General features: G+C 67.2%; 53 protein-coding genes (1 of these 53 running past the window's edge). 26 read left to right on the forward strand and 27 right to left on the reverse strand.

Features of this window, described 5'->3' with window-relative positions; all coding sequences use genetic code 11:
• The 3 genes from BMZ18_RS17425 to BMZ18_RS17435 form a co-directional block, all read left to right on the forward strand.
• On the forward strand, positions 1-455 hold a 455-nt coding region (locus tag BMZ18_RS17425), incomplete at its 5' end, for an HNH endonuclease signature motif containing protein (protein ID WP_139204028.1).
• 12 nt (positions 456-467) lie between these two features.
• Positions 468-2,000 carry a recombinase family protein gene (locus BMZ18_RS17430; protein WP_068366055.1) on the forward strand — a complete coding sequence of 511 codons (1,533 nt, stop codon included), beginning with the start codon at positions 468-470 and terminating at the stop codon, positions 1,998-2,000.
• Between the two features lie 31 nt (positions 2,001-2,031).
• Positions 2,032-2,634, forward strand: a complete 603-nt coding sequence (locus BMZ18_RS17435) for a DUF4145 domain-containing protein (RefSeq protein ID WP_082895256.1) — start codon at positions 2,032-2,034, stop codon at positions 2,632-2,634.
• 566 nt (positions 2,635-3,200) lie between these two features.
• On the opposite strand, the gene BMZ18_RS17440 is transcribed toward BMZ18_RS17435, so the two are convergent.
• The 4 genes from BMZ18_RS17440 to BMZ18_RS19830 all read right to left on the reverse strand — a co-directional run bounded on the left by BMZ18_RS17440 (position 3,201) and on the right by BMZ18_RS19830 (position 7,129).
• Positions 3,201-3,848: a recombinase family protein gene (locus tag BMZ18_RS17440; RefSeq protein WP_244516589.1), complete on the reverse strand. Its 648-nt coding sequence runs from the start codon at positions 3,846-3,848 to the stop codon at positions 3,201-3,203.
• A gap of 289 nt (positions 3,849-4,137) precedes the next feature.
• Positions 4,138-4,563, reverse strand: coding sequence for a hypothetical protein (locus BMZ18_RS17445; RefSeq protein WP_068366057.1), 426 nt, complete (start codon positions 4,561-4,563; stop codon positions 4,138-4,140).
• Between the two features lie 285 nt (positions 4,564-4,848).
• Positions 4,849-6,885 carry a bifunctional DNA primase/polymerase gene (locus BMZ18_RS17450; RefSeq protein ID WP_074922344.1) on the reverse strand — a complete coding sequence of 679 codons (2,037 nt, stop codon included), beginning with the start codon at positions 6,883-6,885 and terminating at the stop codon, positions 4,849-4,851.
• Positions 6,886-6,982: 97 nt separating this feature from the next.
• Entirely contained in the window at positions 6,983-7,129 is a 147-nt protein-coding gene (locus tag BMZ18_RS19830; protein WP_156511661.1) for a hypothetical protein, read from the reverse strand.
• An 853-nt stretch (positions 7,130-7,982) separates the two neighbouring features.
• Here BMZ18_RS19830 and BMZ18_RS17455 point away from each other — a divergent pair.
• Positions 7,983-8,336, forward strand: a complete 354-nt coding sequence (locus tag BMZ18_RS17455; protein WP_068366059.1) for a hypothetical protein — start codon at positions 7,983-7,985, stop codon at positions 8,334-8,336.
• Between the two features lie 35 nt (positions 8,337-8,371).
• Here BMZ18_RS17455 and BMZ18_RS19495 read toward each other — a convergent pair whose 3' ends face one another.
• From BMZ18_RS19495 to BMZ18_RS17465, 3 genes are all read right to left on the reverse strand, one after another.
• On the reverse strand, positions 8,372-9,286 hold the full coding sequence (locus tag BMZ18_RS19495) for a hypothetical protein (protein WP_139204029.1): 915 nt from the start codon (positions 9,284-9,286) through the stop codon (positions 8,372-8,374).
• Between the two features lie 71 nt (positions 9,287-9,357).
• Positions 9,358-9,735 carry a hypothetical protein gene (locus BMZ18_RS17460; RefSeq protein WP_068366060.1) on the reverse strand — a complete coding sequence of 126 codons (378 nt, stop codon included), beginning with the start codon at positions 9,733-9,735 and terminating at the stop codon, positions 9,358-9,360.
• 290 nt (positions 9,736-10,025) lie between these two features.
• On the reverse strand, positions 10,026-10,466 hold the full coding sequence (locus tag BMZ18_RS17465; protein ID WP_068366061.1) for a hypothetical protein: 441 nt from the start codon (positions 10,464-10,466) through the stop codon (positions 10,026-10,028).
• A 127-nt stretch (positions 10,467-10,593) separates the two neighbouring features.
• Here BMZ18_RS17465 and BMZ18_RS17470 point away from each other — a divergent pair, with 127 nt between their 5' ends.
• Entirely contained in the window at positions 10,594-11,694 is a 1,101-nt protein-coding gene (locus BMZ18_RS17470) for a hypothetical protein (RefSeq protein ID WP_082895258.1), read from the forward strand.
• A gap of 473 nt (positions 11,695-12,167) precedes the next feature.
• On the opposite strand, the gene BMZ18_RS17475 is transcribed toward BMZ18_RS17470, so the two are convergent.
• The 3 genes from BMZ18_RS17475 to BMZ18_RS17485 all read right to left on the reverse strand — a co-directional run bounded on the left by BMZ18_RS17475 (position 12,168) and on the right by BMZ18_RS17485 (position 15,209).
• Positions 12,168-13,511, reverse strand: coding sequence for an MFS transporter (locus tag BMZ18_RS17475; protein ID WP_068365663.1), 1,344 nt, complete (start codon positions 13,509-13,511; stop codon positions 12,168-12,170).
• Positions 13,512-13,827: 316 nt separating this feature from the next.
• The gene (locus BMZ18_RS17480; RefSeq protein ID WP_068365670.1) at positions 13,828-14,460 is read right to left on the reverse strand and encodes a TetR/AcrR family transcriptional regulator; all 633 of its coding nucleotides are present in this window, start codon (positions 14,458-14,460) and stop codon (positions 13,828-13,830) included.
• Between the two features lie 59 nt (positions 14,461-14,519).
• Positions 14,520-15,209, reverse strand: a complete 690-nt coding sequence (locus tag BMZ18_RS17485; protein WP_082895200.1) for a hypothetical protein — start codon at positions 15,207-15,209, stop codon at positions 14,520-14,522.
• A gap of 248 nt (positions 15,210-15,457) precedes the next feature.
• Between BMZ18_RS17485 and BMZ18_RS17490 the strand changes: the two genes are divergently transcribed.
• Genes BMZ18_RS17490 through BMZ18_RS17530 form a run of 9 tightly spaced genes read left to right on the forward strand, consistent with a single transcriptional unit; the run spans position 15,458 to position 25,899 of the window.
• Positions 15,458-17,332 (forward strand): multicopper oxidase family protein, encoded by a 1,875-nt coding sequence (locus tag BMZ18_RS17490; protein ID WP_068365661.1) that lies wholly within the window; start codon positions 15,458-15,460, stop codon positions 17,330-17,332.
• Positions 17,329-18,102 carry an MlaE family ABC transporter permease gene (locus BMZ18_RS17495; RefSeq protein WP_068365660.1) on the forward strand — a complete coding sequence of 258 codons (774 nt, stop codon included), beginning with the start codon at positions 17,329-17,331 and terminating at the stop codon, positions 18,100-18,102. Before BMZ18_RS17490 ends, BMZ18_RS17495 begins: the two co-directional genes overlap by 4 nt.
• Before the next feature lie 54 nt (positions 18,103-18,156).
• A complete protein-coding gene (locus BMZ18_RS17500; protein ID WP_068365669.1) occupies positions 18,157-18,996 on the forward strand; it encodes an ABC transporter permease in 840 nt (279 codons plus the stop codon).
• A 58-nt stretch (positions 18,997-19,054) separates the two neighbouring features.
• Positions 19,055-20,206 carry an MCE family protein gene (locus BMZ18_RS17505; RefSeq protein ID WP_068365668.1) on the forward strand — a complete coding sequence of 384 codons (1,152 nt, stop codon included), beginning with the start codon at positions 19,055-19,057 and terminating at the stop codon, positions 20,204-20,206.
• A gap of 54 nt (positions 20,207-20,260) precedes the next feature.
• Entirely contained in the window at positions 20,261-21,277 is a 1,017-nt protein-coding gene (locus BMZ18_RS17510) for an MCE family protein (RefSeq protein ID WP_068365659.1), read from the forward strand.
• Complete coding sequence (locus BMZ18_RS17515) at positions 21,274-22,320, forward strand: MCE family protein (protein ID WP_068365667.1); 1,047 nt, start codon at positions 21,274-21,276, stop codon at positions 22,318-22,320. The genes BMZ18_RS17510 and BMZ18_RS17515 overlap by 4 nt, the downstream gene beginning before the upstream one ends.
• Positions 22,317-23,519 (forward strand): MCE family protein, encoded by a 1,203-nt coding sequence (locus BMZ18_RS17520; RefSeq protein WP_068365658.1) that lies wholly within the window; start codon positions 22,317-22,319, stop codon positions 23,517-23,519. Before BMZ18_RS17515 ends, BMZ18_RS17520 begins: the two co-directional genes overlap by 4 nt.
• On the forward strand, positions 23,516-24,667 hold the full coding sequence (locus tag BMZ18_RS17525) for an MCE family protein (protein ID WP_068365657.1): 1,152 nt from the start codon (positions 23,516-23,518) through the stop codon (positions 24,665-24,667). The genes BMZ18_RS17520 and BMZ18_RS17525 overlap by 4 nt, the downstream gene beginning before the upstream one ends.
• Positions 24,664-25,899: an MCE family protein gene (locus BMZ18_RS17530; RefSeq protein ID WP_068365656.1), complete on the forward strand. Its 1,236-nt coding sequence runs from the start codon at positions 24,664-24,666 to the stop codon at positions 25,897-25,899. Before BMZ18_RS17525 ends, BMZ18_RS17530 begins: the two co-directional genes overlap by 4 nt.
• 42 nt (positions 25,900-25,941) lie before the next feature.
• Here BMZ18_RS17530 and BMZ18_RS17535 read toward each other — a convergent pair whose 3' ends face one another.
• Positions 25,942-26,397: a hypothetical protein gene (locus BMZ18_RS17535; RefSeq protein WP_139204030.1), complete on the reverse strand. Its 456-nt coding sequence runs from the start codon at positions 26,395-26,397 to the stop codon at positions 25,942-25,944.
• A 62-nt stretch (positions 26,398-26,459) separates the two neighbouring features.
• Positions 26,460-26,939: an Rv1363c family protein gene (locus BMZ18_RS17540; RefSeq protein WP_068365655.1), complete on the reverse strand. Its 480-nt coding sequence runs from the start codon at positions 26,937-26,939 to the stop codon at positions 26,460-26,462.
• Positions 26,940-27,114: 175 nt separating this feature from the next.
• Here BMZ18_RS17540 and BMZ18_RS17545 point away from each other — a divergent pair, with 175 nt between their 5' ends.
• From BMZ18_RS17545 to BMZ18_RS17565, 5 genes are read left to right on the forward strand one after another with little or no spacing between them, the layout of a single operon-like run.
• Complete coding sequence (locus BMZ18_RS17545) at positions 27,115-28,293, forward strand: alpha/beta hydrolase (protein WP_068365654.1); 1,179 nt, start codon at positions 27,115-27,117, stop codon at positions 28,291-28,293.
• Complete coding sequence (locus BMZ18_RS17550; protein ID WP_068365653.1) at positions 28,290-29,597, forward strand: oxygenase MpaB family protein; 1,308 nt, start codon at positions 28,290-28,292, stop codon at positions 29,595-29,597. Before BMZ18_RS17545 ends, BMZ18_RS17550 begins: the two co-directional genes overlap by 4 nt.
• A complete protein-coding gene (gene hmgA, locus BMZ18_RS17555) occupies positions 29,594-30,913 on the forward strand; it encodes a homogentisate 1,2-dioxygenase (RefSeq protein ID WP_068365652.1) in 1,320 nt (439 codons plus the stop codon). The genes BMZ18_RS17550 and hmgA overlap by 4 nt, the downstream gene beginning before the upstream one ends.
• Positions 30,910-32,418: an aldehyde dehydrogenase family protein gene (locus BMZ18_RS17560; protein WP_068365651.1), complete on the forward strand. Its 1,509-nt coding sequence runs from the start codon at positions 30,910-30,912 to the stop codon at positions 32,416-32,418. Before hmgA ends, BMZ18_RS17560 begins: the two co-directional genes overlap by 4 nt.
• Positions 32,415-33,521, forward strand: coding sequence for a lipocalin-like domain-containing protein (locus BMZ18_RS17565; RefSeq protein ID WP_068365650.1), 1,107 nt, complete (start codon positions 32,415-32,417; stop codon positions 33,519-33,521). The genes BMZ18_RS17560 and BMZ18_RS17565 overlap by 4 nt, the downstream gene beginning before the upstream one ends.
• On the opposite strand, the gene BMZ18_RS17570 is transcribed toward BMZ18_RS17565, so the two are convergent.
• Positions 33,514-34,968, reverse strand: coding sequence for an MDR family MFS transporter (locus BMZ18_RS17570; RefSeq protein WP_068365665.1), 1,455 nt, complete (start codon positions 34,966-34,968; stop codon positions 33,514-33,516). The genes BMZ18_RS17565 and BMZ18_RS17570 overlap by 8 nt on opposite strands.
• Before the next feature lie 203 nt (positions 34,969-35,171).
• On the opposite strand from BMZ18_RS17570, the gene BMZ18_RS17575 reads away from it, so the two are divergent.
• Complete coding sequence (locus tag BMZ18_RS17575; protein ID WP_068365649.1) at positions 35,172-35,783, forward strand: TetR/AcrR family transcriptional regulator; 612 nt, start codon at positions 35,172-35,174, stop codon at positions 35,781-35,783.
• A 51-nt stretch (positions 35,784-35,834) separates the two neighbouring features.
• On the opposite strand, the gene BMZ18_RS17580 is transcribed toward BMZ18_RS17575, so the two are convergent.
• Complete coding sequence (locus BMZ18_RS17580; protein ID WP_244516590.1) at positions 35,835-37,958, reverse strand: carboxyltransferase domain-containing protein; 2,124 nt, start codon at positions 37,956-37,958, stop codon at positions 35,835-35,837.
• A gap of 241 nt (positions 37,959-38,199) precedes the next feature.
• On the opposite strand from BMZ18_RS17580, the gene BMZ18_RS19835 reads away from it, so the two are divergent.
• On the forward strand, positions 38,200-38,613 hold the full coding sequence (locus BMZ18_RS19835; RefSeq protein ID WP_068365648.1) for an FAD/NAD(P)-binding protein: 414 nt from the start codon (positions 38,200-38,202) through the stop codon (positions 38,611-38,613).
• Here the strand turns inward: BMZ18_RS19835 and BMZ18_RS17590 are convergent.
• A complete protein-coding gene (locus BMZ18_RS17590; RefSeq protein WP_068102549.1) occupies positions 38,597-38,830 on the reverse strand; it encodes a hypothetical protein in 234 nt (77 codons plus the stop codon). The genes BMZ18_RS19835 and BMZ18_RS17590 overlap by 17 nt on opposite strands.
• A gap of 117 nt (positions 38,831-38,947) precedes the next feature.
• On the opposite strand from BMZ18_RS17590, the gene BMZ18_RS17595 reads away from it, so the two are divergent.
• Positions 38,948-39,922: a TAXI family TRAP transporter solute-binding subunit gene (locus BMZ18_RS17595; protein WP_068365647.1), complete on the forward strand. Its 975-nt coding sequence runs from the start codon at positions 38,948-38,950 to the stop codon at positions 39,920-39,922.
• Here the strand turns inward: BMZ18_RS17595 and BMZ18_RS17600 are convergent.
• From BMZ18_RS17600 to BMZ18_RS17630, 7 genes are read right to left on the reverse strand one after another with little or no spacing between them, the layout of a single operon-like run.
• The gene (locus BMZ18_RS17600; protein WP_068365646.1) at positions 39,849-41,309 is read right to left on the reverse strand and encodes a sensor histidine kinase; all 1,461 of its coding nucleotides are present in this window, start codon (positions 41,307-41,309) and stop codon (positions 39,849-39,851) included. The two genes, BMZ18_RS17595 and BMZ18_RS17600, sit on opposite strands and share 74 nt — an antisense overlap.
• A complete protein-coding gene (locus BMZ18_RS17605) occupies positions 41,306-41,998 on the reverse strand; it encodes a response regulator transcription factor (protein ID WP_068365645.1) in 693 nt (230 codons plus the stop codon). Before BMZ18_RS17605 ends, BMZ18_RS17600 begins: the two co-directional genes overlap by 4 nt.
• A gap of 48 nt (positions 41,999-42,046) precedes the next feature.
• Positions 42,047-43,384: an MFS transporter gene (locus BMZ18_RS17610; RefSeq protein WP_068365644.1), complete on the reverse strand. Its 1,338-nt coding sequence runs from the start codon at positions 43,382-43,384 to the stop codon at positions 42,047-42,049.
• A gap of 57 nt (positions 43,385-43,441) precedes the next feature.
• On the reverse strand, positions 43,442-44,608 hold the full coding sequence (locus tag BMZ18_RS17615) for a magnesium transporter (protein WP_442978390.1): 1,167 nt from the start codon (positions 44,606-44,608) through the stop codon (positions 43,442-43,444).
• 49 nt (positions 44,609-44,657) lie between these two features.
• On the reverse strand, positions 44,658-45,296 hold the full coding sequence (locus BMZ18_RS17620) for a vitamin K epoxide reductase family protein (RefSeq protein ID WP_068365642.1): 639 nt from the start codon (positions 45,294-45,296) through the stop codon (positions 44,658-44,660).
• Between the two features lie 20 nt (positions 45,297-45,316).
• Positions 45,317-45,520 carry a zinc-ribbon domain-containing protein gene (locus BMZ18_RS17625; protein ID WP_068365641.1) on the reverse strand — a complete coding sequence of 68 codons (204 nt, stop codon included), beginning with the start codon at positions 45,518-45,520 and terminating at the stop codon, positions 45,317-45,319.
• 34 nt (positions 45,521-45,554) lie between these two features.
• Positions 45,555-46,400, reverse strand: a complete 846-nt coding sequence (locus BMZ18_RS17630; RefSeq protein WP_068365640.1) for an SDR family oxidoreductase — start codon at positions 46,398-46,400, stop codon at positions 45,555-45,557.
• A gap of 63 nt (positions 46,401-46,463) precedes the next feature.
• Here BMZ18_RS17630 and BMZ18_RS17635 point away from each other — a divergent pair, with 63 nt between their 5' ends.
• Together BMZ18_RS17635 and BMZ18_RS19505 are read left to right on the forward strand one after the other, a co-directional pair.
• The gene (locus BMZ18_RS17635; protein ID WP_139204031.1) at positions 46,464-47,744 is read left to right on the forward strand and encodes a PucR family transcriptional regulator; all 1,281 of its coding nucleotides are present in this window, start codon (positions 46,464-46,466) and stop codon (positions 47,742-47,744) included.
• A gap of 553 nt (positions 47,745-48,297) precedes the next feature.
• On the forward strand, positions 48,298-50,100 hold the full coding sequence (locus BMZ18_RS19505) for a hypothetical protein (protein WP_139204032.1): 1,803 nt from the start codon (positions 48,298-48,300) through the stop codon (positions 50,098-50,100).
• 233 nt (positions 50,101-50,333) lie between these two features.
• On the opposite strand, the gene BMZ18_RS19510 is transcribed toward BMZ18_RS19505, so the two are convergent.
• Positions 50,334-50,993, reverse strand: a complete 660-nt coding sequence (locus BMZ18_RS19510) for a DUF8453 domain-containing protein (protein WP_139204033.1) — start codon at positions 50,991-50,993, stop codon at positions 50,334-50,336.
• Between the two features lie 130 nt (positions 50,994-51,123).
• Positions 51,124-51,480 carry a hypothetical protein gene (locus tag BMZ18_RS19515; RefSeq protein WP_139204034.1) on the reverse strand — a complete coding sequence of 119 codons (357 nt, stop codon included), beginning with the start codon at positions 51,478-51,480 and terminating at the stop codon, positions 51,124-51,126.
• A gap of 345 nt (positions 51,481-51,825) precedes the next feature.
• Between BMZ18_RS19515 and istA the strand changes: the two genes are divergently transcribed.
• Positions 51,826-53,043 carry an IS21 family transposase gene (gene istA, locus BMZ18_RS17645; RefSeq protein ID WP_068365638.1) on the forward strand — a complete coding sequence of 406 codons (1,218 nt, stop codon included), beginning with the start codon at positions 51,826-51,828 and terminating at the stop codon, positions 53,041-53,043.
• A complete protein-coding gene (gene istB, locus BMZ18_RS17650) occupies positions 53,043-53,852 on the forward strand; it encodes an IS21-like element helper ATPase IstB (RefSeq protein WP_068365637.1) in 810 nt (269 codons plus the stop codon). Before istA ends, istB begins: the two co-directional genes overlap by 1 nt.
• 31 nt (positions 53,853-53,883) lie before the next feature.
• Here istB and BMZ18_RS17655 read toward each other — a convergent pair whose 3' ends face one another.
• The 3 genes from BMZ18_RS17655 to BMZ18_RS19200 all read right to left on the reverse strand — a co-directional run.
• Positions 53,884-54,144: a hypothetical protein gene (locus BMZ18_RS17655; RefSeq protein ID WP_139204035.1), complete on the reverse strand. Its 261-nt coding sequence runs from the start codon at positions 54,142-54,144 to the stop codon at positions 53,884-53,886.
• Between the two features lie 375 nt (positions 54,145-54,519).
• Positions 54,520-54,777: a hypothetical protein gene (locus tag BMZ18_RS19520; RefSeq protein WP_139204036.1), complete on the reverse strand. Its 258-nt coding sequence runs from the start codon at positions 54,775-54,777 to the stop codon at positions 54,520-54,522.
• 42 nt (positions 54,778-54,819) lie between these two features.
• Positions 54,820-57,671, reverse strand: partial view of an FtsK/SpoIIIE domain-containing protein gene (locus BMZ18_RS19200; RefSeq protein ID WP_082895194.1) — the 3' portion only. The gene runs 379 nt beyond the window's last position; the window shows 2,852 of its 3,231 coding nt (coding positions 380-3,231); its start codon lies beyond the right edge, outside the window; it ends in the stop codon at positions 54,820-54,822.

The following is a 57,671-nucleotide window of genomic DNA, read 5'->3' on the forward strand; positions in this document are numbered from 1 at the left end:
CCGCGGCGGAGCGGGTGCGCGACCCCCGCACCGCCGCCCAACGCGACTACGACGCCGTCTTCACCGCCATCACCCGCACCCTCGCCCGCCGCGACATCGGCACCACCCACCGCGGCCTACCCATCTCCCTCATCCTCACCACCACCGTCGCCGACCTCGCCGCCCGCGCCGGACTCGCCCTCACCGCCGGCGGCACCGCCCTCCCCATCGACGACCTGCTCACCCTCGCCGGCAACCACCCCGACGACCTCGACACCTGGCTGTGCATCACCGACCTGCACCACCGACCCCTCCACCTCGGCCGCAGCCGCCGCACCGCCAACACCGACCAACGCCTCGCCCTGTTCGCCACCGACCACGGCTGCACCTTCCCCGGCTGCACCGCCCCCGCCACCCGCACCCAGGTCCACCACATCACCGACTGGTCAAACAATCACTATCAGTACACCACCTAGTATTTTCGAAGGATGAGCACTCGAACCGCGGTGTACGTCCGCATCAGCTCCGACCGTGACGAACGCAAGGTCGGCGTAGACCGGCAAGAGCAAGACTGCCGCTCGCTCGCCTCGAACCTAGGCTGGACTGTCGAACACGTCTACGTTGACAACGACACGTCAGCGTGGAAGAAGACGAGCGTCGAGCTCCCCGACGGCTCCAAGGTCAGGCGCAACGTGCGGCCCTTGTTCGAGCAGATGCTGACCGCTCTGCGTCGCGGCGAATACGACTCGTTGATCGCGTACGACCTCGACAGGGTCGCGCGTGAGCCACGAGACTTGGAGAACCTGATCGAGGTGGTCGAGCAATTCGGCAGAACCGTCAAGTCATACACCGGCAACATGGCCCTCGATTCGGACCACGGGATCTACTCCGCGCGCGGCGAGGTCAACCACGCGAACAAGTCCAGTCGGGACACCAGTCGCCGCGTGCGAGACGCAGCGCGTCACCGTGCCATGCAAGGTCAATATCACGGCGCGTCAGCCGCTTTCGGATACGAACTCGTCAAGGACGAGGACGGCAAGGTCATCACACTGCGTGAGCATCGTGAGCACGCGCCGATGGTTCGCGAGGCGTATGCGCACCTTCTCAGCGGAGGTAGCTTGCATTCAATCGTCAAACGCTGGAACGAGGAGAAGCGCACTACCTCACGCGGGAACCCCTGGCGTAGTTCGCCTCTCAAGCGCGCACTGACGACAGCAACCATCATCGGCATGCGAGAACACGCCGGCGAACTGTTCCCCGCGGAGTGGCCCGCGCTGGTCAACAAGGACGACTGGGACAAGCTGCGGACCCTGCTGTCGGACCCGTCACGGCGGCGTCAAGGGTTCGGCTCAGGTCCAGGCACGGGCAGGTACGTACTTTCTGGGTTGGTGCGCTGCGGCGGCTGCGGACGGTCGATGGTCGCGTCGGTCTACAGCGGTGGTCGAGGTACGCGCGGCTGGGTTTGCGCCATGTCGAACACGTCGGGTTGCACCAATAGTTCGCGCATCGCTCGCGACCCGTTGGAAACGTATGTGGTCGAGGGCGCGCTCGCGCGGCTGGACTCCGACGCGCTCGCACCCGACGACGAGGAGGGCGATCAACACGTCGAGCTGCGCCAGGCCATCGACGCAGACCACACGCGGCTGCGTCAGCTCGAGGACGACTACTACGACGGCCTGTTCAAGGGCGACCGCGCTGGTTACGTTCGACAGCGCGATCGACTGACCTCTCGGATAGCCGACAGTGAGCGTCAGCTCCTCTCTGCGGCGCAAAAGTCCGTCCTGGCTGGTATCGACAGCGTCGAAACGCTACGCGGGCGCTGGGAGGACGAGACGGTCGCTCGCCGTAACGCCATCCTCGGCGCGATCATCGACAAGATCGTCATTGGCAAGTACCCCGCCGGCCTGCCCTACACGTTGCACCACCGCAAGAGCGAGACGCTGGAGGAGTTCGAGGGTCGCAAGCGCGCACACCAGCTCGCGGTGCTCGAAGCGCGCGTGACCATCGAGTGGCGCGCCTAGTTTGTCGGTGCCACTCGGCATACTGGTCGGTATGGCGAACGTGAGCGACGACCTGATGATGCACAAAGACAACGATCCGAATGCCTTCGGCATGTTCGAGTGCTTTTTCTGCGCTGCATCAACGCAAATGTTCGCCGTGCGTATGGTCGACCAGGATTGGGGTTCGCCAGGGGTTGTGTGGTTGCGCTGCATGTCGTGCCGCCGAGGATTCGTGCTGAACGACCTGTACGGGTTGGCCCCCTCGACCACACCGCTTGACGTTCCACAGGGTCTCGACGCGGACACGGAATCGACGTGGAACGAAGTTCGATCGTGCCTGTCGGCGCGAGCGTTCACAGCGTCCGTCATGATGTGCCGCAAGCTGCTCATGCACATGGCCGTCGAGGAAGGCCTGCCCGCCAAGAATGAGAAGGATTTTGCGCCGACGTTTGTCCAGTGCATCGACCACTTGCAAGCGGAAGGCGTCATCACCAAGCGCAACCGCAAGTGGGTCGATCGAATCAAGGACATCGGCAACGAGGCCAACCACGACCTGGCGTCGATCGACAAAGACCAGGCCACCACCGTCGCGACGTTCACGCGCCAACTACTCCACGAGGTCTACGAGTTGCCGTTCCTCGAAGCCAACACCTGACGACACGCGGTCAGCCGTGCTGGTGGCGCGCCGGTCCGTCCAGTACCCTCCAGGGTGAACTCACGTTCCGCGCCGACAAAGTTCTCAGTGAACCGCACTTGGGCGCGCCCGTTGTTCTAGTGGTAGACAGCGTCCCTCGGGTCCGAGGTTGTCGATCGCAGAACTAGGCAGGACGGCAGGCGCGATGCCTGCTAGCGGCGCGATGCCGCTAGTGACTGCAGGGATCGGCGCAAGGCCGATGAACACGAGGGAACGGATCGCCGCAATGGCGAGTCACGTTGTCGGCCAGTGGACTAGTCCGTGGCTCCTGACCCGAGGGCGGGAGCTTACGCGCTAGGAGCTTGCCGTGCCTGTCACGTATCTCATCGTCGCCGTTGTTGTTGCGGCACTACTGCAGGTCACGCGCGTTGTTGTCGCGGCCTGGCTCGCAAGTCCCGGCTGTTCGGTGGACGCGGACAAGTTTCTTCAAGTGTTCAACGGACTCAGAGCTTCGACACGACGAGGCTGATCGAGTCGTGGAAGAGCAAACCCGATCCGCCTCCAGCAGATGAGCCCCGAGGTGGTGTCTAGTTGGCGCGGCCTGCACGCTTGACGAGCGCGGCAATCGTGCCTGGCTTCCAACTCGCCCCGCCCTGCGCGGTCGGAACTCCGTCAGCGTTGAGACCGTCCGCGATGCGTTGCAGCGTCGCGCCATTCGCCCGTTCACGGCAGACGCGCGCCACAACGTCGACAGGCGTAGTCGCCCGTCGCCCGAGCAGGACACCTTGAGTCCGTCTAACGGCGAGCGCTTCTCGGGTGCGTTGCCCGATCAGGTTGCGTTCCAGCTCGGCAAAGACTGCGGCCATCTGCGACATGGCCCTCCCCATCGGGGTCGATAAGTCCATGCCCAGGTCGAGGACAACGACGTTCCATCCTTGCCGTTGAGCAGTCGCCAGCAGGTCTGCGAAGTCCCCGGTGGATCGGCTGAGTCGGTCGACTTTGGTAGCGACCAGCGCGTCGGCCTCGCCGGCTTCGAGTAGCGCGAGCGCCGCACGCAGTGCCGGACGGTTCGCGCTCGCTCCGCTGATCCCTCTGTCCGACAACCAGGTAACGGTCCAGCCTCGCCTCGTCGCCTCGGCAAGGACTGCTCGTTCCTGCACGTCGAGGCTCGTGTCCTGGCCGTCTGTCGAGCAACGCCCGTACCCGATAACTCGCATCTCGGTCGGTCCCTTCAATCAATGTCCTTCAGGCAATCGGTCGATTGATTGAAAAAGGCTGAGGTGGCCAGCGCAAACAACGGCCTCAGATGAGCTCGGACGAAAGCCTGCGACGTACTCCCGCCGTGAGCGTCCAGACCCGCGACGGCGGGCCTCAGGGCGCGCTACTGGCACGCAGCGGACGTGTTCGCGTACTGCCAACAGTGACGAGGCGGTCCGCAGACGTACCGACCACCACCGATCGGTGACGAGTGCGAGCGCGGGTACTCCCGCTTGCACAGGACGCAGGTCACTGTCTCGACCCCGGTCATGACGCGACCACGCGCTTGCGCGCGGCGATCTTGCGCTCTGCATCGCGGCGGGACTCCTCACTGAAGTCGCCGCCGGGAGCAACTACCTCAACGGATAGCGGTTCGCAATCCCCGGCAAGGGTATAATTGCAGTCCGCGTCAACAGCTTTCAGTTCTCCTCCGTCGAACACAGCTGCAACAGTTCGTGTCTCGTACGGCGCATCGAGTGCCGTCGTCACGTCACGGCAATGATCCGTGACGCTCCGACGTTCCTGCAGGAGGAACGCTGCGACGGGAGCGTCGATGCTGTCGAGTTCGTTCAGGCACATTATCCAGACCCGGACGCGCCATCCTGTTGGCGCGGAAACCATCTGGATCGTCGTCCAGTCGTCGGAATAGGTGATGTCACCGTAGTAGTCGTACACATCGTGCGTGTCGGTCATGTTGTCTCTCTTCTGGTTTGGTTCTACCTGGCCGGCCAGGCCGTGGTCGGTCTGTGCGTGTTAGCTAGGGACGAACTTCTCGTCGCGAAACGCCGTCGTCAATCGCGGTTACCTCTTCTAGGTAGATAGCTCCTCTCTCCACGTCTTTCACGTTCTGGTCCCAGCTGTTTCGCTGTTCTGGTCTCTAGAGACCAGTCCAGAACAGCTCGCCAGAACAGCTCAACTGGAGGTGTTCTCTGACCTGTTCTGAGGTGTTCCAGAACACCTCTACCAGCGCAAACACTGCTAAACGTCCTCACCTGTTCTGGCGTCGTCAGAACAGCTCGGCGCGTTCACCTGTTCTGGAGCCTCAGAACAGGTGAAAACGTGTTTTGCTCCGCGAGTACCGACAGCGCGCACTTCGAGAACCCCGGTTTCGACGCCGAGCGCGAGCGCAGCCTTGAACGCAGCCTCCCCGACGTGCAGAGCGCCCTTCAGCCTGGCGAACGAACGCGCGCCGTCGTTCTCGACCTCAGAGAGCACTTCCAACAGGCGAGCTAGCAACTGCCGATCCTTGTCGTCGTGTTCGCGCGCCGCGTCCCCCAGATCCGAGACTTCGACCGAGAGGTCGAACGCGGCGTTACCCTCCGGTGCGCGACGCAACGACGACGGCCACGACACGTCCGTTCCGAACCTGTTGCCGCGCCATTCGGTCAACCTCCCGGTTCGCGACAGGTGGAACCCCATTTCGGGCCAGCGCTTCCATCCGCTCGAACCGATCGGGCGCTTCGTGTCCGCGTCGTGCGGGGTGTGTGCTTCCATCAGCACTGTGACGCCGTGTTCGTCACGCAGGTCGTCCACGAGCTGCGTGATCGACTGAAAGAACGGTTCCTCGCGTTCGTTCTGGTCGCTCAGCTTGTAGATGGGACCGACGACGACCAGATCGGGTTTGACCTCAGCGACCCACTTCCGGACCCGTTCAGCGTCGTGAGGATCTTCCAGCGCGAGGGGTTGGCCGAAGTCCGATCGCGGCAGGAAGAACAGGTTGCCGAGCATCACGTCGCGGTCCCCGCCGTTGGCCTGCCACGCCTCGGTCATCTCGCGTAACCGATTCTGGAACAGGTCGTACGGGTTCTCCACGTCCACGAGCAGTACCCGTCCTGGCTCGAAGCTTCGGCGGTTGACCCAGTCGAACGGATCAAGGCCCGCCGCGACGGAGCCCGCGATCCACCGCAGCAACGTGCTCTTACCCGCGCCCTCGTCAGCGGTCAGGATCAGTCGGATTCCCTTCGGGAGGCGACCCGGTATGACCCACTCGTATTCGACAGCATCATCGACGTCGAGCAACTGAGCGGCGCTGAGAGGTACCACGTCGGGTAGCTCCGAACGCGCAGCGCGTGAGACCTCGTCGGTGTAGCGGCGCTTCGCCGTGTCCTTCGCGTGCATCTCGCGGACGTACTTCTCGACCAGTGCGTCCGTCTCGGGAGCATCATGACTCTGACCCCACTCCCTCATCCACGGTTGCATGTAGTCGCCCGTGGACGCGACGTACCGTTGAGCGCTCGCTACGATCGTGCGAACCTCACGCTCCATCAACGGTGTCGAGCCGGGACTGTTGCGCGCCGCCTCCTTCATGAGGACAAGGACCGCGTCGAACTGGTCAGGACCGAGCGCGCCGAACAGCTTCACGGCTCGGCGGTGAAGGGTGTCGTTTCGCGCCCCCTCCTCGATGGCCTCCAGATAGCCACCAAGGGGATCAGTAGACGAGTCGTCGCGCTCGTCCTGCGCGATGCTCTGCGTGAGGATCAGCGGCGCTACTGCTGGTGCTGGCGAGTCGTCGCGCCAGCTGTACGTCCCTCCCGACAGGTGGTTCGACGGAGGCAGAAGAACGTACCCGCCCTCACCGCGAACATCGACTCCCGGCAACCATCCGACTCGATTGCCTACCACTCCATCGTCCGGGTAACGGAAGTACAGGTGCCGGCCACCGCCACCCGTCAGCGCGGTCAGCGTGTGCGGCACGGGGTTGTCGCGTGTCCACGCTTCCCAGGAGTCGAAGCCACCCGACTTGCGGTCCACGTCCACGACGAACACTCCGCTGTCGTGCCCAGTCGCTACCGCCCAGTTGGCATCGGGGTACGTGCGCTCCCACGCCGCGATCTTCGACGGATCCGCCGAGGCGTCCTTGACGCCGTGCGTCGTGCGCGGATGCTTGCCTGGGCTGCTGCACTCGTCGCCCTTCCCGCACGAGCACCTACCCCGCACGATCGGGTAACACGGGAAGATGTGCCAGCCGCGTTCGACGTACTCATCTAGGCGGCGTCGTTCCTTGCTGGCAGACAACGCATCTCGCCCGATAGAATCGTTGTCGAGAGGCTTGGTGAGAGGCCGATCAGTGTTGTATCCCCTGGGACTGGCTCCGCTACCGGCGGGGCCATTCTCATGTGTTGGCATGGACGCCCCCGTTCACGAGTGCGCGCAGAAGACGGATCGCGCCGGCGTCCGTGACGGTCTCGGGTAGGCCCTGTTCGACGGCGCTGCGTCGTGCGTCCTCGCGTGCGCGCTCCGCGAACTCCTCGGCGGTCACGACGCTTCGGCCTTACGCTTCGGGCGCGTTGCGAAGTCCTCCGCGATGGCGGATTCTGTGAACAGCTCCGAGAGCGGGCAACCCAGCAAGGACGGCAATTCCTCGCGCAGAACGGCATTCGGGCGAGTCCAACCGATCGCAGCGTTACGAACGTGGCGCGCGCTGACACCCAGCTTTGCGCCGATCTGGACGTACGTCCAGCGCTGACGCTCAGCGCAGTCAGCGAAGGGTTGTCGGCCATGAGGACCATAGGCGACGACGGAACGAGGCATAGCAGCTCCCAGGTAACGATGGAAGCTCGTACCGTCGCGCCACTCTCTCTCAACCAACCCGCTGTGCAGCCGGTGGCTTCCCTCGCTACGAGCAGCGAAGGTGATCCGTGGTCGTCACCCATCGTGAAGACTGGGCGGCTATCTCTGCACTGAGGCGAGAGACGCATGGAGTCGAAACTGATCGACTGACAACCACGTTAGCCCAATGGGGCCCACTGGACAACGACCCGCCAGCCAGGAATCGACCGTGCAGTACGACCCTTGACGGCCAGCCGAAGCTGTGCCTAATCTGATCTTTGCACGGCGACGTCGTGCACCAGGTAAGGCAGAACCAAAAGCGGCTCCACGGCGAACTGGCTTCATCAGAAGTTCAAGCGCAGGAGTGTCCTCGATCCGAGGACGCGGGTCAAAAGCTACGGTCCCGTTCTGTCGTAAGCCTGCACCGAACACTGCCGGTGAAAAAGCGGATTCAAGCGGAAACGCTTCGCGCGCCGAGGTACGACGGGAGTGAGCCTACAAACAGGCGTCCTCCCAGCCCGTCGTGCCTGTCGCCACGCTTGGGTACGCCGGAAAGAAAAACCATGTGCACTACGACCACCATTTTCGAGCTTGAGTTCCCGGCGGTTCGCGTCGAGAATCTGATCTTGGGCCTCGTATCCCACTCAGACGATTTCGACCTGTCGGATTTCTCGTTTCGGCCGACGACTGTTGACATTCTCGTTCGCGACGAGGACGAAGATTCGGTCGAAACCATCACCACGGAGGCATTGCGCGTGGACGTGAATGGCCGGAATCCGTGGACGAAGATCGGAGAGCTGGTTACTCATATGAGGGCTGCTGACCACGTGATCGACCGCTTTGGCGGCGGGTGGGTAACGCCCAACCGCATCCACCACATCGCGACAATCAACGAGCATTTCGACGGCGATCGCTGACGGCACTTGGCCGGTCGTCCATCGCGGGCGACCGGCTACCCCTCGGCCTCAACACGGTTCGACACTGCTCGCGCGTGTGCGTAGTCAAATACGCTGGGCGGCCACGCCTGATAACTTGTCTCGAAGGGAGGGCGCAGTTCGGGTGATTGCTGTCGTACTAGCGCCCGCCGGCCAGGTTGACCTCCGAAAAGTGCGTCAAATTCCCGAACGGTCGCGCACGTATCGTCGATATCAGGATGCAGTAGCGCAAGCACCTCACGATTGGTGTCTCGAAGTTCGGGCATGACTTCGCCTACGAGTTCGTAAATACTCGGATCTTCGTCGAGTGCCCGCAGTTCCGCTTTTATGGCGGCGCTAATCTTGCTGCTTTCGTAGAAGACAGAGCGGTCCAACCGCATATCGACGAGGGCATATTTTTCGCCCTCGCTAATTCCGGCGGTTGCCTTCATTGCCGGGGCGAGCATGGTCGAATGCACCATGATGTGGCGTAGCCTGAAAAGAAGCCGATATGCGAAACAGCGGTCATAAACTGCTTTGAACAATCTCTTCATCTCAACGTGTTCCGCGGAATCCTTATCGAATTGCCGTACGACCGCGATCAGGCTTTGTTCTTGATGGTGGTGAATAGAAGAGCAGACACCCAGGATCCCAGTACGTATCCTTGTTGCCCATTCGACCATATCGCCTTCACCGAATGCGGGGATCTTCCCATCGCGGAATGCTTCGGATGCGTCCATGACAGTCCGGAAGAGGTCGAGACCAGATTGACGAACGTAGGTAAACATGTTCGCTTCGAGCATGTTGAACATGACATTGTATGCCGCGTGGAAGCGGGTGTAATCATTCTCGTTCAGTTCGCAGATCGGCTGCATTACAACGGACACCTGCCCCGTCGGGTCTCCGCGTAGGAGCAGGGCACCGTAGCTTTCGATCGCTGCATTGCTTGACATGCACTGAGTGTAGGGACTGGGCCCGACACTGCTGCATCCCCTGTTGAGCCCGCGCCACGCCGTTCTAGTAGCTAGCGATGACCGGGCCTTTGGGGGAACGCCACGACGTTGTGCTCCTCGCGGTCGGGGTCAGGCTCGGGCGTCGCGTACCTCCGCGAGGGGTCGAAGACTGGCCGCCCGTCTGGCGCAGTCGGAGCTGGTCCCTCTACGACCTCGGCGTCGATGATCTCGGGTTCGTCCTCGACGGGCACGTCCCGGATGACTGCTCCGTCGTTGAGCACCTTCTCGTAGGGCTTGACCTCGACCTCGTGTTCGATCTTCGAGGTCGGTCCCATGCCTGTTCGGTCGAGAACGATCTGAGCTGCGCGCAGTCGAACCGAGGGTTCCAGCTCGGGATCATCGAGCATCCCGTCGACCACGCCGATGGCCTTCAGTCGCATCTCGATCATGCGTTGTGACGCAGCGAGTCGCGTCTGGCCGGCCAGGCCTCCGTGGTTCTTGCAGACGGTCGAACCCTTGATGGCGTAGTTTCCGCAGGGTTGCCCGTCGGTGCGACGCGCAGAGCACGGGACGCCTGGGTTCTCGACGCGGGTACTGATCTTCTCGGGCGTGGTCGACTTGCGGACGCCCCCGTGCGCGAAGCAGCGGTCCGACCCTCGGACCGCGTAGCGCGTGCATTGTTGGCCAGCGCGTCCTCGGTTGTCGTTCGCTGTCGTCGCGACACATTGGGGCATCGGGGTCAGATCCTCGTGGGGTTGAACTCCGCGAACACGCATGGTGCGCAGGACGCACACAGCGCGACGCCGACGACGCTCGGCGGCGCGGATACCCACACGATCTCGAACTCGTTCGGCTTGCGAGGGGCGTCACCGATCGAGCGCGAGCAGACTCCGCAGACGAACGCAGGAGCGGCGCAAGACAGGCCGCGCTGGCGGCACATGTCCATCTTTGCGATCATCTCGGCGGGATCATCGAACGGGTACGACACCGCGTCGTGGTGAATGTCGTCGGCCAGTCCGAGCGGCGGGACGAGCGCGGTGCCGTCGACCACAGCGTCGTCGCGGTACCTCAGTGCGTACCGCATGTAGTCCTCGATCCTGTGGTGTTCGAGCAGGTGCGCGTTGTGCGGCCAAACCCGTTCTGCGCGCTTGATGTTGGTGAGAATGTCGGTGGCGTACATGATGCTTCTCCTAGCGCTGTAACCCTACGTCGATTCTAACGCTAGGTAGGTCCAAAGGCGCTGTAGTGCAACAGCTTCCGCGTATTCTGGTCGTAGTCCTATATACCATCTGGAAAGGCGAAAAGGCATGACAGGCAACGGGTACAGCACAGTCGGGGATATCCATCAGACAGCCGACGGCAAGGATTGGTCTTCGATCTGGTCCGAGTTCCAGGAGACGCTCAAGCTCCTCAACACTCAGCGCACCGCCGTGGCGCGACTGTTCACGGCGAAGACGGCGAACTCCTCCGACTTCATCGAGCAGTCGATCGGCGACAACGAGTTCGAGGAAGCGTCGGAGTTCGGCGTTCCGAAGTCCGTTCGCCTGAGCCCGTCGCTGCTGGAACTGGGCTACCCATTCCGGTGGTTCGACTCGCGCAAGGGCTGGACGTGGCGCTTCCTCGCGGAGGTCGAGTCCGGCCAGCTCGAGGCAATCCACGCTGCGGTTCTCGAGGCGGACAACCGTCTGGTGTTCAGTCGCGTTCTGCGGGCGCTGCTGACGAAGACACCGAAGTTGCAGCGAGATGTCAACGAGTACAACGTCCCCGTCTACCCGCTCTGGGACGGCGAAGACGACGCGAAGCCTCCGAGCTACGCAGGCAAGTCGTTCGCGCCGGGTCACAGCCACTACCGGACGACCAACGGCGCGTTCGAGGGGGTGGACCTGGACTACCTGATTCGCAACGTCACAGAGCACGGGTACGGTTCCGATTTCGGTTCGCAGATCGTCCTTCTCGCCCACCCGGACACCGCGAACGTCATCACGACATTCCGTGCGGGGCAGGTCGCCGCTGACGGCGGCAAGGCAGCGAACGACTTCATCCCGGCGGCGAACGCTCCCGCGTTCCTGTCGGACAAGGTCATCATCGGAGATCGCGCACCGGGATCGTACGAGGGTCTGAAGGTCCTTGGCTCGTACGGCGAGGGGTTCATCGTCACGTCGAACTGGGTTCCCGTCGGGTACGTGGTCGCCGTCGCCAGCGGTGGCCAGCACGCGCCGTTGGCCTTCCGTGAGCACAAGAAAGCAAACCTGCGCGGGCTGCTGCTGATCCCCGGCGACAACAACGCCTACCCGTTGCAGAACAGCTACTACACCCGCTCGTTCGGCGTCGGCGTACGCCACCGCGGAGCTGCTGCTGTCCTGCAGGTCACCGCTGGCGAGACGTACACCAGCCCGACCATCGCCTGATCCCGTGCGCTGAGTCGAGCCAGCGCGCCTCTCGCCCCAGTAGCCTTGCTGCGGGGGCGTTCTGGCGTCTGACCAGCGCTTACCCGGCAAAGTCGCTGTACTCTCGGAGATACTTTGACTGGGCCCACGGCGGCACCACCGACATCGAGTACCTCACCTACGCCTGCGACCGCCACCACCGACAGATCCACACCGGACCCCTCGGCTGGACCACCACCACCGCCCCACCCGGCCACCGCTGGGCCGGCCGCACCCTCTGGCACCCACCCGCCCTCGCCGACCCCACCAGAGAAGGCCGCGTCAACCACCACTTCCACCCCGGCGACCTCCTCCGAGACCCCGACCCCGGGCCGATCCCCGACGGCACCTGACCGGCGGGACCTGCACTACCACAACCGAACACGACGAACCCCCGAACCGGAACCCGGTTCGGGGGCAGGAGTCGTGAAGTCTCGGGTCGTGCGGACCGTCGATCAGGCCCGCATGCTGACGTCCTTCGTCTCCGTCAGCTTCAGAGTGCAGCCGATGCTGAGGACCGACAATGCCGCCAGCATGACGCCGACCGCGATGCTGCCATAGGCCGCGGTGAGCGGCGCGGCCAACAACGGCGGGATCGCGCCACCGAGGACACCGGCCAGGTTGTAGCCCAATCCTGCACCGGTGTACCGGAATCGGGTCTGGAACAGCTCGGGCAACAGAGCGCCGGTGGGACCGTAGGCGATACCGAAAATCGTCAACGTCACGCACATGGCCAGGACGTAGAGTCCGGCGGACCCGGTGTCGAGGATCGGGAACAGCGCCAGCGTCCACGGGACCGCGACCACGCAGGAGATCAGGATGACGCGCCGTCGTCCCACCCGGTCGGAGTACGCCGCGGACAGGGCGATGGCGATACCGAACACCACGGCGCCGATGATGCCGGTGACCAGGACGAACGGTCGGTCGAAGCCGAGCGTCTTGGTCCCGTAGCTCGTGAGGTACGCGGTGCCCATGTAGAAGAGGGAGAAGAGCGACGCCAACGCGCCGGCCGCCAGCAGGACTTCGCGCTTCTGGACGTGCCAGGCGTCCAGGACCGGGAGGCGTCGCGCAGCGGGGGCGGGTGCGTCGGCCACCGCCTCGCGGAACACGGGAGTCTCCTCGATCGCGAGGCGCATGTAGAGGCCGATGAGCACCAGAACGGCGCTGAACAGGAACGGGATTCGCCAGCCGTAGTTCAGGAAGGTCTCGTTGGTGTCTCCGAACACGGCACCGGTCACCAGGAACGTCGCGCTGGAGAGGATGAACGCCGCCGACGGGCCGAGCTGCGGGAACATCGCGTAGAAGCCGCGTCGCTTCGCCGGGGCGTACTCGGCGGTGAGGAGCGTGGCGCCGGCCCATTCCCCGCCGACGGCGAAGCCCTGCCCGAATCGCAGGAGCACCAGGATGATCGGCGCCGCGACGCCGATGGTCTCGGCGCCGGGCAGCAGCCCGATGAGGAAGGTCGAGATGCCCATCAGCAGCAGCGTCGAGATCAACGTGCGCTTGCGACCGATGCGGTCGCCGAAGTGGCCGAAGAGCACCGCGCCCGCGGGACGGGCGATGAACGCGACCGCGAAGGTGGCGAAGGAGGCCACCGTGCCGGCCGTGGAACCGAGGGCCGGGAAGAACACCGTCGGGAACACCAGGGCGGCCGCGGTGCCGTAGATGAAGAAGTCGTAGAACTCGATCGTGGTGCCGATACCGCTGGCCACGGCCACCTTGCGGACGCTGGTCGTCGGCGGTGTGGTGGGCGGCGTGACCGGACGCGCGGTGGCGTCGTCGGGTGACACAGTCGTCATGGTGCTCCTGCTCGAAGGTGACGGAACGGGCGAAGTGGTCAGGACGGTATGTGAGCCACGCCATACCCCACTACCCCCGGAAGAGGGGGTCCTCCGCACCGCCCGCAGGCACCCGCGGCCCGTAATTCGGATGCGCCGAGCACGCACAGTCTGTCAGCATCGTTCTCGTCCGGCACTCACGCGCAGACAACGAGTTTGCAGCACAACGACATTCGACGAACGGAGGTGCCGCCATGACCCACCTGCCACCCGAGCTGTATCTCGCCGAGTACCGTGCCGGAGTCGAGCGCCACCTCTTGGCCCGCGGGCGCCGGATTCAGGCCGGCGTGTCGCCCACCACCAGGCGGAAGAGCGCCTGGATCTCGGCCTTCGTCGGGGTCGGGAGGTTGTTGCCGGCGTGGACGAACCCGATGCCGGCGTACACCAGCAAACCCGCCCGCAGACGCGCATCGTCCTGACCGAATCCCCAGTCGAGCAACGCAGTCCGGACCAGGTCGAAGATCCGCTGATCAAGTTCGCGCACGGCGTCCGCCACCCGGCCGTTCGTCCGCGCCCACTCGCGAATAGCGGCTTCGACGGTCCGGGTGCGGTGCTCGACGAGCAGCTCGGAGATGGTCTGCAGCCGTTCCGCCACGGGCATGGACTCGACCTGCATGAGACCGCGCAGCACCTCGTTCTGGGTCTCGACCCATCGGTCGGCGATGGCCGTCATCAGCTCGTCGATGTCGGAGAAGTGCCAGTAGAAGCTGCCCTTGGTGACACCGAGTTGCTCGCACAGACGGGTGATCTTCACTTCGGCGACACCGTCGGACACCAGGAGCGCGAAGGCGGCGTCGAGCCAGTCGTCGACACCGAGGCGGGGAGCCCGGGGCACCGGCTTGGACGCCGCGCGCGTGCGAGCAGCACGAGCACGGGTCCGCGCGGACGTATCGCGCGCACGTTCGGCCACGGTCGTGCTCCCGTCGTCCCGGTCCGTCGGTCGGTCGGAAAACGATCCTACGTCGACGGTCACCGATCACCGTTCCGGGTCACGTCGATGGCCAGTCGTCGCACGACGGCGTCGCCGGCGAGGCCGCCGTGATCGACCGTCGACGTCGGATCGACGTCCTGGACAACGACGACCTGTCGGCCACGCGGCGCGGCGCCCGCCGCGGGTGCCGCGATTCCGTCCGTCGCGCTGACGATGTCGACGTACCGCACCCCCGCCGCCGTAGCCGCGGACACGGAGCGCAGGAAGGTCGATCGAGCGACCACCTGACCGCACGACACGCAGAACGGCGCCACGAGCGGACGCTCCACCGCAGCGAGGGCGTCGTAGATCCCGATCCGACGGTTGAGGTCGGCCACGGCCGCCAAGCCGAGTACCTCCGTTCCCGCCCAGAACGGACCCAGGGAGACGAGCGTCCTGACGGGCGGCGGTGCGCCGCGCACCGGACGCGTGAGGGCGTGATGGACCACGAGCGCGCCGGACCCCCGAGCCACCACGTCCACCACGTCGGCCCCCGTGCGGTCGAGTATCGCCGCAATCTCCGCCTCGATCTCGGCCGCCGACTCCTCGATGGAGGCCACCCCGCCCACCCGGACCGCGAAACCGAGGACGCGGGTCACCGGACCGGCCCCGTACTCCACGGCGACCGCGCAGGGGCCGGCCCAGTCGGCCCATTCCGCAGCGGACGATCCGAGGTCGTAAACTGCCACCAGTGGTCTCACACACTGCGGCGCAACGCCGTTCGGACCGGTGCGCGCCGAGGCGGGCACCGCGAACAGGCCGACCGCCAGCGCGAGAGCCGCCCCGAGACCGACGTGCCGCCCTCTCGCCGTCGATCGGTGACCACGTTCGCGGCCTGCTCCCATGTTCGCCGTCCGTCCTTCGCCGTTTTGCCGTGCAGCCACCATACAGTGCGGTACGGTCCGGAAGAAGAGGACGACTGCAAGGGGGACGAACGGTGGCCGAACGGTTCTCACGCCGACAGGTGCTTCGCGGACTCGGAGTCGGGGCGGCCGCGTGGGCCGCGGCCAGTGTGGTCGGGGTCCGATCGGCCGGCTCGCCGGGTGGACCTTTGGGCAGTCCGCTGCTCTTCCATTCACCCGAACTGGTCCCCTTCCGCGGCACGGTATCGCCACCGCCGGTGGTGACCGGACCCTCGCTGTCGATCTCCGCGGTGAACTCACGGCACCGATTCCATCCCGACCTCCCCGAGGTCGACGCTCTCGCGTATCGCGCCGGTGATGTCGGTCCGGGTTACCTCGGACCGACCATCGAGGCGAATGCCGACGAACTGCTCACCCTCCGCTACGCCAACGAGCTCACCTTCCACCCGCTCGGCGTCGACATGGACACCTCGTTGCACGGGGTGACCGAGTCCTACCGATCCGCACCACCGACCTCGCTGCACCTGCACGGCGGGGTCACCCCACCGGCGAGCGACGGCCATCCCGAACAGGTCTCTCTGCCGGGTCGCTCACTCGTGCACGGCTTTCCGAACGGCCAGGAAGCATGTCATCTCTGGTACCACGACCATGCCATGGGCATCACGCGCGTCAACGTCTACAGCGGACTGGCCGGCATATACCTCCTCCGCGACCGGTGGGACACGGGTCGGCCGGACAATCCGCTCGGACTTCCGGTCGGCGAGTTCGAGATGCCGCTCGTGCTGCAGGAGAAGATCTTCCGACAGAACGGCACGCTCAGCATCCGGTCCACACACATCGTTCCGGAAGGCTCGTGGGAGGGCGGTGCCGTCGGCGACGTCGGGTTGGTGAACGGCGCGGTGTGGCCCGACATCCCGGTCGCGAGGGGGTTGTACCGCTTTCGGTTGGTCAACGCCGGTTCGTACAGCGTCTGGAATCTGCACTTCTCCAATCGCATGCGGTTCTGGATCATCGGCAACGACTGCGGACTGCTCGACGCGCCCGTTCCGGTCACACACTTCCGCGTTGCCCCCGGCGAGCGCTACGACCTGCTGGTCGACTTCTCCCTTCTGGACAGCGGGGGGAGCGTCGAGCTCCGGAACGACGAGCATCCGCCGTTCCAGGCCGCGATCATCGGCGCCGTCGTGATGCCGCTGTTCTGCCGGTTCACCGTCGGCTCCCGCGGCTTCACCGGGCCCGTCCCCACCGCGTTGCGGGGCGGGCGGCTCCGCAGCCCGCTCCCCCCGCTTCCGGTCCCCGAGGTCGTGCGCACCGTGACCGTCAGCCAGCCCTACGCGCTGCGCAACCCGCCGGCGATCATGACGCTCAACAATCTTCGCTTCTCCGACACCGACATCGAGAAGCCGCGCGCGGGAACGACCGAGCGCTGGGACATCGTCAACGTCACCCCCGATCCCCACCCGATCCACATTCATCTGGTGCACTTCCGCACGCTCGGCCGAACTCCTCTGCGCACGGTCGAGTACCAGGGAGCACACGTGCAGCCGCCGGTCGGCGTCCGATGGGCGCCGGATCCGACCCCGTTCCTCGCCGGACCGTCGGTTCCACCCGAACCGTGGGAGGCGGGGTGGAAGGACACCGTTCGTTCCGACGGGGGGACCGTGACCTCGGTTCTCGTCCGTTTCCCGACGGCCGACGAACTCGGCTTCGATCCGGACGCCCTCTTCGACCGTCCCGAGACGCTCCCGTCCGACCACTCCGGGCCGACTCACGCCGACCCGGAGCCGCCCGCCCACGCGGATCACGGGATCGAACATCCCGCGCACAACGGGGTCGACCACGGATCCGAGCACGGCGCCGGCGGCCCACTGCAGGGCTACGTCTGGCACTGCCACATCCTCGACCACGAGGACCACGACATGATGCTGAAGTATCGAGTCGTGTCATGACCTCGATCGCTCTCCAGGCGCGACGCGTGACCACGGCCGTCGGCGAGTTCTACGGCCTCGGCGTCGACACGGCGGTCGCCACGGTCACCCGGCCGTTCCACTGGCGTGAGTTCGTCGATCAGAGTTGGTTCATCGCGCGGGTGTCACTCCTGCCGACCATCGCGATGTCCGTCCCCTTCACCGTGCTCGTCGTGTTCACCCTCAACTCGCTCCTGATCGAGATCGGGGCGTCGGATCTCAGCGGAGCGGGCGCCGGACTGGGCACGGTGACCCAGATCGGTCCGCTGGTCACCGTGCTCGTCGTCGCCGGCGCCGCCGCCACCGCGATCACGGCCGACCTGGGCTCGCGCACCATCCGCGAGGAGGTCGATGCCATGGAGGTGCTGGGGATCGATCCGGTGCAGCGACTGGTGGTTCCGCGAGTCCTCGCCTGCACCACGGTGGCCGCGCTGCTCAACGGCGTGGTGTGCGCCATCGGGCTCGCCGGTGGTTTCACGTTCTCGGTCTTCCTGCAGAACGTCGACCCCGGCGCCTACGTCGGCGGGGTGACCCTGCTGGTCGGTCTGCCCGAACTGCTGCTGTCCGAAGTCAAGGCCGCCCTGTTCGGACTTCTCGCCGCGCTGGTGGCCTGTCATCGAGGTCTGACGGTGCACGGCGGCCCGAAGAGCGTCGGCGACGCGGTGAACGAGACCGTCGTCTTCTCCTTCGCGGCGCTGTTCGTGGTCAACCTGGTCCTCACCTCGGTGGGCCTCTCGGTGAGTCGGCTCTGACGTGATCGGCACAGGTACGGGCTGCCCGGGACGGAGCACGCGATGGTGATCGGGATGCACGACACGACCGTCCGAGTCCGGCGTCGAGCACGACGGGCCGGTGACGCGATCGACCGCGTGGGCGAGGACGGACTGTTCGTGCTCCGGGCTCTCGTCTCGACGGTGCGCGCAGTGCGGTCCTACCGCACCGAGACACTGCGCGTCCTCGCCGAGATCAGTTTCGGCACAGGAGTTCTGGCCGCGGTGGGCGGTAGCGTCGCCGTCCTCGGCTTTCTCACGATGTTCGCCGGCGCGACGGTCGCGGTCCAGGGCTTCGACTCGCTCGGCAGCATCGGCGTCGACGCTCTCACCGGGTTCCTCGCCGCGTACGTCAACGTGCGCGTGGTCGCGCCGGTCACGGCGGGCGTGGGGTTGGCCGCGACGGTCGGCGCCGGCACCACCGCGGCGCTCGGCGCGATGCGCATCAGCGAGGAGATCGACGCCCTCGAGGTGATGGCGATTCGGTCCCTGCCCTACCTGGTGGGGACGCGCATCGTCGCCGGACTGATCGCCGTCCTTCCGCTGTACGCGCTCTCCCTGAGCACCTCGTTCCTCGCCAGTCGCGTCGCCACCGTCGTCGTCCTGGGACAGTCCTCGGGGGTGTACGACCACTACTTCTCGACCTTCCTCGTCCCGTCGGACGTGCTCTGGTCCTTCCTCCAGGTGATCGTCATCGGTCTCGCGGTCATGGCGATCCACACCCTCTACGGCTACCGAGCGACGGGTGGTCCGGCGGGCGTCGGTATCGCCACCGGACGCGCCGTACGTCTGTCGCTGGTCACCGTCGTCCTGGTGACGCTGTCCCTGTCGTTGGCGCTCTACGGCGCCACCCGTTCGATCCACCTGGCGGCCTGAGGTGGCGCGGCGCGAGACGACCCGGTCGACGTGGGTGCACCGCGGGGTGGCCGCAGGCATGGCACTCGGCCTCGTGGGGATGGCCGTCGGCACGGTGCTCGCGTACCGGGGCACCGTTCGAGACCTGGTGTCACCGCCCGTTCTCGTCACCGTCGAGTCCGACCGCGCGGGGCTGGTCATGGATCCGGGCGCCCTGGTGGTCTGGCACGGGGTCGAGGTCGGCACGGTGACCGCGGTCCGCACCCGCGCCGGCGGCGCTGCGCTCCACGTGTCCCTCGACGCCGAGACGGTGCGCGACGTGCCGGCGAACATCGGCGCGAGGATCGCCGCGACGACGGTCTTCGGTGCCAAGACGGTCACGTTGGTCGATCCACCGCACCCGGCGGCGGCCTCGATCACCTCCGGCTCGGTGGTCGAGGCGTCCTCGGTGACCGTCGAGACCAACACGGTGTTCGAGTCGCTCCGGTCGGTTCTCGTTGCGGCGCAACCGGACAAGCTCAACACCACGCTCGGCGCCGTGTCGACGGCGCTGGCCGGCCGCGGCGGCGCACTGGGAACCACCCTCGACGACGCCGCCGAGGTCCTGGGTGCGACGGCTCCGCTGACCGCCACTCTCGAACGGGCCGTGGACGACGCGGCCACCGTCGCGGGGACGGCAGCCGACGCGGCCCCGGACCTGACCACCCTCCTCGCCTCGGCGACGACGACGGCGCGAACCGTCACCGACCGGCGTTCCGCACTCGAGACGGCGCTGACGGCGATGACCGGAACCGCGACCACCGTGGACCGGGTGATCGGAGCGAACGCCGACGGATGGTCGTCCACTCTCGAGACCGCGAGGCCGACGAGTTCGCTGCTCCAACGCTACTCGCCGATGCTCTCCTGTTTCCTGCAGGGCGCCGACATCGCTCGGATCGGTGCCGAGAAGGTGTCCGGCGGCAACGGCCGCACCATGTTGCTGAACAGCACCGTCCTGTTCGGTGTGCCTCCGTACCGGTACGAGACGGATCTGCCCCGTGTCGCCGCGTCGGGCGGACCGCGGTGCGGTGCACTCCCCCTGGTCCAGGACAGCGCCATTCCCACGCCGTACGTGGTGGCCGACACCGGATCGAATCCGTTTCGCGCCGGAAACCGAAGCCCGGTACTGGAACCGAACTCGATCATCGACCTCCTTCCGGAAGGACTGACCGCACCGAGGCCTACCCGATGAGCACCCCGATGAGCACCCGGACGACCACCCGATGAGCACCCGGACGACCACCCGATGAGCACCCGCGGAACGACCATGCGACTGCTGGTCTTCGTCATCACCACGACCGCCGTTCTGGGCGGCCTCGTCGCCGTCTTCGGACAGTTCCGATTCGCCCGCACCACCGACTGGACGGCGGACTTCACCAGCGCGTCGGGCCTGGGGGCCGGGGACGCCGTTCGTGTCGCCGGCGTCACGGTCGGATCGGTGTCGGACGTGGCGGTGATCGACGATCACGCGCGGGTGTCGTTCGACCTGGAGGACGACTACCGCGTCACCGACGTCACGCGAGCCGTGGTCCGGTACGAGAACCTCGTCGGGGATCGCTTCCTGGAGTTGCAGGACGGCTCGGGCCCGGCGGCGCCCCCACGAGACCGCGTCATTCCCGTCGAGCGCACCTCCCCGGCCCTGGACCTCGACCGGCTGCTCGGCGGTTTTCGTCCACTCTTCGACGGTCTCGATCCCGAAGAGGTGAATCGGCTGAGTACGCAGCTGATTTCCGTTCTGCAGGGACAGGGCGGCACCGTCGCCGCCGTTCTGGACCGGATCGCCGCTCTGACGTCGACACTGGCCGATCGAGACGAGGCCATCGGGCGGGTCGTGGACAACCTCCGGACCACACTCGGCACCCTCTCCGCGCGGCAGACCGAACTGAGGGACACGGTCGAGAACACCCGAAGTCTCGTGGCCGGCCTCGCCGCCGACGCCGACCCGTGGGTGAACGCGGTGGCCGCCGTCGGCGACTCCACCGGGTCGCTGGCCGGGGCACTCGGGGACGTCGGGCCACCCCTCGACGTCGCGGTCGACGAGTTGACCCGGACCGCAGCACAACTGCGCGCGGGAGAGGACACCATCGGGTCGGTGGTGTCGCGACTGCCCGACACCTATTCGGCGCTGTCGCGGTTGGGCGCCTACGGCAACTTCTTCAACTACTACCTGTGCGGCATCCGGCTGAAGATCGACACCCCGGACGGACGTGGCCTCACCACGCCGTTGATCGGGCAAACCACGGGACGGTGTGCACCCGCATGACTCCCCGTTCGCGAGACGCGACCCGACTCGGCCTGATCGGGTCGGCCGTGGTGGTCGCCGCCACCCTCGCCGCCGTCAACGTGCCTGCACTGCCCTACCTCTCGGCCGGCGCGACGTACAGCGGGCGGTTCCTCGACGCCGGCGGACTGGAGACCGGAGCATCCGTGGAGATGGCGGGCGTGACGGTCGGCACGGTCACCGACATCGACGTCGACGGCCAGGCCGTCCTGGTCACGTTCACGATGACCGACGTCGCCGCGGGCGCGGACTCACGGCTGTCCATCGCGACCGAGACCGTGCTCGGCACCAAGAGCCTGCGCGTGGAGTCGCGCGGCGACGGTCGCCTGTCGACGTCCGAGCCGGTGGGTCTCGATCGCACGACGTCGCCGTACGTCCTCACCGACGCGCTCGGTGACCTCACCGACGACGCCGCCGGTATCGACGTCGACCGACTCACCGGGGCGATGGCCGCCACCACCGACGTCCTCGAGGGGACGCAGGACAGCGTCGGGCGGGTGCTGGACGGGGTGGGTCGACTGTCCCGCACCGTGGCCTCGCGCGACGAGGGCCTTCGGGACCTGTTGTCGTCGGCGGAACGGGTCACCGCGGTTCTCGCCGACCGCAGCGGCACGCTCGACGCGCTCCTGCAGGACGCCGCCGTGGTGCTGGCCGCGCTCGACGAACGGCGGACCGTCGTGGACACCCTGGCGGGCAACGTGACCCGCCTGTCGGATCGACTGCGCGCTCTGGTCGCGGAGAACGAGAACGAGCTAAACCCGGCCCTCGACGATCTGCAGTCGGTGCTGTCGGTCCTGTCGGCCCAACGGGACGCGATCGCGGCCGCGATCGCGAAGCTGGGCCCCTACGTCACGCAACTCGGGGAGGCGGTGTCGAGTGGCCCGTTCTTCGATTCGTACATCCAGAACCTGATTCCGGGCCAGATCATCTCCCCGATCCTGCGCGCCACGCTCGGACTCCCGGCGGCACCCGGCGATTCGGCGTCGGTCAACCCGCTCTCCGCACTGAACGGAGCACCGCGATGATCGTCGAACGTCGACTCCCGGTCCGCGCCGTCGGCGTCGCGGCTCTGCTGATCATCGCGGCCGTCGTCAGCTACACGGTGGTCCCTCTCGCCACGACGACGCGAATCACGGTCGAGTTCGCGCGCACCACGGGCCTCTACCCCGGCGACGACGTGAAGCTGATGGGGGTCACCGTCGGCTCGGTGGACGAGATCAGGCCGCGCGGAGATCGCGTGGAGGTCGACCTCTCCGTCGACGATCACTACCGAGTCCCCGCGGACGCGAAAGCCGTCCTGGTCTCCCCGAGCCTGGTGACCGCGCGCTTCGTCCAACTGGCACCCGCGTGGACCGAGGGCGAGGCGTTGTCGACCGGCGACCGTATTCCGCTGGAGCGCACGGCGGTCCCGGTAGAGTGGGACCGCATCACCGAGCAACTGGACCGCGTGTCCCGCGCCCTCGCACCGGACGGCGGTACCGACTCTCGCCCCCTCGGCGCTCTCGTCGACGCGGCGGAGGCCACGCTCGACGGACGGGGCGAGACCGTCGCCGCGACGGTGCGATCGTTGTCCGATGCCCTGCGTACCCTCTCCGACGGGCGGACCGACCTCTACGCCGTGGTGCGCAACCTGCAGGTGTTCGCGTCGGCACTCGCTGCGAGCGATCGGCAGATCGTCCAGGTCAACGACACCCTCGCCTCGGTCTCGACCGCCCTGACCGACGACGGCGACGAGGTCGGAGCTGCGCTGGTCTCTCTCGACGCCGCGGTCGCCGACGTGACCCGATTCGCCCGGTCCTCCACCACGGCGCTGACGGGGACCGCGACCGAACTGCAGTCCGTCGTGGCCGAATTGGCCGCGCAGCGTGACGGCATCGCCCAGATCCTGCACGTCGCCCCGACGGCGCTGTCCAACCTGAACAACATCTACCAACCCGCGCACAACGCGATCGTCTCGTCGCTCGCCCCCAACAACTTCGCCACGCCCGCCGATTTCGTCTGTTCCGCGATCGCGGCCGCGGAACAGGTCGGCGCACAGGAGGGTTCGGAACTGTGTCTGCGCTACCTCGGGCCGTTGCTCCGCACCTTGGCATTCGAATACCTGCCCGTGCAGTCGAACCCGATCCACGGCGTCGGTGCCCTCCCGGACCAGATCGTCGAGAGCGGTGCGGACCCGGTGCCGCCGACGCTCGGTGGACTGCTCGTACCCGGTGGTCCCCGGTGAGCGCCGGATCCCGGGTCGCGACGGTCGGTCGGGTCGCCGCACTCGTACTCGCTCCGCTGCTGCTGGCCGGCTGCGGCTGGCGGGGACTGGACTCGCTCCCGTTGCCGGGCACCGTCGGAACCGGCCCCGACTCGTGGGCCGTCACCGTCGAGATGCCGAACGTGTCGACCGTGCGGGAGAACTCGCCGGTCCACGTCGACGACGTGACCGTCGGTCACGTGGACCGCATCGGTCTCGTCGACGGCCACGCGGTGGTGACGCTGCGCCTCGAAGCCAGAGTGGTGCTGCCCGAGAACGCCGTGGCGTCGATCGGACAGACGAGCCTGTTGGGCTCGGCCCACGTCGAGTTGGCGTCACCGACGGCCGAACCCGCCCGAGGGCGTTTGGCGGACGGCGCGGTGATCGGACTCGACCGGGCGGGCGCCTACCCCACGACGGAGGAGACGCTGTCCGCTCTGTCGCTGGTTCTCCAGGGCGGCGGCCTGGCCCGGGTCGGCGACATCGTCGGTGAGGTGGACGCGGCTCTGGGTGGCCGTGAGGACGCGGTGCGGTCCGTCCTGGACGATCTGGACGTGGTCCTGGCGGGACTCGATCGGCACCGCGCGCAGATCGACTCGGCGGTCGTGGAACTCGACCGGTTCGCCGCAGTCGTCGCCGCCGACGACGCCGGGGTCGACGAGGCACTGGCGGTCTTCGCACCCGCCACCGAGGTCCTCGCCGACCAGCGCGAGAACCTGGTCGCGTTCTCGGTGGCGCTCGGCCGTCTGGGAACCACGGCGAGCGCCGTCACCGACGACACCACCGAGGACCTCACGGCGGTGCTGACCGATCTGCGGCCCGTCCTGGCCTCGCTCGCCGACGCCGGTGACTCGCTCACCGAGAGCTTCCGGTACCTGCTCACGTATCCGTTCCCGATCGACGTGTACCGCAACGCGGTTCGGGGCGATTACGCCAACGGCGAGGTGACGCTGGATCTGCGTCTCGACACCCTGGACAACGCCTTGCTGCTCGGCACGCCGCTGCAGGGCATGCTCGCCGGCCCCGAGGGCGCGGTGGGCCGCGCCGCACCGTGGCCCGCGCCGTCCGTTCCGACGGCGCAGGATCTCCTGCTTCCGCCGGCGCCTCCCACCCCGGGTGGGACGCCGTGACGCCGGAGGTTCGGCGTCGACTCGGGGCCTTCGCCGTCGTGGCCGTGCTCGCCCTGTCGCTGACGGCCGTGCTGCACGCTCGTCTTCCCGAGACGCTCGGCGTGGGTCGTTACCAGGTCACCGTGGAGTTGTCCGCGGGGGCCGGACTGTCGTCGTCGTCCAACGTCACCTATCGCGGGGCCCCGGTGGGGCGCGTGGTGTCCGTGCGGCCCACTCCGTTCGGAGCCGAGGCGGTGCTGTCGCTCGTGTCCGACACCCCGGTGCCCGCGACCACCCGCGCGGAGGTGCACAGTATGTCCGCCGTCGGCGAGCAGTACGTCGATCTGGTTCCGGACACCGATCGGGGCCCGTTCCTGGCCGACGGTGACGCTATCGAGCGGGAACGGACCTCCGTTCCCGCTCCCGTCGCGCCCACCGTCGACGCCCTCGACGCGGCACTGCGCAGCATCGACCCGGTCACGCTCTCCTCGTTGCTGGACGAGACGGCGGCCGCCCTCGGCACGTCCGGTGATCCCACCGGCGAGCTGCTCGACTCGGCGGCCGCATTGGCCGGGGCCGCACGCGAGAACGTGAACGCGTCGTCGTCCCTGATCACCGATATCGCGCCGGTGTTGTCCGCCGCTGCCGCGTCGTCGCCGGCCATTCGGGAGTGGGCCGCATCGCTCGCGTCGCTGACCGGGGAGGTCGCCGACCGCGATGCCGCGGTGCGGTCTCTGCTGGACGCGGCTCCCGGCCTGTCCGCCGCGTCGGACGAGCTCTTCCGATCGCTCGAGCCGACCCTGCCGATCCTGCTCGCGGATCTCACGGGCGTCGGGCAGGTGGCGGTCACCTACAATGCCCCCCTCGAGCAGATCCTCGTGCTCTACCCGCCGTTGATCGCGGCGACGCAGGGAACGGGCAAGGCGAACGCGGACGCCGGCGACCCCGGGCAGAACACGTTCTTCGCGGCCCAGCTGAACGATCCGCCGCCGTGTACCGAGGGCTTTCTCCCCGCGGACCAGCGACGCCCGCCCACCGCACTGGACACGCCCGAGACACCGACCGATCTCTGGTGCCGGGCCCCGGCGACGGGTCCGACCTCGATCCGGGGAGCACGCAATCTGCCCTGCATGGAATTCCCCGGCCGGCGCGCTGCCACCGTCGCACTGTGCCGCGCCGGTCAGGGCGATCTCGACACGGCCGGCGCGCCGCCCGCCGGGGTGAGCGAGATGCTGGTGCCGCCCGAACGGTGATCCTCAGGAACGGTGATCCTCAGGCGTCGCCGGGCGGGGTGATCAGATCGGGTCGAGCGCCGAGACCAACCACTGCCCGTCGACCCGTCCGAGTCGAACGCGCAGACTCGTCGACGACACCTGCGGCTCCGTCAGGTCGAGGCCCGTGACGGTCTGATCGACGAACAACAGTGTCACGGCCTCGAGTTCGGTCGCCGAGACCAGCGATCGAGCGCTCACCGTCGCGGTCGACGTCAGCCCTCGCGCTCGGGCACCCGGCACCACCGTCGTGGCGGCGACAGCGCGGAAGTAGGTGAGGAAGTCACCGGTGAGGTACGTCTGCGCTCGGGCGACGTCGGCGTCGACGGACTCCGATCGGTAGCCGAGGACGGCGGTGACCCCGTTCGACGCCGCCTCGAGTATCCCGGACGTCGGATCCACGGGCGGGTCGGTGGGCGCCAGGGTCGACGCCGCGATCGGCACCGCGACGGCGGCGGCACCGAGGACGCCCGACAGCACGACGACCCACCTCGATCCCCCGGACGCGCGTCGCACGACGAGCGAGGGCCTCCGCACCGCGATCACGGAACGAATTCCACACTGGCGACCGCGATCCGGTCGTCCTCGCGGACCAGGCCGAGGCGCATCCGCCAGGTGCGCGGCTCAGCCACGGCTCCGGACGCGTTGGTGACCGTCGACGTGGCCGCGACGAGGACCGTCGCGGTGTCGTCGTTCGCGGTCTCGACACCCGCCTCGGTCACCGACCCGGTCGCATCGACCGCCGCCTCGCGGACCACGGCAGCGAAATCCTCGGCACGAGAGCCGAATTCCGCCGCGAAGGACCCGGTGGCGGCGGACGAGATGCGCTCGACGTCCTCGTCCACCGTCGCGGCCGACACCGTGGTGAGGTCGAGAACGACCTGCCGCGCGGCCTGCAGGTAGTCCTCGTGCGGGGACGGCGCGGGACCGTCGGGGTGGTGCCCGAGGACCGCGACGGTCACCGTCGCGGACAGCGCGACGGCCATCGCGGCCAGGCTCACGATCGTCACGGTGGCTCGCACGTCGTACCTCCTTCGGGCCCTCGTCCTTCACGCCTTCTCGGTGCACCGTACTACACAGTACGGGCCGAAAAGTCGTGTTTCGTAACCACTTCGACGAAAGTCGTCCCAGGTGCCATACCCTCTAGTACGGTACGTTCGGTCGGCGTTTTTCCGCACGAGACAGGGGTGACCGCACGTGATCGAGGACCACTTCCACCGCATTCCCTATCGCCCCGCGCAGGACGGTCGAGTGGAGATGCACTCCGGTCTCTCCCGGCACTATCCGACGCTGCACGCCAATCTCGTGGCGGACGAACGCGCCGACCGCTCGGTCGGCGTGCTGTTGGCGCATCCGAGCAGCGACTTCCTGTCGCACTTCCTCCTCGGCGCGTTCGCCGAGGCCGGCGTACCGGCGATGGGTCTGAACACCCGGTACTCGTCGAACGAAGCGGCACTGATCATGGAACGGGCGGCCTGCGATCTGGGCGCCGGTGTGCGATGGATGCGAGAGAAGTTGGGCTTCGAGACCGTCGTTCTCCTGGGGTTCAGCGGCGGCGGGTCGCTCGCGGCCTTCTACCAGTCCCAGGCGGAGCAGCCGACCGTGACACACACGCCCGCAGGCGATCCCGCGCCGATGGCCGACGAGGGGTTGATCCCCGCCGACGCCCTGGTGCTGCTCGGTGCCCACCCCGGCCGCGCGCGGGTACTGCGGCACTGGATCGACGGGGCGCTCCGAGACGAATCGGACCCGACCTCGGTGGACCCCGACCTCGACCTCTACGCATCCGGCCGGACGACGCCACTGGATCGCGAGTGGGTCGCGCGATACCGCGAGGCCCAACTGGCACGAATGCAGCGCATCGACGCGGTCGCCCTCGCCTCGGTGGACCGCCTCACCGAGCGCGGCGACTCCGACCTCGGCTTCGTCGTCCACCGGACCGTCGCGGATCCGCGCTTCGTCGACGTCACCCTCGACCCCAGCGACCGACGACCGGGCAGCATGTACGGCGACCCGCGGGCCGCCAACACCGCCGCGGGAGGGCTCGCTCGCTTCGTGACGGCCCGCAGTTGGCTGAGCACGTGGAGTGTCGATCACACCCACGCCGATGCGATCACCGATCTGAGGTCCGTCGGCGCACCCACGCTGGTCATGCCGCTGCTCGGCGACCAGGCGGCGTTCCGGAACGACTCCCGAGAGATGGCTGCGGCGCACCGATCGGCCGATCTGATCGAGATCCCGGAACTCGACCACTACCTCGTGGACCGTCCCGACGGGCTCGCCACCGTGACCGACACGGTGGTGGCGTGGCTGGACGACCACGGCCTCGCCCCCACGCGCCCGGTGGCCCTCCGCGGCGAGGGCGTCACCGCATGACCGCCGTGCACGGGCGCGGTCCGGCGTCGACGACGACACGCGTGCCGACGGCGTTCACGTACTGGGAGACCCGCCGGCGGCCGGGCTGGGCGCGCGCCGACCGCGCGATCCGACGACTGTCCGGGACCTCGCTCTTCCCACCCGACGACGTCGCGGAGGCGTTCTGCGAGAGCCTCTTCCACGGTGACCCCGTAGCCGAGCGATTCGTCGACGAGGTGTACACACCGGACCCCGCCGGCGCTCGGGCCATGCTCGACCGCGCACTCGCCGACGGAGTCGACGCAGTGTCCGCCGAACTCGATCGAGCAGACGGCACGCCCCCGAGCGCGGTGCCCCCCGCGATGCGCGCGTTGTTCGCGGAATTCGAGACCACACCCGACTGGGTGGATCCGGTACTGGTCGAACGCGGCGCCGCGGTGTGGCGCCGGTGGGGCACGATGCTCTTCGCGGTCGCCGGCGGGATCACGCTCGAGATGTACACCGAAGCCGCCGTCGCCACTCCCCTCTCTCTCGCGGGTGGCTACGCGGGCGACAACGCACTCCGGCGGTTCCTCGAGACGTGCAAGTTCTGGATCGACACCTCCGAACCGGGCGCCCTGTTGCGCCTGGGCTCCGAAGGACGGGCCACGGCCATGAAGGTCCGGGTCATGCACGTCGCCGTCCGCCGCAAGGTCGACGGGCATCCCGAGTGGCACCGGGAGAAGTGGGGCTACCCCATCAGCCAGGGCTATCAGATGCTGACGCTGCTCGGCGGGAGTACGGTTCCCGCTCTCGCCCTGCGACTGGTCGGCCTGCAGACCACGGCGGACGAGATCCGCGCCCTGCTCCACTTCCAGAAGTATCTGGGCCACCTGCTCGGGGTGAACGTCGAGCGGTTTCCCACGACGATCGCCGACTCGCTGCGCCTGACGGCGATGGTGGCCGCGTCGCGAAGCCACGATGCCGGCGAGCACGGCCGCGAGCTCGTCGAGTCCTACCCGGCGAGTTTCGCCCCTCGTCCCGGTCAGCGCGGTCTCGCGCGTCTGCGGGCCCGGTACAACCACGGCATTCACGGCGCGTACACCGTCCTGTTCATGAACCCCGCCACCCGATCGCGGTACCGCATGCCGCCGGTATTCCCGTGGATCCTTCTCGTCCTGGCCCGCTATCCCCTGCTCACCCTGCTCGAGATCGCCCGACGGACCGTGCCCGGTGTCCCGGGCGTGGTCGAGCACGTCGCCGTGGCCCATCGATCACGGTGGTACCGAGCTCAGATGGACGGCCGTGAAGCCGATTTCGACGCGAACGGAGCGTTACGCCGATGACCGACCCGACCTATCTGCATGGATTCGGCAATCATCAGCTCTCGGAGGTGATTCCCGGAACCGTGCCGCGCGGACAGAATTCCCCCCAGCGAGTCGCCCACGGTCTGTACGCGGAACAGCTGTCCGCCACGGCGTTCACCGAGCCACGGGCGATCAACCGACGGACGTGGGTCTACCGAATTCGCCCGACGGCGCGGCACGGCCGGTACCGGCCGATCGAGCACCCGACGCTGGCCTCGGCACCGATCACCGACGGCGTGCTCGACGTGAACCGCCTGCGCTGGAACCCCCGTCCGCGCCCGTGGCCGGACGCCGACTTCCTCGACGGGTTGTGGACCCTGGGGGCAGCCGGAGACGTCCGGGCCCGCGACGGCATCGCCGTCCACCTGTACTACGCCACCCGATCCATGACCGACCGGTACTTCGCCGACCTCGACGGCGAACTGCTGCTGGTTCCGCAGGACGGCCGACTGCGTGTCCACACCGAGATGGGGGTGCTGGACGTCGAGCCGGGAGAGATCGCCGTCGTCGGACGCGCGATCACGTTTCGGGTGGAGCTGCGCGACGAGTCCGCCACCGGCTATGTGCTCGAGAACTACGGCAATTACCTGACGTTGCCGGAACTCGGCCCCATCGGCGCGAACGGTCTCGCGCACGCGCGTGACTTCCGCTGCCCCGTGGCCGCGTTCGAGGACGGCGAGCACCCCGTGGAAAAGGTGCAGAAGTACTGCGGTGGACTGTGGTCGGTCGAGCTCGACCGGTCACCGCTCGACGTGGTCGGGTGGCACGGCAACCACGTGCCCTACGTTTACGACATCGCGAACTTTGCGGTGATGGGGTCGCTGAACTGGGACCACCCGGACCCGTCGATCTTCACGCTGCTCACCTCGGCGTCGGAGCGCCCCGGTCAGGCGAACGTCGACGTGGTGGTCTTCCCGCCGCGCTGGAACGTCGCCGAGCACACCTTCCGCCCGCCGCACTTTCACCGCAACGTCATGACCGAGTTCATGGGTCTGGTTCGGGGACAACATGACTCGAAGGCCGAGGGTTTCGTTCCCGGCGGCGCCAGCCTGCACACCATGTGGGGTGCCCACGGCCCCGATCGGGACACGTTCGACCTTGCCACGCGAGCCGACATCGTTCCCACGAAACTCGAGGGCTCGTTGCCGTTCATGTTCGAGACTCGGCTGCCCCTCGTCGTCACTCCCTTCGCGCACGGCGCGGACCACCGTCAACCCGACTACGACGCCTCGTGGGCCGGACTGGCCACGCATTTCGTTCACCCCACCACCCCTCCGGCACAGGAGCAGTCATGACCACCACCACCACTCGACCCGTCGTCGATCTGCCGGCTCCGTTGCTACGGATCGGCGGCCGTGCACGCGACGCCGCGGACGGACGCACCTTTGAGTCGCACGATCCCGCGACCGGCGATCACGTGGCGTCCGTGGCGTTCTCGTCCGCCGCGGACGTCGACGATGCGGTGCGTGCAGCCCGCGCGCAGGTCGACGGCGGGCCGTGGAGCCGCCTTTCGGGCGCCGAGCGTGGGCGGCTGCTGCTCGCGGTCGCCGACCTCATCGATCGGGAGTGCGGGCGGCTCGCGGCGCTCGAGGCGGTGGAGATGGGCAAGCTCTACCGTGACTCCGTGGCCGGGGACATCCCCTGCGCCGCCGCCGTCTTCCGCCACTTCGCCGGCTGGGCCGACAAGATCGCCGGCACGGCGGCCCTAGTCTCGGACGTGGGCCCGCAACGCCGGTTCGGCTACACGCTCCGGCAACCACTGGGCGTGGTCGCCGCCATCACGCCGTGGAACAACCCGCTCTTGATCGCGGCATGGAAGGTCGCCCCCGCGCTCGCCGCCGGGAACACCGTGGTGATCAAACCCGCCGAGGACGCCTCCCTCTCGACGCTCCTGCTGGCGGACCTCGCGGACGAGGCCGGCATTCCGCCCGGCGTGATCAACGTGGTGACCGGACTCGGCGACATCACCGGTGCCGCGCTCGCGCAGCACCCGGGCGTGGACAAGGTGACGTTCACCGGGAGCCCGCGCGTCGGCGCGACGATCTCGTCCCTCGCCGGCTCCACCTACCGCAAGATCGTGCTCGAGCTGGGCGGCAAAGCGCCGCAACTGATCTTCGACGACGCCGACCTCGACGCGGCCATGCCCTGGATCGCCATGGGCAGCTTCTATCACCAGGGGCAGGTGTGCGCGGCGGGGACGCGGGTGCTGGTCCACGAATCGGTGGCGGACCGCGTGGTCGACGGTCTCGTCGCCGCGGCCCGGGCGTCGGTGATCGGCGATCCCTTCGACGAGCGGAGCACCATGGGCACGATCGTCAACGAACGTCAGCTGGCCCGGATCACCGGGTACATCGACGCGGGTGTCGCGGAGGGCGCGGACCTGGTCGTCGGCGGTCGCCGGGTGAACGCCCCCGGCTGCTACGTCGAGCCCACCGTGTTCCGCGGGCACAATCGCCTGACCATCGCCCGAGAGGAGATCTTCGGACCGGTCGCGACGGTGATTCCGTTCCGGACGACGGAGGAGGCCGTCGCCCTCGCCAACGACACGCGCTACGGTCTGAACGCGATGGTGTACTCGGAGAACATCTCTCGCGTCCAGTCGGTGGTCGAGCAACTGAGGGTCGGGACTGTCTGGGTCAACGGATGGGGCGTGCCGGATCCGGCCCTGCCGTGGGGCGGACGCGGCGGCAGCGGCGTCGGCCGCGAGCTCGGACGGTCCGGACTCGACGGCGAAACCGAGGAGAAGACCGTCCACGTCGGCTACCCCGGCGTCACTGCGGCGAGCGGGGCCGTGCTGTGACGACACCGCCCACGCACCCGACGCCACGACCGAACGCGACCCCGGAGATCGTCGAGACCTGGAACGGGCCGGGCCGCCGGGACGGCGTCCTCACCCGGGTCCTCCCGCGTCACAACGGGGCACATCCCGTGCCGGGCAGCCGATCCGGTTTCGAGCACTGGTACTTCGACGCGCACCTCGACGACGGCCACATCGTCATCGGCTTCCTGAACCTTCGGCGGCCGGAGGAACCGGCATTCGTGGCGCGGCCGAGTGTGGAGATCCTGATCTACGCACCGGACGGCACGCGACGACAGGTGTTCGCTCGACATCGACGGCGCGATGCCCGCGCCGCGATCGGCGAGTGCGACGTGCGGGTGGGCCGTAGTCACGCCCACGCGGAGTTCCCGGCCGACTCGTTGCCGATCCACCACGTGTACCTGTCCGAGGAGGACGTCACCGTCGACCTCCGCTTCCACAACGAACTACCGGGCTGGATGCCCGGCGAAGGCGAAACCCTGTTCGGACACTCCGACGTGTTCGGCTGGGTGGTACCCGCACCGCGAGCACGGGTCGAGGGCACCGTCACCGTAGGCGGACACACGCGCACCGTGACCGGCCGGGGCTACGCCGATCACAACTGGGGTGCCGGCGACATGAAGCGTGTCATCGACCGGTGGCACTGGGGGCGGTTGTACGACGACGACTATTCGCTCCTGTACGCCCTGGTGCGCACGCAGGATCGGTGGGGCGGCCACGAGAGTCGGCCGCTCATGCTCGCTCGCGGCGGCGAGATCGTCCTGAGCACCGGCGAGGCCGAGGTGACGGAGGGCCCGGCGGTGTTCGACGCCACGGCCGATCGTTCCTATCCCGAGTGGCTCCGCATCGTGGTGCCGGACGCCGTCGACCTCCTGCTCACCGTGAACGAGGTGGTCCACGCTCACAACCTGTTGACGGATGTGCCCGTCGCCGGGCACCCGATGTTCCGACCTCTCCTCAACAGGATGGTCGGTCACCCCGGATACTTCCGGTTCTCCTCCACGTTCGAGTTGACCGTGACGCTGGCCGGGGTCACGGAGACCCGGAGGGGCAACACGCTGCACGAACTGGTCGCGCTCACCTGACGGCAGCCGACTCCGGCGCCGGCGCGGGCGTCTCGGCGGAGCCGGGGGCCGCCGAGACACCCGACCCGCGCCCGACGAAGAACGACGCCGCCACGGCGACCAGGGACACGACCCCGCCGAACAGGAACGCGGTGTGCACGCCGGCCTCCGACGCGGCGACGGCGTCGGCGCCGTCGGTGGCCCGTGCCGTCGCCGTCGTCGACATGACGGTGACGAACAGCGCGGTGCCGGCCGCACCGGCCAACTGCTGCACGGTCGAGAAGATGGCGCTGCCGTGCGAGTAGAACTGCGGCGGAACGGATCCGAGCGACGACGTCATGAGGGGCGTCATCATCATCGCGAGTCCGAGCGACATCACCACGTGGATGGCGACGACGGTGCCCTGGGTGGACTGCGCGTCGAGGCTCGTCATCGCCCACAGTGAACCGGACACGACCATCGAGCCCGGGACCACCAACGGCCGAGCGCCGACGCGGTCGAACGCGCGCCCGACGAAGGGCGCCAGCAGACCCATCGCGAGACCGCCGGGGAGCAGCGTCAGCCCGGTGGCCAGGGTGTCGAGGCCGAGCACGTTCTGCAGGTACATCGGCAGGAGGATGAGCGCGCCGAAGAGTGCCATCATCGAGATGGCGATCATGCCGAGTCCGACGGAGAACGCCGGCGTCGCGAAGGGGCGCAGATCGAGCAGAGCCGTTCCCGCATCCTGACGGCGACGCTGGCGAATCACGAAGAACGTCAACGCGACCAGTCCGACGCCCAGCGGAATCCAGACGGGCACCGCAGCGCCCTCGGCCAAGTGCCCGATGCTGCTCAGTCCGTAGACGATACCGCCGAACGCTAAGGCCGACGCCACGACCGAGACCACGTCCAGCGGTGCGCGCCGAGTCTCGGTCACGTTGCGCACGAGCGCGAGTCCGAGGCCGGTGGCCAGGAGACCGATGGGCAGCACCAGCCAGAACATCCACCGCCACCCCAGCGCGCCGAGCACGACCCCCGAGATGGTGGGCCCGACGGCGGGCGCCACGGCGATCACGATGGAGATGACGCCCATCATGCGCCCACGCCGCGATTCGGGGACGAGCGAGAGAACCGTGGTCATGAGGAGCGGCAACATGATCGCGGTGCCGGCGGCCTGGATCACGCGCGCTCCGAGGAGCACCTCGAAGCCCGGTGCGAGGGCGGCAAGCAGGGTGCCGGTGACGAACGACGTCATGGCGGCGGTGAAGACCTGGCGCACCGTGAAGCGCTGGAAGAGGTAGCCGGTGGTCGGGATGACCACGGCCATCGTCAGCAGGAACGCGGTGGTGAGCCACTGCGCGGTCGACGCGCCGATCGACAGATCCGTCATGAGCGTGGGAAGGGCGACGCTCATGATCGTCTCGTTGAGGATCATGACGAAGGCCGCGACCACCAGCACGCCGATGAGCAGCGCGCTGCCGGGCGCCATCCGCTCGTCGGTCGAGTCCGCGGCCGGTGTCGTGTCGTGTTCGGTGGTGCGCACGCGCGATCCCTCTCCAGTCGTCGAGCCGCGATCCTCGTGGGTCGCCTCGCTCGGTGATAGTCTGCGTCTACCTGACAGTGACTGTCAAAGTGATACTCACAACCGCCGAACACCGATACTGCCCGACAGATTCCCGCCGAGGAGTGACGATGGACCTCCGCGAACGACGCCGCGAAGCGACGCGCGTCGAGATCACCGACGCCGCCTTGACCCTGGTCGAGCGGCACGGCTTCTCGGCGACCACGGTCGAGGACATCGCCCGTGAGGCCGGCGTCTCCCCGAGCACGTTCTTCCGGCACTACGCCACCAAGGAGGATTCCGTCCTCCGCGGCGACACCCTGTTCGAGGCGGAGATCGACGGCTGGCTCACGGGCGCCGCTGCCGAGGACGTCACGCTCGCCGCACTGGAGGATCTATCCCGGCGATCGTTCGCACGCCTCGCGTCGGAACCGGCGGACGTGCGGGCCCGCCTGCTCCGCACCCGTCGTCTCGTGGCCGCCGATGCTCATCTGCGATCCGCCGCTTTCGCTGCCGACGCGATGGCGATGTGTCGGCTCACCGACCGCGTCGCCGACATCCTCGGCGGCACCGACGCCCGGCGCTACGCCCGGCTGCTCGTGGAGGTGGCCGGCACCACCGCGCGCGTCGTGTTCGACGCGTGGGCCGAGGCCGCCGAGACCGACCCCCGGGCGGACCCCGTCACTCTCTACGACGGGGCGACGGCGGATCTTCGACGCCTCGTGACCGACGGGCGCCCCTGATCGGGAGCGGCTCCTCCGATCAGGGGCGCCGCCGCACAACCGGGGAGCCGCTCACGTCTCGGCCGCGGTCACCCGAACTCCCCCGCCTCGGCCCCAGGCCGCCCGCTCGGCCCCGAAGGCCGCGGACTGCAGGGCGCGGAAGTCGTCGATGGGCGCCGCGTTCTCGGCGAGGAATCGCTCGTGCTCGGCCAGGGAAAAGGTGCCGTCGGTGACGTCCACCCCGGGCCCCCGCCCGGCCGCGAGATCCGCCCGCAGATCCGCGAGTTCCTCGGTGGACACCGGATACCAGGAGATGCGGTCGAAGAAGCGCAGCAGCCAGGGCGTGCCCTCCTCGAAACCCGGTGCGGTGGAGGGGTGCCGGTGGTTCCACACCTGGGTGGTGCGCCCGACGAACTGGTAGCCCCCCGGCCCCTCCATGCCGTAGATGCAGAGGTACGCCCCGCCGATCCCGACCGCGTTCTCCGGGGTCCAGGTCCGCGCCGGGTTGTACTTGGTGGTCACCATGCGGTGCCGGGGATCGAGCGGAGTCGCGACCGGCGCACCGAGATACACGTCGCCGAGACCGAGCACCATGTACTCCGCGTCGTACACCGTGCGGTACACGTCGTCCACCGAGTCGAGACCGTTGACGCGCCGGATGAACTCGATGTTCCACGGGCACCACGGTGCGTCCGCCCGCACACCGTGCATGTACCGCTCCGTGGCCTCCCGCGTGGACGGGTCGTCCCAGGAGAGCGGCAGGCGCACAGTGCGGGACGGCACCACCAGCTCGGTCGCGTCGGGCAGGGCGTCCTCGAGCTCCTCGAGCAGACCGGTCAGCCGCGGGACGGACAGCACGTCGGGGTCGACCTTGATCTGCAGCGAGCGGATACCGGGCGTCAGATCGCGCACGCCCGTCGCACCCTCGGCCACGAGCGCCTCGTGGAGCGCGTGCACCCGCGCGCGCAACGCGAGATCGAGTGTCATGGAGCCGTATTCGACGAGGACGTTGTCGTCACCCGACCGTCGGTACGTCACCGGAACGGCCCCGTCGCGACGCACGAGGACGCCGTCGTCACCGTCGCCGCCGGCGGAGAAGACCGCGGGTGACGACGCGCGTCGGGCGACCCCCAGCTCGCGGATCGACGCCGCGTGGTCACCGCGCACGGCCACGAAGCGGACGGTGTCCCCCGGACGGAGCTGGCCCAGTTTCCACCGCTCGGCGGCGACGACGGTGACCGGGCAGACGAAGCCGCCCAGCGACGGCCCGTCGGGGCCCAGCAGGATGGGGGTGTCGCCGGTAAAATCCAGCGCGCCCACGGAATAGGCGTTGTCGTGGATGTTCGACGGGTGCAGCCCGGCCTCGCCGCCGTCCTCTCGCGCCCAGGTGGGCCGCGGTCCGATCAGACGGACACCGGTGCGGTCGGAGTTGAAGTGCACCTCGTAGTCGTGCCCCAGGACGGTCGCGATGTCCTCGCGGGTGAAGAACTCCGGCGCCCCATGAGGCCCCTCGGTCACGGCCAGCTCCCACCGGTGTCCCAGCGCAGGAACGTGATCGGACGGGATCCGCCGGGGCGGCGCGACGACCGCGGCGCCCCCGCCGGAGAGGACGTCGCCCGCCGCGAGCACCCGGCCGCGGTGCCCGCCGAACGTGCCCAGCGTGAACGTCGACGCGCTACCGAGGTGGTGTCGGGCCTCGGTCTCGCGTTCGTCGACTGGACGGTGCTCCTCGCCGAATCGCGCGGCGGTCGCTTCGACCGCGGTGACGACGGTATCCTCCGCTACCGGCCGTCGGGCCGAGAACCGCTGGTGTACGCGGGATCTCGGCGCGGCGTGCCGTACCACGCGAAGATCTCGTACTCCATCGCGGACGCCGCGCCGCCGCTGCCGCATCTCCTCCGGGCGGACGCGTTCCCGGACCGCACCCTGGACTTCCGCGCGGACGTGCTTCCCGTCGTCGCACGCGAATTGGCCCGCGCGCACTACCACGAGCTGTGGCGCTCGCACCCCGACCGCGTCCGCGGCCCGTTCGCACCGCTGGACGACGCCCTCGCCGCCGGGGACGACGCGCGCGTGGCCACCCTGGTGGCGTCGTCGATTCAGGACCCGGCCGATCGCTTCGACCTCGACCTGCTCGACCGCCCGCTCGCGGGCGAAACGTTCCCCTCCCGGTCCGCCGCGGCCGAGTGCGTCCACGAGTACATCGACGCGGACCTGCGACGACGCGCCGACCCTGCGTACAGCGCGGACGCGGCGGTGTTCACCGCGCTGCTGTCGGTACACCGCGTGATCGGCGACCTCGTCCGGCTCGGCCGCCTCACACCCGCCGACATCGCCGCCGAGGCCGAGGGGAACGCTGCACTCGCTGTTCAGCTTCGTCGCCTCGGGTCCGCCCCCGGAACGCCTCGAGCAGATCCTCGCGCTCGGTCGCGCGGGCGTGATTCGCTTCCTCGGACCCGACACGAGATTCTCGACCGACGACGACGGCTACGTGGCCACCTCACCGTCCCACCCGGACGTCGTGCGCGCCCGCGCGTTCGTCGAGGCCCGTCTGCCGGTGGCCTCGGTGTCGGACACCGCGGACGACCTTCTGGCGACACTGTTCCGTCGAGGCCGCGTGGCGGAGGTGCGGAGCGCGGCGACCGGGCCGGGCAAGGTGGCCGTCGACGATCGATCGCGGGTGGTGGACGCGACGGGCGCGGCCACGGACGGGCTGTACGCCGTCGGTCCCTTCGTCGCGGGTCACACGTGGTCCGGCGCGTTTCCACGGCCGAACGTCGACGCCGGGTTCTTCCGCCACAACGAGGCGGTGGCGCGCGATCTGCTGACCGACGTCACGTCGACGCGGTGACCTCGTTGCTCTCGCGTCGCCGAGCCTGCAGTCGACGCACCTTCAGCGCCGTCGCCGAGCCGACCAGCAGCACGCCGACCGCGAGAACCGCCCCGCCCACGACGAACATGGTGCGGACCGGATGGGCGTCGTCGAGACGCGCGCCGACCGCCGCCCAGAACACGGCCAACGCGACGAACATCGCGAGGACGTAGAGCGCGGATCTCCGGGTGGTCACAGTGGTCGCTCCTTCGTCACCCCTGATCGGACGGGCCCCTGGTCGGACGGGATCGAGTACCCCCGCGAGCGCCGATCTACCCGGCCGAACCCGGGCCGGTTCTAGACTGCTGGGGCAATGGTCGACCGCAGGCAGTTCCTCCGGGCCGGCGTCGGCGCGTTCGCTGCCGCCGCGCTGTCCGGCTGCGCGTCCACGGCGCCGTGGCAGGCGGCGTCCGGCACTCTGAGGATCGCGGCGGGCAATCCGGGTGCCGTGTTCGACGAGTACGGACGGGCCCTGGCGGACGAGGCCCGGGTGGCCATGCCGTCCCTGAATGCCTCCGCGGTGACCACCGCCGGCTCCGTGGCCAACGTCCGCGACGTGCTGGACGGGTCTGCTGACGTCGGGTTCTGCCTGGGCGACACCGCCACGTCGGCCGTCGCCGGACACGACCCCTTCGACGAACCGATGCCGATCGTCGCGGTGGCGCGCCTGTACGACAGTTTCCTGCAGATCCTGGTCCGGCAGGACTCCCCCGTGCGGACGCCGGCCGATCTGGTGGGCCGGCGGATCGTCGGCGGCGAGGTCGAATCCGGAACGCGGTTGTCCGTGTCACGCTGCCTGGAGGCGGCCGGCCTCGGTCCGGACGACGTGCGCTACGCACCGCGGTCGCTCACCGACGCGGCATCGGACCTCGCGGCCGGCACCGCCGACGCCGTGGCCTTCGTGAGCGGTTTCCCCATCACCGCCCTCGTCGAGCTCGGCACGCGGGTGCCGTTGCGCGCGTTGGACATCGGCGGCCTCGTCGACCCGTTGGTGGAGCGGTGGGGGCCGAGCTACGTCACCGGTCCCCTCCCCCGCGGCCCCTACGGTCTGCCCACGGACGTCACCACGGTGAGCATCAAGACCTACCTCGTCGCCGCCCCCGGCCTGGCCGATGACACGGTGTACGGGCTGGCCTCGGTCCTGTTCGACCGGCAGGACGCCGTGGCGAGGCGAGCACCGACCGTCCGTCAACCCACCGTCGCCGCCGGGATGTTCACCGCGCCGGTACCGCTGCATCCGGGTTCGCTGCGCTGGTTCCGGGACCGGGACGCGCGGGGAGGGTCGTGACGCACCGCAGCCCCGGGTGCGCGGCCTCGATCACCACGGAGCCGCCGGCGTCGCGCACGCGCAGCACCAGGATGGACAACCCCAGGCCGGTGCCGTCGACCTCGGCGTGACGCGGCAGTCGGTGGAACCGCTCGCCCAGTTCCGCCGCCTCGCTATCGGTGAGACCGGTGTCGGTGAGATCGGTGTCGGTGGGACCTGTGCTGGCGGAACCGGTGTCGGTCGGGCCGCCGTGATCGCGCACGGTCACGACGTACCGGCGCGCGTCCCCGGTTCCGGTGCGCTCCAGCGTGATCTCGACGGGCGAATCCGGCGCGTACTTCGCGGCGTTGTCGAGCAGCGTGTCGACGATCGTCGGTACCAGGTCCTCCTCGAGCACGGCCGGAGCCTCGGTCTCGATTCCGGTGACCCGCAGTCGGCCGTCGAAGAGCGGCTCCCACAGCGCGATCCGCTCGCGGATCTGCGCCGCCACGTCCACGGGCACGCGGCGGCGGTCGTGCCCGCCCGCGCGGCTGACCTCGATGACACCCTCGAGGGCGCGCGCCATGCGATCCGCCTCGGCGAGAACGGGTTCGACGGCAGGATCGTCGGCGGCCAGGCCGTCGAGCCGGAGCCGCATGGCCGTCAACGGGTTGGCGAGCTGGTGCGAGACATCCGCGATCAGGTCGCGCTGCTGGCTCCGGGAGTACTCGACGGCGCGGGCCATCTCGTCGAAGGACGTGGCCAATCGTCGCAGCTCGGGCGGGCCGGCGTGTTCCGCCGCGCCCGGACGACGGCCGCTCGCGAGCGTCTGCACCCGTTCGGTGAGCTGGTCCACGGGCCGAACCACCCACGCCACCAACGGAACCCCGACCAGGAACGCCACCAGCGCGAGCAGAGCGATTCCGCCGGCGACGGCGACGGCGAGCCGGGTGGCGACGTCGCCGCGCGGCCCGGCGGTGTCGACGACCATCACCACCGCACCGAGGATCTGCGCGTCCCGCCCGATGGGCGTGGCGACGATCAGCGGGTCGGTTCGCCAGGGCCACAACGCGGACGGCGCCGTGGTGGGGGTACCCGTGAGAGCCCGCTGCACCGCGTCGTCGTACCGCGGGTCCGACCCCACGGGGGCTTCGGCCCCGAATGCGAGAGTGCTGCCGTCGGGACCGATGACGGCGCTGCGCGTGCTGCCGGTGACCGCGTCGTACCGCGCGAGATCGGGACCCAGCAGGGCCGGCGCGCCCGATGCGGAATCGTCCACCAGCGCGGCGAATCGGGTGGCGGCGGCCAGGCGCTGTTCGTGCAGCGTGACCGCCCGCTCCTCCGCGTACGCCGTGACGAGCGGGGCGATCAGCGCCGTCAGGACCGCGGCCGTCAACGTGATCGCCAGGATCAGCAGTCGGCGCCTCATTCCGGTCTCGTACTCGTCTCGTCTCGGTCCGCCGTCACCACGAGTCGGTATCCGACGCCCCGCACCGACTCCACCGCCGCGAGGTCACGCAGTTTCGCGCGCAGCGACGCCACGTGTACGTCGAGGGTGCGCGACGCGCCCACCCACGTCGTGTCCCACACCTCCTCCATGAGCGCCGCCCGGCTCACCGGCCGACCGGGCGTGCGGGAGAGGGCGACCAGCAGTTCGCTCTCCTTCGCCGTCAGCGCCCGCGGCGTCCCGTCGGCGCCCCAGATCTCGCGGGTGTCCGGATCGAAGCGGAACCCGGGGTCCGGCGCCGCCGGAGTCGCGGCCCGTCCCACCGTGCGTCGGACGACGGCGTCCATCCGGGCGAGCAGGACGGGGACGCTGTAGGGCTTGGTCACGTAATCGTCGACTCCGGCCCGCAACGCCCCCACCACGGCGTCCTCGTGACGACGCGCGGTGAGGGCGACGATCGGGACCGCCGAGGTCTCCCGGATCCGCCGACAGACCCACAGCCCGTCGTGATCCGGCAGGCCCATGTCGAGCAGGACGATGTCCGCGTCGGCGACCAGATCGAGTGCCGCGGTGCCGGTCGCGGCGTGGCGGACGGACCACCCCTGCCGGCGGAGGGCGTGGGTGAGGGCGTCCGCGACGCCGAGATCGTCCTCGACGACGAGCACCTGCACGGGCTCACCTCCAGGAGTCGAACCTAGCGCACCGCGACCTCGTCGCGACTAGCGCACCGTGACCTCGTCGCGACGCGCGAGCTGTTCCCGGTCGAGGTAGGTCTGCTGCCGGTTCTTCAGCACGAAGACGTAGACCAGGAGCGAGATGCCGATGGCGACGGTGACGTAGATACCGAAGGCGTCGAGCGCGTCCTTCTCCTTGGCCGTCTCGTAGATCACCGGAGCCGTGCCGCCGAACATGGAGTTGGCCAGCGCGTATCCGAGGCCCAGTCCCAGAGCGCGGATGTGCGCGGGGAACAGCTCGGCCTTCACGATGGCGTTGATCGAGGTGTAGCCGGTGAGGATGACGTACGTGCCGGCCAGCAGGAGGAACGACACCATCGGCGTCTCCACCTTGGGGAGCAGGTTCAGGAAGGTCCACGACCACAGGACACCGGCGACGCCGAACCCGACCAGGAGCGGTTTGCGGCCGATCTTGTCGCTGAGCAGACCGCCGAGGGGCTGGATCAGCATGAGCAGCACCAGCGCGGCGAGGTTGATCCACGTGGCGGTCATGCCGCGGTCGGTGTAGGTGCTCTTGACGATCAGCGGGCCGTTGACGCTGTAGGTGTAGAAGGCGACGGTGCCGCCGAGGGTCACCAGGAAGCACACCAGCAGCTGCTTGGGGTACGCGGTGAACAGCTCGGTCATCGAGCCGCGGCGCTTGTCCTCGGTGTCGGTCTGCAGCGACTCGTCCATGGCACGGCGGAGGTAGAGCACCACCACGGCGCCGACGGCACCGATGAGAAACGCGATGCGCCAGCCGAACTCGCGGATCTGCTCGTCGGTGAGGAACGCCTGCTGCACCAGCAGGGTGACCTGGGCGAGCACGTGGCCGCCGACGAGGGTCACGTACTGGAAGGAGGAGAAGAAACCGCGCAGGCCCGGAGTCGCGGCCTCGGACATGTACGTCGCGGACGTGCCGTACTCACCGCCGGTGGCGAAGCCCTGCAGCAGTCGGCACAGAACCAGGATCACCACCGCGAGGGAGCCGATGCTCTCCGCGGTCGGGGTGAGCGCGATGAGCAGCGAGGCGCCGGCCATGACCGAGATGGAGAACACCAGCGCGGGCCGACGGCCATGGCGGTCGGCGAAGCGGCCGAAGAACCAGGATCCGATGGGGCGCATCACGAAGGTGACCGCGAAGATCGCCATGGTGTAGATGCCGGCGTTGGGCTCGCCGTCGGCGAAGAAGCTCGACTGCAGGTACGAGGCGAACACGGTGTAGACGTAGACGTCGTACCACTCGACCAGATTGCCGAGCGAGCCGCGCACGGTGTTGAACACCGCGCGTCGGGTGGACGGTGCCGGGTTCGGAGACCCTGCGGAACGCGCCGGTGCGCTCATGGTGGGTGCCTTTCGGTCCGAGAAGGCCTCCCGGGCGGGCGACCTCGACACCGAACCCTAGGTGTGATCCCGGTCATGCTCCGCGGTCCGTTCGGGGTTCTTTACAGACACTTTGCATTCCGCCGGTGCCCGGTACATGCACCCCGCCGGGGTCGAGAACACCGCCGGATCCACCCCGATGGCCTTGGCGCACAACGGCATCACACCGCCGACGGCTGCCGCGATGGTGCACACCGTCAGCAGCGTCGCGCCGATGACCAGGCCGAGATGCCAGTCGTAGACCAGCCCGGCGACCACGAATCCCAGGGTGCCCAGCAGGGCGCCCATGGACGCGCCGACCCGCACTTCCCGGAACAGGACCCGACCGAGGTCGCGGGTGCGGACGTCGCCGACCGCGAGCGCGCGGGTGACGGTGGTGGCGGCCTGCGAGCCGGTGTTGCCGCCCGTGCCCGTGAGCAGCGGAATGAACAGGGCGAGCGTCACCACCGCGGACAATGTGTCCTCGAAAATCTCGAGCACCTGAACGGTGAGCACCGCCGACACGGCGAGGACGAGCAGCCAGACCACGCGCGAGCGCACCAGCGTTCCCACCGGTGTGGACAGGTAGGGCCGGCGCAGCGGTTCGGAGCCACCTGCGCGGGCCGCATCCTCGTCCTCGGCGTCCTCGAGAATCCGGGCGGCGGTGTCGACCGTCAGCACCCCGAGCACGCGACGTTCGGAATCGGTGACGACGACGGCGGCTGTGCGGTACTCCAGGCACAGCCGAGCCGCGACCTCCGCGTCGGTGGTGGCCGTGACGGTCGGCGCGTCCTCGGCGGCCGTCGTGTCGGGCCGTAGCCGCACGTACTCCGGGCTCATGCGCCGGCCGACGGAGCCGCGCGGGTAGCCCAGCATGGGCGCGGTCAACGTGCGCTCCCCGTCGGAGAGCCCGGACAGCAACCGGCGGGCGACCGACGCGGGAAGCTCGTCGAGCAGTTCCACACGGTCGTCCGGGTCGAGGTCCTCGAACAGGGCCACCACGTGGTCGTCGCGCAGCGCGTCGACGAGTTCGCCGCGCAGAGGCGGGTCGAGGCTTTCGAAAACGCCGAGGGCGGTGTCCTTCTCGATGAGCCGGAACAGCACCGCGCGATCGTCGGCGTCGAGACGTTCCAGCAGGCGCGTCACCTCGTGCTCGCGCAGATCGGACAGCAGATCCGCCAGGCCGGCGAGGTCGTGATCGCTCAGCAAGGTGCGCGAGCGGGTGATCCGCTCGTCCAGGGAATTGGTCACCCGGTCAGGCCCAGAACGCGCCGAAGCGGTAGAACACGAGCGCGCCGACAGCGACGAGCCAGGCCACCGGAGGCACGACGGCGTTCACGGGTGCGGTGAGTGCGCGCGCCGACACCGGTCGAGAGAACACCCCGTGGTGCAGCGTGCGCAGCGTGACGAACCAGAAGACGGTCACCGTCGACACCCACACGGCCATGCAGTACGGGCACAGCGCGCCGATGACGTAGAGGCTCTGAAACATCAGCCAGTGCACGAAGACGACGGCCGCGGTGAGCCCCACCTGCAGCCCCGCCCAGTACCAGCGGCCGAATCGCGCGCCGGACAGCACCGCCGCTCCGCTGGCGAGCACAGCGGTGAACCCGATGATGCCGAGCAGCGAATTGGGGAAGCCGAACACCGCGGATTGCGCCGAACCCATCACCGATCCGCAGTTCACGACGGCGTCGATGCTGCACGACGGCACATAGGTGGCGTCGGCCGCGAGGGCGAACTTCTCCACCGTCAGGACGAACGACGCGACGAGCCCGACGACGCCCGCCACGATCATCAGCCACGGCAGTGCCCGGGGGAACGGCGTCGCGGTTCCTGCGTCCGGGCGGGTTCCGGCGTCGGTCGACGCCTCCGGCGGCGTGGCGGTGGTCATGGCACCCATCGTAGGAGGCCCTAGGCGGCGGCGGTCTGTCCGCAGATCCCGCACTGCTCGAACGTGACCCGCTTCCACCGCAGAACGGGCACGAAGAACACCGTCAGCTGGTTGTACTGACGCATGCGCGCCCACTGGCTGGTGTTGTGGCAGCGCGGGCAGGTGTGGACGCCGCCGACGCCGAGATGTCGGCGCTTGCTGCCGTAGCCGAAGAAGAGGAGCATTTCACCAGCGTAGGCATCACCACGGACACCGACCTCAGCTGTGCCGGGCTCGCTCCTCGTAGGCGCGCCGTGCGCTCCGGTCGACCGCGCCGAGGAAGACGTCGTCGGCACCGAGCGCGCGCGACATCGCCTCCGCGAGCGGTCGCGGCAGGAACTTCTGACTCACGACGGCCGCCCCGAACAGTCGCGTCACCCGTACGCGGGATCGCGGCTTGTCGATGAGGGACACCACCGCGCGGGCGATCTCCTCGGGCTCGGCGTTGCGAAAACCTCGCGCCCCCGAGGTGCCCGCGGTGAGTTCGGTGTTCACGAACGACGGCATCACCAGCGAGAACTCCACTCCGGTTCCCCGGTGCTCGAGGCGGGCGGCATCGGTGAAGCCGACCACCGCGAACTTGCTGGCGCAGTAGGTCGCGAGACCCGGCGAATAGGTCTCACCGGCCGCGGAGGCGATGTTGACGATGTGCCCGCGTCCGCGCGGAAGCATCCGTCGCGCAGCCAGTTTCGAGCCGGTGATCACGCCGAGCGCGTTGATGTCGAGCACACGACGGGTCACGGCGTCGGGCTCGTCGACCACCCGCCCGACCGGCATGATGCCGGCGTTGTTCACCAGCACGTCGAGAGGCCCGAAGGTTGCCTCGACCCCGTCGAGGAAGCGGTCGAACGACTCCGGATCGGTGACGTCGAGAGTGTCGTGATGGACGCGGGTGGCGTCGGTGGTCGACTCCAGCGCCGTCGCACCCTCCTTCACCGCGACGTCGTCGATGTCGCCGATCGCCACCCGGGCTCCCCGCGCGAGGAACGCGGCCGCGGTGGCGTGCCCGATGCCGCGGGCACCGCCGGTGATGGCGACGACTCGCCCCGTCAGGTCGGTGGTCATGGGCACGCACTCCTCGGATCGGTCGGCGGCGCACGCCTGTGACCTGCGCCATGTTCTAGCATCGTGGCACAACAGGACCCGACCGTTCTTGGCCTCGTCGGTCAACACCGGCCCCTGTTGTTGTACTGGGAGGACAACATGACGCCCGAGCTCGACGACGCCGACCGGTGGGTCCACATCCTGGTCACCGAGACCCTCGCCGACGACGCCGTGGCCGCCGTCGTGGCCCGGTTCGACGCCGCGATCGCGGCCGACGTCGCCGCCCTCACGGTCGATCGGGAACTGCGCCGCGACCTGCACGCCAGCAACGTCGCCCAGGCGCGGGCATTGCTGGGGTGGATCGTGAGCGACTCCGACGAGGTGACGCCGCCGCCCGCGGCGCACGAGCTGGCCCGGACCGTCGCTCGCCGCGGCCTCCCCCTGAAAGTGCTGATGCAGATCTACCGCGCGGGCCAGACGGTGCTGGTGCGCCACGTCGCCGAGGTCGCGGCCGAGCGCGTCCAGGATCCGAACCTGGTGCCCGGCATTCAGATTCGCCTGCTCGAGCGCGCGAGCCGATGGATCAGCGTGTCCCTCGAGATCCTCACCGACACCTACGCCGAGCAACGCGAACGGGATCTGCGCGGTGACGTCGCCCGCCGGGTCGAGACGGTCCGGGATCTGCTCTCCGGCGAGCTCGACGACGCGGAGGTCGCCTCCCGGCGTCTGAGCCACCCCATCGGGACCGAGCATGTCGCGTTCGTGCTGTGGACGGACGGCACGGAGCCGGTCGATCTCGACGCTGTCGCCCGCCGGATCGTTCCTCCCGACGCGGGCGGGCTGCTCACGACGCCGGCCGGGTCACGAGCCCTGTGGGGGTGGGCGTCCGGTCGGTCGCCCGAGGTACTCGACGCGCCGTCGTCACCCGGGTCCGTCCGTCTCGCCGTCGGCGAGCCGGGTGCCGGCACCGACGGCTTCCGGCGCAGCCACCTCGACGCGGTCGCCGCGCAGTCGGTGTCGGAGACGACGGGCGCGAACCCCACCGTGCGGTATCGCGACGTCGAGATCACCTATCTCCTGCGCGGTCACCGACGCGCGGCCGACGAGTTCGCCGCGCGCCACCTGGCCGGTATCGACGGCGACGATCCCGTCGCCCTCCGCGTGCGCCGGACCCTGTCCGCCTACCTGCGCCACGACCGCAGCCTGGACGCCGCTGCTCGCGAACTGGGCGTGCATCGCAACACGGTGCGCTACCGCGTGCAGCGTGCGGAGAGCCTCCTCGGGCGTCCCGTCGGCGGCCCGAGCCGCCTGGCCGTGGAACTCGCCCTGCTCGTGCGGGACGGCGCGCCACCGAAACGGACATAGGAGACAATCCGGCCGATAGTCTGACGGCACCGCCAGCACGAGGAGGAGCCATGACGAACGTCGAGGCCGACCGATCGGACAGTTCCGGCACCGAAGGCGAGGGCGACGCCCGATCCGACGGCGAGAAGGCCGAGGCCCTGCCTGCCGGACGCCGCACGCGCCAGTGGGTCGGACTCGCTACTTCAAAACAAGCACCGCGTGCTAGGTGCACCATGCTGCATGCCGCGTTGCGGCCCCTCAGTCCGTAGGCACAGTTGCCCCCTATTAGGAGGCGGGCAAGTGGTTCGCTGTGCCCGCGGGGTGGTGGCTGGCAGGCGTAGTCGGTATAGCCCTTGCTCTTCCGGAGGCGTGTGACATGAAGTAGCCGAGCACCATCGCACGGCTGGCGTGCTGGCGGATGAAGGGCTGATGACGGCATCGGCAACGCGTCGAGCTAGCGGCAGAACTGCTACGTGCCGGTGAGAGTCACGGGCTTATAGGTGACTGCTTCCTATGGGGCCCGCGACTGTAGGGATGGTGCATGCTTTGTCCCAGTAGGCATATCCTCTAGACCGTGACTATGGGTGGGCGCGAGGCCGGCGGAGACAAAATCCAATGGACCAGGCTGGACCAGCCGTGGTTCGATCGGATCGTCGAAACCCTGCTTCTGAGAAAGTTCCGCGGCATAGCTGACGTTGATGTTGTGGACGGTCGTGGTGGCGACGACGGTGTCGATGTCGGGGTCACTTTTCCAGACGGCAGTCTTACTATTTACCAACTCAAGTATTACCCCGAGGGTATGTCGGGCGGGTTCGCAAAACGCAGGGATAATGTGAAGAATTCCTACGTCAAAGCGGTGACAAAAAACAAGCCGAATCAATGGATCCTTGTCGCGCCGCGCAACTATACGAACTCCGAAAAACGTTTCATACGTGGATTGGCAAGCAAGGCGACGCCGGCGGCTACAAGGCGGCCAACTGTAGGATGGTTGGGCCAGGCGGAACTAGATCAGTTGCTCATCGATTACCCCGAGGTCGATCGGTGGCTGACTCTAGACCATTACCGAGAAACTCGCCGAATATTCGAATACGAACGTATGGCTTTCCTTGAGTCAGGAGCTGCTGATCTGGCTCGTCGGGTCGGCGCGCTTGGCGAACTGGTGGACTCGCGAGACGCCGACTGGACCTGGGATTTCGCGCGATCTGACGGCGCGGTGGTCCAGACATTGCGTGCGCTCAATGATAATGCCGCTCAGCGAAGTCCCATCAAAATAAACTTCGACGCGGATCTAGATCCCGAGTCAGCTGTGGGTATTGAATTCCGAAGGTCGATGCAATACGGGTCGCCCTCGCAAGTGGAGATTCCTGGGTCTTCTATCACTAAGTTCGAAGTGCTTGGTCCTGAGATCGTACAAGGAATCCCCGATCCAGAAACGTTGATTATGAGGAGCTTGCCTGTAGAAGGTAGCCCGGCGGTGGGGATGCTCATGGAGGCTCGTCTATCCCACGAAGACAAATTAGTCTTGAAGCAAGAAGGGGTAGTCACAGAAGTCCGCAACGGGACGCATGGTCTTACTTGCGTCATGTCTTACGTCGGAGGACGTGTGACATTGGCAGCGGAAATACCGTTCAAGAACGGTCCGGACACCCGTACTATGATGGATGTAGGCTACGACCTAGAGGGGTTAAGTCCGCGTTCAGTGGCAGAGTTATTGCGGTTTGTGCTTGGTCTGCAACTAGCACACGAGGTTGCGTTCTATATCGACGGTCAGTTCCTTACGAGATATCGTGGATCGGGCGTTCCTAGCGACGACGACGACGACTTCCGAGAACAACAGATGTTATACAGTTTCGCGGAGGATCTTGCTGGGCTTCTAGCGCACACCGGTCAGAATATGACGTTTCCCAGAACTTTTGATCAAAAAGATCGGGTGCATGCGCGAGTTGCCCGTCTGCTAATTGAAGGACATGTTGTGGCGTCGCCTTTGGCTCGCGGCGTTCGGGCACGATTAGTGCCCAATGCCGAATACACCGAGGAAATTGCCGCGATTCTGACCGAGAGGCAAAACAGGCAGTGGCTGGCAGGTGCATACACTGCACTAATTGGTGACCGCACTTTTGAGCTGGGCAGTTCGGTGGTGGTGCATCCTGAAACGTGGGTAGAGAATGGGCCGGCAGCCCTCGCAACCTTCGAGCGGGGTCGTTCGGACGGCATTGACTTGGTCCTACGGCCTGGCGACGACCCATACTTTTTTGTCTTCTTAGTGGAGTCCGCTCCCTCAAAAGAGGCTGAACGGTGGTTTGCAAAGTGGGATTTGGATGGAATTGATGAACCCTGGCTGGACCGAACCTGTCTCACGCCTGTGGATGAAACCTAGAAACGGCGATTTGTCCGGCGACTGCAGAACTGGGCCCAGCTGTTGGGGGTAGCCGGGACCAGCCGAAGAAAAACTGGTGATAAAGATCGGAGCCGCGTGCTCTAGGCAAGTGGGTGGTGTCCTATGTGTCACGGCCCGGCCCCGCAAAGTATAAAACCGTGACGCTCTTCGTCGATTAGACCGCAGTGATGGACGCGCATTCCGGGCGATCTTCTAACTTCGTTCTATTGCTATCATGCAGAGCGTGCTCGACCTTGGTTTCGTTGCAGCGACTTGTCTACGCTAATGACTGCCTTGGTAAGGTCCTTGATAGCACCGCGCACATGATGCAGCGAACCGTCAGGCGCGTCTCTCGCATGTCGCCATTCAGAAATGTCTATTCCCATCTCGAGGGTCGGAAGTGGACCATGGGGACCCTCGGCGTCGATGCGCACGGACCGAAGCTGCGACTCGTCGGACGAGAGGAGGTCATAGCCCACCCCCAACGTCCACCGCAGAACGCGGTTGGGCGTGAGTGAGTGCAGCCCATTGGACAGGGTGCTCTGAACTTTCTCCGCCTTATCCGAGTGCTGCTGGCCAGTTGGCAGGGGGGGATCGAAGAGCACCCGTATGTTCCGTGCGACTGTCGGCCCGCTGTTGCCGACCACAACCTGCAAGATAGAACCTTGTTGCATGTCGGGCTGTATGTCCGCCCACACGTACGGTTGAAGCGCCTCGCGGGCGAGTTCGCGCTGCAACTGGGTTTGTTCGCGTGCTGCTGCCACCTGCTCTCGTTGGATCGCGGTCTGCGCTTGAGCAGATTTTGCCTGTTTCGCGGCGGCTCGCGCTGCCCACACGGTGAACGGGAGAGCAAATCCGGAAATCACCAACGCAACGATCGAAATAGCGACCAAGTCTGCACTCCCTCTCGAACAACGAGTTGCACTGCCGGCGTGCGTGATCATAGTCTCCGATATCGGCAATAATTATCATCATGAGGTAGCGCAGACGTTGATGACGCCAGTTGCACTTATCTCTACTGCCTCACGTGGATGAGTTGCCCCACGAGCCGTCAAACTGCTCGCTCGTGACACGTGCCGAGCGGCGCACGTATTCTGCTTCAGACAGCAACTGTAGACCCTTGACGGAACCGAACTGGTCATCTTCAAATCGGCGCTCGTTCACGAAGCCTGCCGCGTAGCTGACTACTTCATGCTCGAGTCCTACCCAATCCACCATTACGTGCTGCGGCGTGGGGTCTCGTATCCGGCCGGGGTGGCCCACGTGAAGGACATGAAGGGGCGGTGCGGACGCAAGAATACCGTTCGAGTCCTCGGGACCGGTGTACTCAACGGGCTGACCAACCTTCAGGTGGCAGCCCAGCACTTCGCGCTCAGACACACCCAATGGTTTCACATCTAGGCGAGTGGGGCTGCGCCGTAGGCGTGCTGAAGTGTCAAACCAACAGCGCATGTAGTGCCGCGAGCCGCGCAGAATATGCCACTTAGACAGGTGATAAGTCATAATCTTTATCAGCGGTAATGATTATCGTTGTGGCAGCAGCGTCAAAATGTGGGGTTCGCGCTCAGCGGCCTCACTGTCCGTAGGTGTACCGCAACTGGCCGTTGATCAGCCACCCGAGCCGTTTGCGCATCTTGCGGATCTTGTGTCGGCTCCGGTCGAAAACTGAGCATGTAGTCCGGTCGAAAAGTGAGCACTCATCTCGACGATGGAGGAGTGATCACTGTGGAGGACTGGGCGTTGATTCGTCGGTTGCACGGCTCGGAGGGGATGGCGCAGGCGCAGATCGCCCGCCGGTTGGGGTTGTCACGCAACACGGTGGCGAAGGCGTTGCGGTCGTCGGGGCCGCCGCAGTACGAGCGGGCGCGTGCGGCCCATTCGGCGTGGGCGACGGCCGAGCCGTCGGTGCGGGCGTTGCTGCGGTCGTATCCGTCGATGCCGACGACGGTGATCGCCGAGCGCATCGGGTGGTCCGGAAGCCGGTCGTGGCTGTCGGAGAACGTCGCGCGGATCCGCCCGGAGTACGCCCCGGCCGACCCGGCGGACCGGCTGGTGCATCTGCCGGGTGAACAGGTGCAGTGCGACCTGATGTTCCCCGGCCGGCTGGTTCCCGACCACACCGGTGCGGTGGGAAGCTTTCCGGTGTTGGTGATGGTGGCGACGTACTCGCGATTCATCGCCGCGATGATGCTGCCTTCGCGGGTGACCGGTGATCTACTGGCCGGGATGTGGCAGCTGATCTCCACCTCGTTCGGCATGGTGCCTCGAACATTGCTGTGGGACAACGAAGCCGGCATCGGACGAGGCGGGAAGCTCTCGCAGGGAGTGCCCGGGTTCTGCGGCACCCTCGCGGTGAAGCTGATCCAGGCCCCGCCCTACGATCCGGAGACGAAGGGAGTGGTCGAACGCGCCAACGGCTACCTGCGGACCTCGTTCCTCCCCGGCCGGCAGTTCACGTCACCGACCGACTTCAACACACAACTCGACCGATGGTTGTCGATCGCCAACACCCGTGAGCACCGGGTCACCCACCGGCGTCCCGTCGAGGCGCTCACCGAGGATCGAGCGGCGATGGCGCCACTGCCACCGTTGCCGCCGGCGGTCGGATCGACGGTCACCACTCGGCTGGGCCGGGACTACTACGTCGGGGTCGGCGGGTCGTCGTACTCGGTGCACCCCGAGGCGATCGGGCGGTTGATCACCGTGACCTCCACCCTCGATCGGGTCCAGGCGTTCTGCGATCACCGTCTGGTGGCCGATCACCCCAGGTTGTGGGGCACCCGCGGACAACTCACCGACCCGGCACACGTCGAGCACGCGAAAGTGCAACGAGCACAATTCGATTCGAGAGGGATCGATACCGGACCGGCAGGCCCGGTCGAGGTGGAGGTCGCGGACCTCTCGGCCTACGACACCGTCTTCGGCACCGGGGAGGTCGCGTGATGGCCGCCCGCACACCCGCGCCGTCGGAGGCCGACAAGCTCATCGCCCACCACGCCCGAGCGCTCAAAGCGCCGCGGATTGCCGCCGAGTACCACCGCCTCGCCGAACACGCCCGCAGCGCCGGCTGGTCGCTCGAGGACTACCTCGCCGCGGTCCTGGCCGCCGAGTCGAACGCCCGCGCGGAATCCGGCGCCCGGCTGCGCATCACAGGCGCCGGATTCCCCGCCATCAAGACGGTCACCGACTTCGACTTCACCGCCCAACCCGGCGTCGACCGCGCCCAGATCGCCCGCCTCGAAGGCGGCGGCTGGCTCGCCGAAGCCCGCAACGTCGTCCTGCTGGGACCGCCCGGAACCGGCAAAACCCACCTCGCGACCGCGCTCGGTATCGCCGCCGCGCATGCTGGTCACCGGGTGGCATTCGCGTCGGCGACCGGATGGATCACCCGCCTCGCCCGGGCGCACCGGCTCGGGCAACTGGACTCGGAGCTGAAGAAGATCTCCCGCATCGGGCTGATCGTCATCGACGAAGTCGGCTACATCCCGTTCGACACCGACGCAGCGAACCTGTTCTTCCAACTGGTGTCGAGTCGCTACGAGAAGTCCTCGATCGTGCTGACCTCGAACCTGCCGTTCGCCCGCTGGGGAGACGTGTTCGGCGAAGCCACCATCGCCTCGGCGATGATCGACCGCATCGTCCACCACGCCGACGTCATCATCCTCAAAGGGACCAGCTACCGCATCAAACACACCGCGATCGCGTCCCTACCTTCCGTCGCCGCCGACCGTGAGGCAGACTCGACCACCTAACACCTGCTCACTTTTCGACCGGAACAACTGCTCAAATTTGGACCGGAGCTGACATCTTGTCATCTTCGGGAAATGGTCGATCCAGCAGCAGCGTGAACCGCAGGTCGGTTCCGGGCCCGGCGGGCGCGAGTTCGAACCGGACCTTCGCGTCAGGACGCGCTGGCCAGATCGACGACCACACGACCACCGACGCGTGCTCGGACACCAACACATGCGGGGCCACTTCGTCGGCACGCAGATGCAGCCAAGGCCGATGAGTCGGCCGGCCAGGATTGGCCAGGTCGTCGAACACGACATGAGGCGGCGGAGACTGGGTCCTGCGCCTGGTTGCCACGGCCTCCATGTGACGAACCGTACGCGCCTGTGCTGACGAGACCCTCGTGCAACCCGGCGAGCAGCGCTCGATCGCAATGCGCCGTCGATAAGGGGTCCAGACGGTGGCTGAGGATCCTGTATAGCTACCTTACCAAAACGGGGCCTTCGACCAGCGGTTATGTCATAATATTAATTATCGGCTCGGCGCTGTTGCGCTCGGCCCCGGTACCCGTCAGTCCGGGGTGAGCACCTGCCGCGATCTTGTGCGGGTGCTCCTGGTCGCCATGCACTGTCTAGGTACCCTGCGGTCCGCTGGCGAATGGTGCGGCCTGCGGGTAACTTCAGATCCGACTCATTTGTTGACTTGCTCCAGCGCGATGGCAATCGCAAGCATCCGTTTTTCAATTTCATTAAGGGACTCAACGGAACTTCTTATTTGCGCTTGAGTCCGGCGAAACAGGTCGTCGACGTTCGCCTTGTTGGGAACCATGTAACGCGTGCTGCGGTGCTTGGATTCAAGCAAGTGGTACGACGAGGTAATGTCAGCGGCCGCGCGCTTAGCGGCTGCCGCAACTGCTCGTAACTCTTTTGGGTCTCCCGTGACGGGCATGTTCGCTCCTCTTGTTGCGAATCTTGACAATTTCGATAGGTGTTACATACGCTCCCAGAACGTTGGAGGCAACGTGGCGAAGGCTTGAGTCTTTGTGAACTCCCCAGCGGGATTGACGTAGCTCAATTCCCCCCTGTCCAGCCGCGACGGTCCATAGTCTCCACACAGTGCCAGCGCGTCGTCCGGGCTCGACTTGCCAAGCAGCTTGTGGCCGAACGCCGACAGCATCTGACTCCCCAGGGTGTTTTCAAAGCTTCGATAGGAATCGAGTGTGACGACGACATGGACGCCCACGGCCGGCCCGTTGTTGACAATCTTGGTTGCCAACTCATGAATCTGGCCCCCGCGCGCGGACGACAGATTTGCCGCGGTGTTCACGTGCCCCAGATACACGACATGGGGGTCATTTGCCCTTGGGGTCTTCTTACGATCAACAACGACGCGGGCTACCGATAGCAGCGCGGCGACGGTGTCTCGCTGCTCGTGGAACCGTTGCCCCGGCCCCAGCCGCGCCGCAGTTGCGATAGTGGCCAAGTCGGCGGCAAACGCCGAACCCAATGGACTGAAATCGATAACGTCAAAAGAGATCTTTGAGCGCACGCAACCAGCTAGCAGCATGCCCATTAATGCTACCGCGGTCGAGGTCGATGTGTCATCGTAGCTGCTTGGCGTCGCGACGAGCAGGTTCTGGTCTGCTGTGGCCGTGAAGCTTACCGTTTGAGCCGGCTCAAGACCGTAGTGCACAGATAATGGAAAGGTTATACGATTGCCCTGCCGGACGGCCTTGAGTGCCCTGGCCACCGCGCCGCCAGGCAGGGTCGGTGTCGAAAAGTCGATTACCTTCGGTCCGGTGGACCGCATTCTCGCCGCGGCGGCTACGATCCTGGCACTACGGACTGTCGCAGCAATAGTGGAGTCGGTCTCGTGGGTCACTTGTATTTGGAACGTGTCGTTGCTTGACTGCAGGATGGCCTGCCCGGTGCGGGTCAGGTTCGCTGCGTCGCCCATAGTGTCTCCGAGGACACGTCTAGAATCGTCGTCGCTCATCCTCAGCGCCACTCGGGTAGAGATCATGCCGATCGCCGACGGAAGATTGCTCACGCCGAACAGGCTCTGCGTGGCCAACACTAGGTGGATCCCGAATGCACGGCCTTCGCGAATGATGCGGTTGATCACGTCGGCGGCCCGAGTAGAAGTAGTGTCGTCGCCGGTGTCGAGCAACTTCTGGAACTCATCGACGATGACGACGATCCTGGGCATTGGATTGCCGCGGTTGATCGGCCGGTAGTCATCGATCTTCTGTACGCCAGCGTCGCGGAATCGCTTCCCGCGCGTGTACATCTTGTCGAGCAGAGTCTGCAGGATCGCGAGCGTGCATTCTGGGGCTGAGCTCACTGTCACAACCGCAGCGTGGGGAAGCTTGGCCTGGGCGTATACATTGAATTCGACCCCCTGTTTAGGGTCCAGTAGGTATAGTTGCACATCGGCTGGAGAATAATTGCGGGCAATATCACAGATGACCGCGTGTAACAGTACGGATTTCCCGCTGCCAGGTCGTCCACCGATGAGTGTGGCGGGTTCGTTGCTTCCGAAGAGCAGTTCGGCCACCCCGCGGTCGCCGCGTCGTCCAATCGTGACACGTACTCCATCAGCGGCATTACGCCGCCACCAGGTGTCAATACTTTGAGGATCGGCTACCGCCGTGGCGCCGACGGCGGTGTGATCGCGTGACGACCGTGCTAACGTGCTGACGCTGTTCGGATCGACGCTGACGCCGGGTACACGGTGCACGTCGGCATCCAGGCGGCGGACCAGCGCATCGGCGGCAATGGTGTCGATTGACCGAACGGTGGCTATCCATTGCATCGATGGTGTAATTGTCGCGAATGCCTTGTAGTTTGATCGCACGACGGCGTCGCGGACATCTACGAAGCTAGATGACACAGGTTGGGCTTGCGACGCTCCCATCAGGGACCCACGTGTAAGTGCTGGCCAATAACTCGGCGCTTCAGCGTGTGTTGTTCCGGACAACAACACAGGGAGCCCGGCCGGTACGTCCGGCACTGAGTCATGCCAGGTGGAGGCGTAGGAAGACTGCCGCTGATGCGAAGCTAGCACAATCGTGTAGACCCCACATCGCGGTCCCGTTTTGATTATGGTTTCCAAACGGGCCAACACCGAAGCGTCGACCGATCCGCTCGGTGCTTGAATGCCGGTGGGATAATCCAGCACCACCAGTAACCGATAAGCCTCGGCGGTCTCTCCGGCAAGTTCGTTGTAGGACCGCAGCGACGGGTGCCGTGACCCCAGATAGCGCTGGGTTACCTCCGCGATATGTTGGGTCATGCCGTCCAGCAGTGTTTCGAATTCTTTCTGCGTGGTGTATATCTTGGATCCGGTTATCGCAGTCTTGGACTTATCCGCCAAATCGTTCAGATGGGTGATCGACGAACCAAGCTTCAACGGATCGAAAATTCGCAGTCTCAGTTCGCCGGCCGGCATCAAAGCGACCAGTCGTAAAACAGCGGAAACCACGGTATGGGAATCGTTCGTTACAAATCCGCCGTCTGTGTCGAAGTTAACCAGTGCCGGGATCGGAAGCGGCAGTTCGACAGCTGTTCGAGTCTGCTGCTGGAGATACGAAGATTCCCCCTGTGACAGCCCGAAGCAGGCCAACATTGGTCGGTATGCGATGGCACCAACCTGGATGATTAGCGGCCCGCCTCCCGCAGACGTTTGGCTCAGTCCGGTCCACGAATCACGCACGCCATCTGGCAATTTCACTCGTTTGACGGTCTCGTGATGACTACGCATCGACGTACGGCCGATCGGGAACGCGGCAGATACGGCAACGGAAAGACCGTTCATCAGCGTGGCCTGTGCGTCGAGCGCGG

The organism is Rhodococcoides kroppenstedtii (assembly GCF_900111805.1).
GTDB lineage: Bacteria > Actinomycetota > Actinomycetes > Mycobacteriales > Mycobacteriaceae > Rhodococcoides > Rhodococcoides kroppenstedtii.

Bases quoted from the DNA above. Each gene is read 5' to 3' on its own strand.
- BMZ18_RS17430 (WP_068366055.1), top strand. From the start codon at position 468: ATGAGCACTCGAACCGCGGTGTACGTCCGCATCAGCTCCGACCGTGAC.
- BMZ18_RS17435 (WP_082895256.1), top strand. From the start codon at position 2,032: ATGGCGAACGTGAGCGACGACCTGATGATGCACAAAGACAACGATCCG.
- BMZ18_RS17445 (WP_068366057.1), bottom strand. From the start codon at position 4,563: ATGACCGACACGCACGATGTGTACGACTACTACGGTGACATCACCTAT.
- BMZ18_RS17455 (WP_068366059.1), top strand. From the start codon at position 7,983: ATGTGCACTACGACCACCATTTTCGAGCTTGAGTTCCCGGCGGTTCGC.
- BMZ18_RS19495 (WP_139204029.1), bottom strand. From the start codon at position 9,286: ATGTCAAGCAATGCAGCGATCGAAAGCTACGGTGCCCTGCTCCTACGC.
- BMZ18_RS17460 (WP_068366060.1), bottom strand. From the start codon at position 9,735: ATGATCGAGATGCGACTGAAGGCCATCGGCGTGGTCGACGGGATGCTC.
- BMZ18_RS17465 (WP_068366061.1), bottom strand. From the start codon at position 10,466: ATGTACGCCACCGACATTCTCACCAACATCAAGCGCGCAGAACGGGTT.
- BMZ18_RS17470 (WP_082895258.1), top strand. From the start codon at position 10,594: ATGACAGGCAACGGGTACAGCACAGTCGGGGATATCCATCAGACAGCC.
- BMZ18_RS17475 (WP_068365663.1), bottom strand. From the start codon at position 13,511: ATGACGACTGTGTCACCCGACGACGCCACCGCGCGTCCGGTCACGCCG.
- BMZ18_RS17495 (WP_068365660.1), top strand. From the start codon at position 17,329: ATGACCTCGATCGCTCTCCAGGCGCGACGCGTGACCACGGCCGTCGGC.
- BMZ18_RS17500 (WP_068365669.1), top strand. From the start codon at position 18,157: ATGCACGACACGACCGTCCGAGTCCGGCGTCGAGCACGACGGGCCGGT.
- BMZ18_RS17505 (WP_068365668.1), top strand. From the start codon at position 19,055: ATGGCACTCGGCCTCGTGGGGATGGCCGTCGGCACGGTGCTCGCGTAC.
- BMZ18_RS17510 (WP_068365659.1), top strand. From the start codon at position 20,261: ATGAGCACCCGCGGAACGACCATGCGACTGCTGGTCTTCGTCATCACC.
- BMZ18_RS17515 (WP_068365667.1), top strand. From the start codon at position 21,274: ATGACTCCCCGTTCGCGAGACGCGACCCGACTCGGCCTGATCGGGTCG.
- BMZ18_RS17520 (WP_068365658.1), top strand. From the start codon at position 22,317: ATGATCGTCGAACGTCGACTCCCGGTCCGCGCCGTCGGCGTCGCGGCT.
- BMZ18_RS17550 (WP_068365653.1), top strand. From the start codon at position 28,290: ATGACCGCCGTGCACGGGCGCGGTCCGGCGTCGACGACGACACGCGTG.
- hmgA (WP_068365652.1), top strand. From the start codon at position 29,594: ATGACCGACCCGACCTATCTGCATGGATTCGGCAATCATCAGCTCTCG.
- BMZ18_RS17560 (WP_068365651.1), top strand. From the start codon at position 30,910: ATGACCACCACCACCACTCGACCCGTCGTCGATCTGCCGGCTCCGTTG.
- BMZ18_RS17570 (WP_068365665.1), bottom strand. From the start codon at position 34,968: ATGGCGCCCGGCAGCGCGCTGCTCATCGGCGTGCTGGTGGTCGCGGCC.
- BMZ18_RS17575 (WP_068365649.1), top strand. From the start codon at position 35,172: ATGGACCTCCGCGAACGACGCCGCGAAGCGACGCGCGTCGAGATCACC.
- BMZ18_RS17595 (WP_068365647.1), top strand. From the start codon at position 38,948: ATGGTCGACCGCAGGCAGTTCCTCCGGGCCGGCGTCGGCGCGTTCGCT.
- BMZ18_RS17600 (WP_068365646.1), bottom strand. From the start codon at position 41,309: ATGAGGCGCCGACTGCTGATCCTGGCGATCACGTTGACGGCCGCGGTC.
- BMZ18_RS17610 (WP_068365644.1), bottom strand. From the start codon at position 43,384: ATGAGCGCACCGGCGCGTTCCGCAGGGTCTCCGAACCCGGCACCGTCC.
- BMZ18_RS17620 (WP_068365642.1), bottom strand. From the start codon at position 45,296: ATGACCACCGCCACGCCGCCGGAGGCGTCGACCGACGCCGGAACCCGC.
- BMZ18_RS17625 (WP_068365641.1), bottom strand. From the start codon at position 45,520: ATGCTCCTCTTCTTCGGCTACGGCAGCAAGCGCCGACATCTCGGCGTC.
- BMZ18_RS17630 (WP_068365640.1), bottom strand. From the start codon at position 46,400: ATGACCACCGACCTGACGGGGCGAGTCGTCGCCATCACCGGCGGTGCC.
- istB (WP_068365637.1), top strand. From the start codon at position 53,043: ATGGCCGCCCGCACACCCGCGCCGTCGGAGGCCGACAAGCTCATCGCC.
- BMZ18_RS19520 (WP_139204036.1), bottom strand. From the start codon at position 54,777: ATGCCCGTCACGGGAGACCCAAAAGAGTTACGAGCAGTTGCGGCAGCC.